Below are 51,251 nucleotides of genomic sequence, written 5' to 3'. Positions count from 1 at the left end.
CTCAGCAGGCCGCTCGATCGGCAGCATGTGGCCCGCGCCCTCGTACTCAAGGAAGCGCGCCGCCGAGATACGCTCGGCCATGAGCCGTGCGAAGCGGGGAGGGGTTAGCGTGTCCTCGGATCCGGCGAGCACCTGAGTGCGACAGCGGATCTCCCACAGCCGGTCGAGGACGTCGAACCGATCGCACGCGGTGAGGTCCGCGAGCAACGTTTCTCCGCCGACGGCTTCGTAGGTCGCGCGACGCTCTTCGATCCACTCCTTGGGCACGCCCGGCGGAAAATTCGACGCGGCCACGAGCTCCACGATCGGCGCGAGGCCATCCGGCAGCGCCTCGAGCATCTGCGGGGCGACGCGCATGCGTGCGCCCGCGTTGATCACCCCCAGCCCGGCAACCCGAGCGGGGTGGTGGATCGCCAGCCACAGCGCGACCGCGCCTCCGAGCGAATGCCCGCCGATCGCGGCGCGCTCGACGCCGGCGCCGTCCATAGCACGCAGTACCGCCGCGGCGTGCGAGGCGATCTGGTCGGACGGAGGCCCGGCGTCCTCGCGTCCCGGCATCGCCGGAACCAGCAGCGGGACGCCGACCAGGTGGGCACGCACCCGATCCCAGATGGCCGGCGTCGCGCCGGCCGAGTGCAAGAGGATCAGTGTCAAGTGCCGCCCTCGAGGCGGGCTCGGGCGATGGGGATGACCACCTCGACCTGCGTGCCGCCCGTGCCGCCGGTCACCCCGATCGTTCCCAAGAGCTCGCTCTCGACGAGCGTGCGAACGATCTGCAGCCCCAAGTTGGAATCGCGCTCCAGCACGAACCCTGGAGGGAGCCCGACGCCGTCGTCCGACACACGGAGACGAAGCTCCTCCGGACGTCTCGCCATCTCCACCGTCACCGAGACCATCCGAGACTCCGTCCCGAACGCATGCTCGAAGGCGTTCTGGATCAGTTCGGCGATTATCAACGCCAACGGCGTGGCGACTTCGCTGGGAAGATCGCCTGAACGGCCGTCGATCCGGAACCTGATCGGGCGCTCCGGCACTGCGAATCCCTCTTGGATCATCTCGACGACCCGATTCGCGACGTGATCGAAGTCGACGCGTTCGTGCGAGTCCTGCGACAGCGTCTCGTGAACCAGAGCGATGGAAGAGATCCGTCGCACGCTCTCCTCCAACGCAGCCTTCGCCTCGACCGAGCTTAGCCGGCGGCCCTGGAGGCGCAGCAGCGACGCGACGGTCTGGAGATTGTTCTTCACGCGATGGTGGATCTCGCGGATCGTTGCGTCCTTGAGGAGGAGCATCCGGTCGCGGTGCCGTAGCTCGGTGATGTCGCGCAGGATCCCGATGGCGCCCGTCACCTCGCCGGCGTGGATGATCGGGATGAACCGCCGGTAGACCCAGGCGCCGGAGGCGTCGATCTCGTCCTCGACGGGACGTCCACGCTTGAGCGACTCGAGTGTCGCGACCTCGTCGAAGTCGAGCTTGGCGATGTGTTCGCCGACGAGGTTCGCGGTGACGCCGAGGCGCCGGTACGCGGAAACGGCGTTCGGGCTCGCGTAGGCGATGACGCCGCCGGAGTCGAGCCGCATAAATCCGTCGCCGACGCGGGGCGAGATCTCGCGCTCGTCCGACGACGGGAAGGGGAAGACGCCTTCGGCCGTCATCTGCTCGAGGTCGCCGGCCGCCTGGAGGTAGGAGAGCTCGAGCTGCGAGGGCGTGCGCGCCGTCGCGAGGTTCTGCTCGGCGCTTATCACTGCTATGACCGCCCCGTCCAGCGAGACGGGGATCGCCTCCTCGCGGATCGGGATCCCTTCGCGCCATTCCGGGTCGCCCTCGCGGACGATTCGACCTTCGTCGAAAGCGGCACGGACCCGCTCGCGGTCGCGGGCCTCGAAGATCGTGCCGACCATGTCCTCCTGGTACAGCGTCTGCGCCGGGTAGGGACGCACCTGCGCGAGCACGACGTACGCCTCGCGGTCGCGTAACGCTCCGAACAGGAGCAGGTCGGCGAAGTTCAGGTCCGCGAGGAGCTGCCAGTCCGCGACAAGATGATGGAGGTGCTCGATCTCACGGCCCGACAGCGCCGTGTGACGGCGGGCGAGGCTCGAAAGGACGGACATCGTTCACTCGCCTTTGAACTCGGGGGGCCGCCGCTCGCTCAGCGCGCGGAGCCCTTCGGCGACGTCGGCCGAGGTCAGGGCCCGGAGAGCGTTCTCGTCATGGTGCCCGAACTCCGCCCCGTGGGCCGCGCGATCGAGCGAGCCGTGGCGAAGGACGGTGCGGATCGCCGCCTTGCTTCCCTGCACGGACAGCGGCGCGTTCTCGGCGACCTGCTCGGCGAGCAGGCGCGCGACCTGATCGACGTCTCGCGCCTTCACGACCTTCGTGACCAGACCCCACGCGGCCGCCTCACGACCGTCGAGCTCGCGACCGGTCAGGAGCAGCTCGCGGGTGTGCGCCGGCCCGATGATCTGGACCATGCGCTGGACCTTCTCGAGGTCGAGCAGGATCCCGAGCCGCGCCGACGGGATACCGATGCGCGCGTCGTCGGCCGCGACGGCGAGGTCGGCGGCCGCGAGCAGCTGGCAGCCGGCCCCGAGCGCCGCCCCCTGCACGGCCGCGACGACCGGGAGCGGGTGCTCCTCGATGGCGCGGAGCATCTGCTCGAAGCCGGCGCCGTAGCGCGCGCCGCTTGCCGCGCCCTCGGCGACGTCGGAGAAGTCGGCGCCGGCGCAGAAGTGCTTCCCTTCGCCGCGGAGCAGCAGGCAACGGGCTTGGGCGTCCGTCGCGAGCGACGCGAGCGCGTCGAAGATCGACTGGAGCATCTCGCCGCTGAGCGCGTTGCGCCGTTCGGGCCGGTTCAGGGTGAGGACTGCGACTGGGCCGCGCTCGACGACGACGAGATCGGACACCTATTCGACGACCGCGATGATGTCGCCCTCCTGGACGACACCGCCCTCGACCACCTTGACCGCCGTCACTTTTCCGCCTTGGGGGGAGACGACGGGGATCTCCATCTTCATCGACTCGAGTATCACGAGCGTGTCGCCCTCGGCGACCTCAGAGCCCGGGGCCACGAGGACCTTCCAGACGTTCGCAACCATCTCTGCTTCGACGTCGGCCATGGCCGCGCAGCCTAGCCCATCAACGTGTGGACCAGGAAGTCCTCGAGGTAGCCGAGGTAGCGGAACACCTCGTGCGCGGCCGCGTCCGGATCGGCCGGATCGAGATCCCGCTCATAGGAGTCTTCGGTGACGGCCAGCCGGGTTCCGAGCGCAAGGCGGGCATCGTTCAGGACCGCGAGCCAGTCCTGCGCCTCGTCGGCGGTCAACGTCACGCGCCATGCGTCTCGCTTCGGCTTCCCGCGCTCGAGCGTCGTCTGAACCGAGGCGATCGCCCGGCGCTTCCCGTCCTTAAGATCCTCCGTCATCAGCCGGGCGTACTCGGCCTGCGCTTCGGGATCGTCCTTGTACGCGGGCGGGAAGAGGCGAGCCGGGGGGTCGTCGAGCACCTGCGTCATCTGCTCGACGACCGAACGGAAGAGGTCGGCCTCGACCGGCGTCAACGTGACGTCGAGTTGCCCGTCACGGCGAAGCGCGAACGGCCCGCGCACGGTCAGTCCTCCTTGAAGAGCGTCGCCCAGAGGCCGTGCGCGTGGAGTCGGGCCACGTCGGCCTCGCATCGTTCCCGCGGTCCGCTGGCCACGATCGCACGCCCCTCGTTGTGGACCTGAAGCATCAGCCGGTGCGCCTTTTCACGGGGGAATCCGAACAGCTTCTGGAAGACGTACGTCACGTAGCTCATGAGGTTGATCGGGTCGTTCCACACGATCACGATCCACGGCTTGTCCTGCCGGACGACCTCATCGACCTCCGGCCGCTCGATCGTCGAGGGTCTCGTGCTCACGCCACGAGTTTAGCCGCCACGAGCTGCCCGCTTTCCGTGAGCCAGCGTCCTCCCCCGACAGACTTCTCGGCCAGCCCGTTGAGCTCGAGTCGGACGAACAAGCGGGCGAACTCGAGGGCCCCGCTGCCCCAATCATCGGGGTCGTAGGGCTCGGGAGCGCACCGCGCCATCTCGAGCAACAATCGGCGGCTCCCCTCATCGAGCTCGGGCATCTCGAACGGCTCTTCCTCCCGCTCCTCGATCGATACCTTGCGCGGCGCGCGATGCCCCTTCGGCTCGAGCGGCACGAGTAGGGCCGCCGGCTGCCCGTGTCTCAGAACGACGAGCCCGTGCCCATCGTTTTCGATCTCGTTCAAAAGCTGCGCGATCCGCCTGGAAAGATCACGAGCGGTGACGTTACGCGTCTCCCATGCCTTGATCGTTACTTCCAAGGCTTCCTCCTATGGTCTCTTCACGAAGCGACAGACATGACAGACATGTCTGTCGCTCCCGGGAGAGCATAGGGAAGGGGTGCGACAGCGCGTTAGATGGGGAGGACGCCGTGTTTGCGCCAGGGCCGTTCGATCCGCTTGTTCTCCGCGTGCTCGAGCCCCTTCGTGATCACCGTGCGGGTGTCCGCAGGGTCGATGAGGTCGTCGATGAAGGACCAGCCGGCGGCGATGTAAGGCCCGATCTGCGCGCGCACCGCCTCGATCATCTCGTTCCGCTTCGCATCGCGCTCCTCCTCGGGGATCTTCTCGAGGATCGAGCGGCCGATGATATTCACCGCCCCTTCCGGTCCCATCACGCTGATCTCCGCCGTCGGCCATCCGACGATGAGGTCGGGCTCGTACGCGCGACCGTTCATCACGTAGTAGCCGGCGCCGTATCCCTTGCGAAGCACGACGGTGATCTTGGGGACCGTCGCCTCGGACACGGCGAAGAGCATCTTCGAACCGTGCCGGATGATGCCGGCCTTCTCCACGGCGCTACCAACCAGGAAGCCGGGGCAGTCCATCAAGAACACGAGCGGGATGTGGAACGCGTCGCACAACCAGACGAATCGCGCGGCTTTGTCGGCAGCGTTCACGTCGATCGCTCCGCCGAGGAAGATCGGCTGGTTCGCTACGATCCCGACCGGCCGCCCGCCGAACCGCGCGAACCCAGTCACCAAAGACCGCGCCCAGTCCGGCTTCATCGGGAAGAACTCGCCGTCGTCGACCAAGGACTTGATCACCCGGCGCACGTCGTACGCCTGACGTGGATTCGCCGGGACGATGTCGTAGAGATCTTCGCACCGGCGCTCGATCGGATCGGAGACCGCCAGGATCGGCGGCCTTTCGAGGTTCGATGACGGGAAGAACGACAGGTACGTGCGGATGGCCGTGATGCACTCGCGGTCGTCGGCGACCTCGAGGTCGGCGACGCCCGAGATCTTGTTGTGGATGTGCGAGCCGCCCATGTCCTGCTCGGTAACGTCCTCGCCGACGGCGGCTTTGACGAGATGTGGGCCGCCGAGCGCCATCGACGAGACACCCTTGACCATCGGGACGAAATCGGAAAGCCCTGGGATGTATGCGGTGCCGGCCGCGCCCGGGCCGACCATAGCGGCGACCTGAGGCACGACGCCCGACATGATGACCTGCTCCTTGAAGAGCTCACCGGTCCGGGCGAACATCGAGCCGGCCGCTTCCTGGATCCGCGCCCCAGCCGAGTCGATCAGCCAAACGATGGGGATCCGCTCGCGCAGCGCCAGCTCACGTATCCTTCCGGCCTTGAGCTCGCCGACCATGCCCATCGAGCCGGCCATGACCGTGAAGTCGTACGCGATCACGCACGTCTTGCGGCCTTCGATCTCGCCGATGCCCGTCACGACGCCATCGGCCGGCGTGAACTTCCCTTGCATCTGGGGCGAGTTCGACATGTGCGTGCCGAGCAATCCCGTCTCGAGGAACGAACCGGGGTCGAACAGCAGCTCGATCCGCTCGCGGACGGTCAGCTTCCCGAGCGATCTCTGGCGCGCGACCTTGTCGGCACCGCCCATCGCGCGATGCCTGTCCTTGCGTTCGGTCAGCTCGCCGACGAGTCCGCGCATGTCGGGACCCTCGTAGCTCAGCGTGGGCAGCTCGCGCGCGGGCGCGGGGGTGGGGACGGCCGTGTCCTCGGCCATTGGTGGTCTCCCTTCCGGGGGCTCGTCGCCGGGGTCCACATGTCCCCGAAGTCTTCCGGAGCCCGCCTGGGTCTAGCGGGGCAGTCTAACGGCCCTTCCAGTTCGGCTCGCGTTTCTGCAAGAAGGCCGTCACGCCCTCGATGGTGTCTTCGGTCTCGAGGCAGAGGCCCAGCTGGCCGTGCAGATAGTCCAGCGACTCGCGGAAGCCCATGTCTTGCGCGGCGTAGAAGGAGTCCTTGCCGAGCCGCATGATCGCCGGCGACTTCGACGCGAGCGTCGCGCACAGATCGTCGACCGCCTTGTCGAGATCCGAGGCCGGCACGACTCGGTTAACAACCCCCCAGCCCTCTGCTTCCGCGGCGGAGATCCGCTCGCCCGTCATCATCAGCTCGAGCGCTTTCGCGCGCGGGAGCCGACGGGAGACCGTCGCGGTGATGATGAACGGCCATAGGCCCATGTTGATCTCGGGCGTGCCGAACTCGGCCGTGTCAGCTGCAACGACCAGATCGCATCCACACATCAGACCGAACCCGCCGGCGAGCGCGTGGCCGTTGACGCGCGCGACGATCGGCTTACCGAGCCGCACCATGTCTTCGAACAGGTCGGCCAATGTGGCCCTCAACCGGTGCTGCTCGACCTTCGACTGCTCGGCGGTGAAGCCGCCGAGATCTCCGCCGGCGGAGAACGCTTTATCGCCGGCGCCGGTGAGAACCACGACGCGAACCTCAACGTCCTCGCGAGCTAGGGCCATCGCCTCGCGCAGCTCGGCCATCACCGTGACGTTGAGGGCGTTCCGCTTGTCCGGGCGGTTGATCGTCACCCGGGCCACGTGGCCCGCGGTCTCGTAGAGAACCGTCTCGAACTGCTTCACGGGCTCAGATTATCGCCTCCGCCGAGCCAGACCGAACACGTGCGATGATTCCCGCCGTGATCGGGCTCTTACTTGCGGTCGCCGTGGGCATCTGCGTGGGGCTCGTCCGACGCGGGTCGTTCGCCAACCTGGCGCGCACCGACCTGCACGGCGTCCCGCTGGTCTTCATCGGCGTGCTGCTGCAGGTGGGCTCGACGATCGCAGAGCGCGCGGATCAGTCTTGGCTCCCGCTCGCGCTCGTCCTCGGCTCGTTCGCTTTGACGTTCGGGTTCGCTGCGCTCAACCGAAGGCTGCCCGGGATGACGCTGATCGCGCTCGGCGCCCTGATGAACTTCCTGGTGATCGCGGCCAACGGCGGGATGCCGGTCTCCCTCGACGCGCTCGAGCGCGCGGGTCTCGGGAACCCTTTCGAGAGCGGCGCCGTCACCAAGGGCGCGCACCACGCGCTCGACGACGACGACCGCCTGACCGTCCTGGCCGACGTTATCCCCATCCGCGTGACGGCCAACGTCGTGAGCGCGGGAGATATCGTGATCTGGGCCGGGCTGCTGCTGCTCATCCAGCAGCTGATGGTGGGACGGCCGGGGAAACGCCGCCGAGGAGCCGGAGAGCGGGACCGCGAACTGACGCCCGGCTGACCGGCGCTAACGCCGGTCGATCACGCGGTTGAGCGCGTCGAGCGTCGCGCGGGCAACGGCGTCGTTCGCGTCTTTGCGCACCACGGCCGAACCCGTCAGGGTCTGCTCGCCCCGCGAGGTAGCCAGCCGAACCACGACGACCGCCACCTGCACGGCTCCGATCGCGAGGAGCTCCGCCGACGTGACTTCGACGGCCGACGCGCGAAGCATCTCGGCTACCGCATCAACCGCCGCACCCGCGACGAGCCGCAGTCCGGAGGTTGAAGGCCCGCGGGCCGAGCCGGAACGCTCGTGTCCGTTGACGGCGACCGCGATCCGGACCTCTGTCGTGAACGACGCCGTCTCGGAGACGAGCCGTACGATCGCGGCCCGAGGGACGCCGGCCGACTCCGACAAGGTCGCGTGCTCTTCGGGCGCGGGGACGGTACCCCGCTCCGGAGCGGTCGAAGGCCCGGGCTCGTCGAGCTGAACGACGGACACCGTGCGGTAGTCGATGTCGATCCCGAAGTTGGTGAGGATCACCGACTGCACGTCGCGAACGAGCTGCTTCGCGCCGCGCTCACGGCCAGCGAGCACGTGAACCTCCGCGACCCGGCCTCCGGGTCCGGTCACGACGCGCGCGGCCTGGATGCCCGATATCCGGCGGATCGCTTCTTCAAGCGGACCGGCTTCAGACATCCCGGCGCCCTCGGGCAGCCGTCCCCCGTTGCCCTCGCGCAGTGTTCCCTCCGTCGGTGCTACCGGCCTCGCCGTGCGTAGTCGGGCCAACGATACATCAGCGCTCGAAATGAGTCGCCTAGCCCTTTCTGACTAGTTCATCCGGGCTATCCCAAAACCACCCAGGGGGACGATGTCCGGCGAGCGCCGCGGCGTCGATAATCGACTCAGAACCGATAAGCCGGTCCCAAGGCGAGAACCGGCAACAGCCGAAGGGTGGCGATTGGCGATGGAGCATCCGAGCGAGAAATTCCTGAGAACGTCCGACGTCGCACGGATGCTTCACGTCTCGCCGAAGACCGTCTCGCGCTGGGCCAAGGAAGGGCGGATCCCCCACCTCTCGACCTTGGGTGGGCACCGACGCTTCCCAGCAAGCGAGATCGAGCGTCTCATGAACGAACTGTCCGGAACGCGTACTGGGAGAACCTCCCAGGCCGGATAGATCAGGTTAGTCGTTTAGAGACGTTAGGTACGCAAAGATATTTCTGTTCACAGATGTATTGACCGGCTCACTCTGCCGATGGTAGGAAAGGGCCGGTAAGCGTCAGACCGAGAAGCTCCCCCTAGCGAGCGTCCGGACGTAGGTCCGGGCATTTGCGGGGGGTTTCGTTTCGGACTGGCTGCCTGGGTGGGCGTTGAGCAGGCCAAGCTGCCTCTCGACCCCGACGGAATCAGGGGGCGTCGCGCACCGGCGCTTTGAAAACCGCATAGGAGTGGGGCCGGCAGGGTCCCGTCACGCGTCGCTTCCAACCAAGCGGAGCGGAGATCACTCTCGCATCTAGCGGAGCGAGAGAATCTTCCGTGAAAGGGGTTGGGCGACCAATCATGAAGCGCATCATTGCGTTCCTGTCCGGGCTTGCAGCAGCAGTGCTGTCGGCCGGGGCACAAGCAAGGTGGTAAGTGCCACACCCGCACACGCCGACGACTCGTGCGGGCCCTGCCGGCTCCATAACCTGATGCGGACCTGATGTCGGGCTAGAGGAGCGGACGCAGTGAAGAGCCTGCCGATCCGGGCGCGTGTCTTCATCTCCATGGTGGCCGTCGCGGCAGCGACGCTCCTCACCCTTGTTGCGATCTCTCAGGCGGGCGATCCGCGTTTCGGGGGGATCGACGTCCGCCTGGCACTCATCTTCGGGCTGTTCGTCTTCATTGTCGATCAGTTCCCGGTCACGCTGGCTCTCGGCGAAGGCGTCTATTCCGTGAGCTTCGTGATCGTCATCGCGGCGATCATCCTTGGTGGCCCGGTCGAGGGCGGGATCGCGGCTGCATCGGGATTCATGACGGCGCGCGAGGCGCGGCGCGTACATCCCATCCGGCATCTGTTCAACATGAGCGAGCTCGCGTTGACGGGCACGTTCGCGGCGCTTGCGTACTGGGCTCTGATCGGTGATCGCGTGACCAGGCAAGACATGTTCCCAAGGGTTTTCGTGCCGGTCCTCGCTGCGACCGCCGTCCACTTCATCGTGAATACCACGCTCGTGGCGACCGTCTTCGCTCTCGTTCGGGGTGAGCGTTTCCGCGACATGTGGCGGACCCAGTTCGGCAAGCTCGCGGGCGGATACGTGGCGTTCGCCTTGCTCGGGATCGTGCTGGCTGCGCTGTACATCTCCGGTCTGGGCGCGGCGTCGGTGATCTTCCTCTTCGTTCCATTGCTCGTTGCGCGTGGAGCTTTCCAGTCGGCGATCGAGATGGAAACGGCCTACGAAGCGACGGTGGGGAGTCTGATCAAGGCCATCGAGGCAAAGGATCCCTACACCCGCGGCCACGCGATGAGAGTGGCGCGGCTGTCCGAGATGACCGCGCGGGCCTACGGTCTCGCGCCCCAACAGTGCCGCGTGATCCGGTACATCGCTCTGATGCACGACGTCGGGAAACTCGGCGTGTCGACCAAGATCCTCGCCAAACCGGGGAAACTCACCGACGAGGAGTACGAGCACATGAAGGCCCATCCCGTTCGCGGATACGAGATCGTCAGCGAGATCGACTTCCTCCACCAGGCGGCGGAAACCGCGGTTCGACACCACCACGAGCGCATGGACGGTCGCGGATATCCCGATGGATTGAAAGGAGACGAGATCCCCGTGTTCGCGCGGATCGTGATGGTGTGCGACGCCTTCGACTCGATGACGTCGACCCGCGTCTACCGAAAAGCCAAGGGGATCGAAGACGCCGTCGCCGAGCTCCGTCGCTGCGCGGGAACGCAGTTCGACCCGGTGTCGCTCGCCGCCCTCGAGAAGGCGATCAGCCGCGAAGGCTGGGAAGCAGAACCGGAACAGGATGAAGAGGTGACGGGTGCGACGGCCGCGGCTCTCTGACGACCATTCCAGGCTTCTGCTCGCGGTTGGGGCGGCGGCGGCGGCGGGCGCTGTGGCGACCGTCCTGGCGTGGGGACTACGGACCGACTGGGAGATCGCCTTGAGCGGCACCGCCGTAGCCTTCGCAGCGTTCGTGGCATTGGGCGATCTTCTCGAGATCCCGCTCGACCGCCATTCGGTGTTCTCGCTCGGCCTTGCCCCCAGTCTCGCGTTCGGGCTGCACCGGTATTGCACCGAAGCCGCTGCCGGCAACAAGTGCCTCGCCTGGGATTTCCCCACGCTCGGCGAGGTCGTGACGGTTTTCGTCCTCGGAAGCGCCCTCGCGGCGGTCTGGCGGCTCGTTCGCCGCCGGCCGATCCGCCTTCCGGTGGTCGCGGTGAGGCTCCTCGTCGTACTTGCATCGGCCGCCGCGTACCGGGCCGTCGTGTGGTCGGCCGGTGAAGTAACGTCCTTCGGTCCGCATCACATGTCCATGCTCGGGCTCATGGCAGTGCTGGTCGTCGCGGTGACGTCCGACGTCGTGCTTCAATCGCTGCTCGTTCTCGCCGACGAGCAGCTCCCCGTCCGACAGGTAGCGCGTGACGAGTTGCGTGCGACGACACCGCTTCTAGTCTCGACGGTGTCGGTCTCCGCCCTCCTGGCCCTCGCGTATCCGGAGCTGCGTGTGTGGACCCTCCCGCTCTTTTTGGCGCCGCTTGCGGCGACGCAATACTCGTTCAAGCAAGTCGATTCGATCCGTAAGAACTACTTGCAAACCGTGCGTGCCCTCGCGAAGGTCCCCGAGATGGCGGGATACACGCAGCGCGATCACTCGGCTCGCGTAGCGACGCTGGCCGTGGCGATCGCCCGCGAGCTCGGAGTCGCGGCGCAGGAGGTGCGAGAGATCGAGTACGCCGCACTTCTGCACGACATCGGACGCATCAGTCTCCCCGATCCCGAAGATGCCGCGAAGAGCGCTTCCAACCTGCAACTCGCGCTGGTCGGCGGTGAGATCATCGAGGAGACCGGCCATTTCCCGGCGGTCGCCCGGATGGTTCGCGATCAGCACGAGCCGTACCGGCGTCGGGGAGAGGACGTGAACAGGAACATCCCCACCGGAGCGAAGATCATCAAGGTGGCAAGCGCCTACGACGATCTAACGGAGCCGGCCGGTCCCGGCCGAACGCCCTGGGATGCGCTTGAGAAGCTCCACACCGGGATGGCATACGACTACGACCCGGCGGCGATCCAGGCAATGACCAAGGTTCTCGAAAAGTCGGGGATGATCTAGACACGCCAAAGGAGAAAGGCGGGCCTCACGGCTCCGCCCTTCCCTCCCTAGCGAGGTTCTGTTACCACCGAGCTCCTGCGCCGGCGGCGAGGAACACCGCAACGAGCGTCGACAGCATCGCGAAGATACGCTTCATCCCCATCACACCCCCTTTGAGGGTCACGCCCGCCCCCCGGCGGGAAATAGCTCGCACCTGCAATCTGGTGTTCCGGAGCCCCACGGGTCCGGGGCCCAGACCGGTCCTGCCAGCCTGGCGTCCTGAGGCCCAAGGGAAGTGGTCAGGGGGTGTCGCGAGGACCGGGTTGCCTCGCCTTTGCTGCTAAGCCTTGCCTCCATGACCTGGCTCCCTCTCCGTTGCCCACCGTCATCAGCGGACAACCGTGAGATTAGGTCTTGGGACAGGCGGGATAAATCGTGGGAACCGCGGACTTAATTCGCGTCCATGTCCGAATCACCCGATTCTGGACACGGAGCGTGAACATCGGGCACGGAATGTGTCCTAGGAGCTATTCGCCGAGGGCGGATCGGATGTTCGCGCGGAGGCGGTCCGCCAGGTCGCCCGGCATCGAGCCTTCGCGGCACTTGCGGTGGACGAGCTCCTTGAAGTCGCGCTCGAAGTCGTAGCGGTGCAGACAACCGTTGCAGTCCTCCAGATGGATCTGGATGACGGTTACCTCCTCGGCGGCGATCTCGCCGTCGAGGTAGAGGTACAGGCTTTCTAGGACCGCCCGGCAGTCCGTCTCGGAGTGGCCCACGGTTTGTCCTCTTCTACGAGCCCGCGCTCGCGGGCATAAGACCACAACGCCTTCTGCAACGCTTTCCTGCCTCGATGCAGCCGCGACATCACCGTTCCGATCGAGGTGTCGGTGATGTCGGCGATCTCCTTGTACGAGAAACCCTCGACATCGGCGAGCAGCACGGCCATACGGAACTGCTCGGGCAGGTCCTCGAGCGCGGCCTTCACCTCTTCGTCGGGGATCCGCTCCAGGACCTCGGTTTCCGGGGTCTTCCCGCCGTCCTCGGCGATGGACCGGACGTACGAGAAGGGCTCTATGTCGTCGGTCGGGACGGTCTGCGGGGAGCGCTTCGCCTTCCGGTACGAGGAGATGTAGGTGTTCATCATGATCCGGTACAGCCAGGCTTTGAGGTTCGTTCCGGGCTGGAAGGAATCGTACGCGGCGAAGGCCCGCGTGAAGGTCTCTTGGAGGAGATCCTCGGCGTCGGCCGGGTTCCGTGTCAGCCGCAGCGCCGCGCCGTACATGCCGTCGAGCAACGGCAGCGCCTCGGCCTCGAAGCGCTCCTGACGTTCCTCGAGCGTCTCTTTCGCCACCCGGGCGTCCTCCGCCGGCCCCAAGCCGGGCTCGGCTTCAGAGCCTATGCGAACCAGGCAGGCAACGCTCATGAGGCCTCGAAGACTCCGGTGGCCGGGGCGAAAGCCGCCCAGGCGAACCAGAACGCGTCCACGTGTTCGACGGGGACGAGCCGCTTCCCGGCCATCGGCCCTCCGGTCGCGACCCCCAGCACCGTCCACGTGCTCCCGGTCTGTCGGTCGCGGAAGCCGCCGGGATCCGGGGCAAGATCCAGCCGTTTCCCATCCACGACGGGGACGAAGACGCCGGCCGCGCCGACGGCGGCGCCGTCGGCGATCAGCGGCGTGTCGAGCGCCGACCGGGTGCCCTCCCGCCAGAGAACGACGACTTCTTCCTCGCCCATCCGGTCGTAGACGACGCCGGCCGATCGCAACGTGGCGTACCGATACGCGTAGGAGCCGGCTCCGCTCGAGACACCGACGACCCGTTCCATGGCTCCGAGCCGCCGGTCCGGCGCCAGAGCGAAGAACGATTCGGACGGAGTCCGGCGGGAGTCGTAGCCCGCGTAGGGAGTGGTGCCGTACACGCGCGCGGCGCCGGTCGCAGCCGTCAGAACCCTTCCGTCCGGATAGGAGTCTCGGAAGTCTCCGAACGAGCTGATCTGGATCGGCGCGCGCTCCAGCGACGCCCCGCGGAGCGGGCCCAGAACCGCTTCCCCCCGGAGCTGCGGCCAGAGCGACCGGGTGGCCCGGTCGTACATGACGAGGTTGGAGCGGTAGAGCTTCCCCGAGGCTCCGAAGCTCAGAACCCGGCCGGCCACGGTGCGCCGGAACGCCTGAACGCCGCCGGAGAGAGGCGCGTAGGTGACGGCGACCGGCTCGCCGCCGACCGAGTCGTTCACGATCTCGTGCCAGACGAGGATCGCGAGTGGGTAGGCGCGCACGTCGCCCGCGACCTCGAGCACCGCGACCGGCACCTCCGGCTCCAAGTGGGTGGCCGCCTCGTCGGGCGCCTCGAAGGCCGGGCGATCGATCGCCGGGACGGTGTCGGGCGCGAGCACGTCGACGAGCTCCGCCGCGTCGAAGACGGTAGGCGCGGGCCCCGGGCGGGCGCGCAACGTTTCGCGAACGCCCGAGCAGCCGGTGAACCCCACCGCGAGAGCCGACACGACCGCCACCAACCGTCCCTTCACGTCTCGTTCCAACGGCGAAGGGCCGTTCAGAGATTCCTCGGACCGGCTCCTCCATGACCTGACGCGCGCGTCAGGTGACTCGTCCGTCGGGTTTGACTCCCCCGGGCTCGGCTGGCAGCCTTAGCGACCGTTAGCCCATCCCCCCGGCCGGGTCGGGGGCCGACCGAAGGCTCGTCTGGTCGGCGCCCGTGGGGGGGCGAATCGTCTGGGTCGTCCGCACCGGGAAGGTGGGCAACTGAAAAGGCTGAGGCTCGGTTTGATCTCGGCCGTCGCGATGGCGGCGGTCTTGCTGGGTGACCCCACGGTCGCCGGGGCTGCACAGACCTCCCCGGCGCAGGTCTCCGCCCGGATCGAGGCCGTTCGAAAGTCCCTCGACAAACTCGGGGCCCAGCTCAAGACCTCCGAGCGCGAGACGCATGCCGCCACCGCCGCGGCCGATCGTCACCGCAAAGCGCTCGCCACCGCCGAGGCTCGCCAGCAGTTCCTCCGTCAGTCGTTCGCCGGCCGGGCCGCGTCGATGTACACCCTCGGCAACGGATCCATGATCGAGACGATGCTGGGCGCGGAGGACATCGACGAGTTCGTGGAGCGCGCCTCCTACCTCGAGCAGATCCGCTTCCGCGAGGCCGGGATGCTCGAGGAGCTGACGGCGCTGCGGCGCCGGGCCAAGACCGAGTCGGCCGAACTCGCTGCGGCCGTGAAGGTCGCGACGACGGCGCAGAAGGCGCTCTTGGCGCGCCGCAACGACCTCCTCGCGAACCTCCGCGAGCTTCAGAGTCTGCAGAACCTTCTGGTCTCGCTCGGCGGCGGGTCCCGCCTGTCGCGCGCGCCCAACGGGTTCCGCTGCCCGGTCGCCGGCCCGCGGTACGTGTTGGACAACTTCGGCGACCCGCGGCCGGGAGGTCCGCACACGGGCGACGACATCCAGGCGGATTACGGCCAGGGCACCGTGGCGGTACTGCCGTCCAAGGTCGTGGCGACCCCGTACGGATCGTGGATCGGCGTCGGCATCGTCCTCCGCGACGCGATCGGCAACGAGTGGTGGTACGCCCACCTCGGAGCCGAGTACGTCTCGGTCGGCCAGCGTGTCTCGGCGGGTCAGCTCATCGGAAAGGTGGGTTGTACGGGCCGCTGCTACGGACCGCACCTGCACTTCGAGTACCACCCGCGCGGCGGCAATCCGGCGGACCCATACCGGATCCTGTCCGCCGCCTGCTAGCCCCCATCGAGCGTTTGCCGGGCGCCTTTCCGCGGAAAGGTTCCTGCCGTGGCCGTCCGCATCTGGGAGATCCGCTCCCCCGACGGAGGCTCGACGGGCCTCGAGTTCGCTCGCGCCCGCATGGGGGTTTCCGACCGCGTCCTGGTTCACTCCGCTCCGTCCCGGCTCGACGTCGAGGTCTACAGCGAGTCCGGTGAGTTCATCGCGCGCGGCTCGGGTTTGGAAGGCTCCGAGCCGACGCCGATGGCGCGGCTGACGATCGACCCGTCGGGCGTTTCGCGCGAACAGATCTGGCCGGGCACCGCGGACCTGGGACTCCCTGTGATCCTTCCGGGCGGCGAGGTCGGGGTCCTCACCGCCTGGTGGAACGCCGACGATCACAGCGCCTGGCGCTGGTCGATCGAGCTCTCGAACCACCGCTGAGCAGGCCGAAGCGGCTCAAGAAAATGGGGCACCGGGTCGATATCTCCCAACACATCCACTTCCGTGGGTATGCTTCATGCCCGAGTCGTTCGAAACTGCTTCTCGTCGCGCTCCTCATCGGTTCCGGGGCTGCTTTGCCGGCTGATACGCCTACCTCGCCTACGCGAACATTTCGGTGAGCGTCTGAAGGCAAGTCAAGGTCGTGGTCCGGCGAACCCGCTTCCTCTCACTCCGTGCGAAGCACCACCGCCACCTCAGTCTTGGCGGCAGCGCGCGCGGGGAACGCGCCGATCATGTTCGCGAGCAGGACTGTTGCTGGGACGGTTAGGAGCACGACCACCACCGGGATAACAGCGACTGTCGGGGCACCCAGCGATGTCGCGAAGATGGACCAGACGGTTCGGCCTGCGATCACGCCGAGGGGCACGCCCAGCGCGAGCGCGGTGATCGCCAGCGCCGAAGCCTGCCACGCGACGGTGGCACCGATCTGACGACGGACGAACCCGATCGTCTTCAACACCGCGAGGTCGCGTGAGCGCATCCGGACCGAGGTCATCAGCGCGTGCGCCAGCGTCACCGCGGCGAACAGCGCCAGCAGGCCGGCCATGATGATCGGAGTAGAGCGAACCTGGCTGAGCACGCCCAGCTCGATCGGGCGTTGTGCGAAGGTCACGTTACAGTCCATCGTTTCCAGGCATTCGGCTGCGGTGAACCGGTCGCGCAGCCGCTTCTCGACTGCGGCAGCGTCCGCCCCCTGCCGGTACTTGATGAGCAAGAAGTTGTAGGGCTCCGCCCCGGGGTCCGGGTTGAGCGAGCGTTCGTACTCCTCGAAGTTGCTCGCGAGGATCGCCGCGCCGTCCCCGAGCGAGGTCGGAGCGAACGAGCCGCGGCCCATGGTCGGAAAGACCGCGCGGCCGACGACGCGCATCGGGCGCGGCGCGGTGGCTCCGGCGATCGTGACCGAGACGCTTCGGCCGACCCCCGTGCCGAGCGTGCGCATCGCGCTGGTGCCCAGCACGATCTCGTCGGGTTTCGTCGCAGGTTCGCCTTCGAGGATCACCGGGTAAACCGCGCCTTCGATGGCTTCGAGCCCGATGGCCGGGATGTCGCGGTCGCCGATGGCCACCGAGCCGTAGTTGCCTGCTGTCACGCCGGCGATGTCCGGGTCGTCGCTCAGTTCGTGGATCTTCGCCTCCGGTGGGAAGAACCCGAACGCCGAGTCGGCGACGACGTCCCAGCGCTGGCCGTAGGCTTCGGGGACGTCGACCAACCGGCTCAGGCTGCTTCCGAACATCAGCGCCGCGAGCAACGCCGCCATTCCGACCACGGTGCCCGCGAGCGCGCTTCGCAGCGGGAGCGACCGCGAACCGTGTCGTTGCTCGAACGCCATCCGGATCCCGGTGGCGGCCGAAGGCGCGAGGCCGGCGCGCGCGGCCGCGTCGGCAACAAAGGACCGCGTCCCTCTCTGGTCGCGATTTCCCGCGGTCGCTGCGAGGAATGCCGGCAGCGTTGCGCGCGCGAGGATCAGTATCACGATCGCGGCGGCACCGAGCCCGGTCACCGCGACGTTCACGTCGAAGCCGAGATTCAGCTCGGCGCGACGTGCCGGGCCGATCGGCATGAACGGCGAGACGGCGAGCGACAGCGTCACCGCGATCAGCGCGCCGGCGACCGCGACCACGGCGACACGAAGCAGGCTCGCGGCGACGAGCTGAAAGCGGCTGAAGCCGAGCGCGCGCAAGGTCTCGTGATCGTCGGCCTCCACGAGTTGCTGTCGCGCGATCGCTTGGCCGAGAACGAATAGGATCGCGGCGCCAACCAGACCCGAGAACAGGTACAGCGCGACCGCGAGCGGACCGATGGCCCGCTGGGTCCGCTCCCCGGCTTGTGCCTGGTTCTGGATGAACGGCGCGCCGAACGTGTCCGGGAAGCCTGCCGCGAGCCCGTTGAGCTTGCGCTCGAACGCCGGGATGTTGGTCCCGGGCCGAAGCCGGACCAGCGCGCCGTCGTAATTGAGGCTGTCCCGCGAGGCGAGCGATGGCTGCGATCGAAAGAATGCCGGCGTAAAGAACATCGTCGGCTCTCGGTCGAGCGGCGTTGTGGGGACGACTTGCTCCGCGCCGATACCGATACCGACGACGCGGACCGTGACGGGTACGACGTCGGGGGGGATAGTTGGCGGCCCGTCCTCCTGGAAACTGAAGACAACGACCGGGAGCCGGCTCCCGACCGCGAGCTTTAGCAGCCGGGCGGCATTGGGATCGACGAAGACCTCGTCGGAGGCCGACGGGTCGTACATGCGGCCCTCGATGACGTTGGGACGCGCGATCCTTCTGAGCGCATGGTCGTCGACCCCCGCGATGACGACGACCAGATCCTCGATGGAGCCGGCGTCGATAGGTCCGACCGGGATCCCGGCGATGATGCCGATGTCTTGCACCTCCGGCTCGCGTCCAATCGCTTGGTAGAAGCCAGCGAGACCGCTGCCGCCGACCGACACGAGAAGGTCGCTCGCGTTCGTTGCCGCGCGCATGCGCGGGTAAGCCGTCTGCGTTCGCCGAGCGCCGGCTGCGGCGCCGAGCGCGGCGGCTCCCGCAACACCGAGGACCAGCGACAGCAGCACCGTCGCCCGCCAGCGACGTCGCAGAACGGCTCGGACCCAAACGGCGACCCCGGCCATGGTCGTATCCAAGCGCCTCCGCTTGGTGGAAACCAGGGCGTTTCCACTCCGCTCGGGGTAGTGTCAGCGCGAGTCCGGCGGAGTCTTGATCACCGCCGGCGTAACGGTTCGCCTGGGTCTGGGATAGCGGCGCGCACGGGATTCCGAAAGGTCGACCAAATCCGAGGGCATTTCGGGCCACAGACCCACATGAGAGCGAGCATCGGCACGCGGACTCCACGCGGTTGCTGCCGCCCACTCCTTGGAAAGCCCAGGCTTCTGACCTGGGCTTTTGTAGTAGCGGGGGCAGGATTTGAACCTGCGACCTCTGGGTTATGAGCCCAGCGAGCTACCGGACTGCTCCACCCCGCGTCGCGGCGCACATGCTAGCACGCGAGGCGAGGCCCCTCGCGCGGGCTCAGTCGCTCGCCCCGGACTGGCCCGCCCGTTCGAGCGCGGCTCTCGCGGCTTCGATCTCGAGCTCGTAGGTTGCGAGGTCGCCGGCCTGGAGCGCTTGCTCGGCCGCCTCGAAGTGCTGCAGCGCTTCTGCGATCAACGCTGCGAGATTCCCGCTCGGCGCACCGTCTGGGCCCGGCGTAACCCCCCCGCCCTCGATGGGAGCCGGCGGCGCTTCGCCGAACACGGCCTTGATCGCTTGGTCGAGCGTCGCTCCCATCCGCACGACTTGGCCCGCCACCACGACGACCCGCCTCAGCTCCGGCAGCGCGCCGCTCGACGCCTCGAGGTACAGCGGGTGCACGTAGAGCAGCGAGTCCTCGATCGGGATCACGAGCATGTTGCCGGGGATCACGTTCGACCCGGCGCGGTCCCACAAGGTGATCTGCTGCGACACGAGCGGGTCCTGCTGGATCCGGGCGAACACCTGCTCCGGCCCGAAGACCAGCTTCTGCCGAGGCATCTCGAACGCGATCAGCTCACCGTACCCCTGCGGGTCGGAGCGTGCCGCGAGCCAGGCCGTCATGTTCTGCCGCGGCCGTTGCGGATCGGAGGAGAACGGCGCGAACGGCTGCATGATGATGAACTGCGGATCGCGTTCCCCGGGAAGACGCATCATCACGTAATAGGGCGGCAACATGTCGGCCTCCGGCGTGGTCGGGTCGCCGGGGATGCGCCAGGCGTCCTCCTTCGAGTAGAAGCCGGCCGGGTCCTGGATGTGATAGGTCGTGTATTGGTTGGCCTGCACGGTGAACAGGTCCTCGGGATAGCGGAAATGCGCCCGCAAAGCGGGCGACACGGCCGACGCTGGCCGGAAGATGTCGGGGAAGATGCGTCGCCAGGCGCGGATCACCGGGTCCGACTCGTCGACGATGTAGAGCGTGATCGTGCCGTCCATCGAATCGACCGTCGCCTTGACCGAGTTGCGGATGTAGTTCACCCGGCCGGTGATGTGAACCCCCCCGCCGGTGACGTCTCCCAGGTCGACGCGCTCGGAATACGGATACATGTCCGTGGTCGTGTACCCGTCCTGGATCCACACGAGCCTTCCGTCCACGATCGCGATGTACGGGTCGCCATCGAGCTTCAGGAACGGCGCGACCTGGCGGAGGCGCTCTCCGACGGTCCGGCGGAAGATGATCCGGGAGTCGCCCTTGATGGCTCCCGAGATGAGCAGGTTGAAGTCGCGGAACCGCCACGCGAGAGCCGCACGCCGGAAGAGCCCCTTCATCTCAACGCCGCCCTTGCCCGTGTAGCTCGTCGTTTGGATGGTGTCGCCCTGCGGGTAGTCGAGCTCCTGCTGCTCGCTGCGAACGACCACGAACTTCGTGTCTTCGCTCTCGCCGAAGTAGATCCGCGGCTCGCTGATCTCCGGCAGCCCGGCAACCGGCGTGCCGGGGATGTCCTTGATGATGAAGTCGGGCTGGCCTTCGCCGGTCACCTTGTCGACGCGGCTGGCCACCACCCCGTACCCGTGTGTGTACACCAGGTGCGAGTTGAGCCACGTGCGCGCCTCGGGACGCAGGCCGCTCTGGGCGATCTCGCGTCCCGACAGCATGACCTGCCGCGTCTGGCCGTCGAACCCGTAGCGGTCGACGTCGACGTCGACGAACTGGTAGTAGGAACGTATCCGCTGGAGCTGTGTATACGAACGCTCGAGCACCCTTGGGTCCCACAGCCGGATGTTCTCGACCGTCGGGGCGTTTCGCTGGATCGCCGCCGAGTCGAGCGCCGCCTCGGCGGGGAACTCCCGGACGGACACGTTGTCGTCGCCGATGCCGAACGCTTGCTTGGTGTTCTGGATGTTGTAGCCGATGTACTTCGATTCACGGACGAGCTCGTTGGGCGTGACCCGGAACCGCTGCACGAACGCGGGATACAGCCCGCCCACCAGGATCGAGGTCAGCCCCAGGATCCCCACGGCGGCGGCGGGCAGTAGCCACCCGCGCAACCGGATGTTGACCAAGAAAAGGATGCCGGCGACGATCGCGATGATCACGAGCAGTTTCAGTGCCGGCAGCTGCGCGTTGACGTCGGTGTACGACGCGCCGGTCACCTGTCCGCGGGCCGAGTACACCAGCTCGAGCTGATCCAGCCGGTACCCCCACGCCTTGAGGAGCACGAGCAACCCCAGCAGCACCGACATGTGCGCCTTGACCTGGGGCGTGACCCGCTCCCCCGCCGGCGCGCTCCGGATCCCACCCATGAAGTAGTGCGCCACCCCGACGACGAGCGTGATCATCACCAGCGACGAAAAGCCCCAGGTGAACAGGAAACGCAGGAACGGCAGCCGGAACACGAAGAAGCCGAGGTCCTTCGCGAACAGCGGATCGTTGATCCCGAACGGCTCCGAGTTCGAGAACAGCAGCCACTTCCGCCATTGAGAGGTCGCGCCGCTCCCGGCGAACAGGCCGAACAGCAATGAGAGGCCGATCACGCCCCACTTGAAATAGGGGCGCAGCGTCGCGCGGTAGCGCTCGAGAACCTGGTCCTGCATCGTGAACAGCCGGTACGGGCTGGTCACCTTCTGCACGACCCACAGATTAACCAGCATGAAGGCGGCGAAGATCGACCCGAACGCCAGCCCGAGATAGGTCTTGGTCAAGATCTGCTTGGTGAAGACGCTCTGAAAGCCGGTCTCCCGGAACCACAGGAGATCGGTGTAGAAGGTGGCGGCGCCGCCGAGGAGGATCAGCAGGCCCACGATCACCGAGCCGGCGATGATCAGCGAGCGCCGGCCGATGCGTGGACGCGGAACGTTCGCTGGGACCTTCACGTCCGGGGCAGGTTATCAGTCCGGGCGCGGCCGGGCCCGGGTGGGGGCGGCGTCAGCAATTCGGGTCGAGCAGCACGGCCACGACCGAGCACTCCTCAACAGAGGACGCCCCCGGGTCGTTGCTCGCGCCTTGCTCGCAGGTCCCGAGCAGCACCTCGAGGAGGCTGCACTCTTCCGGGGGCGGCGGTTCCTCGGGAGGCGGCTCCGTCGGCGATGCAGTTGGGGTCGGCGACGGCTCCGGTCCCGGCGTGGAGCCTCCCCCGCCGCCACCGCCGCTTCCACCACCGCCGCTTCCACTACCGCCCGATCCGGGCGGCGGCGTGGGAGCGGTACCTTGACGTATGGCGTCGACGACTCCTTGCAGGGCAAGGCGAAGATCGAGGCCCTTCTCCTTCGCGATGAGCCCCCAGCTCGCGCCCTGGTCGCGTAGCCCGAGCAACTCCTCGAAGAAGCCGGGAAGGGTCGACGGTCCGCCCGCTCGGGTCGAGAGCTGCTGAGCGAACACGACCCCGACGAGCACTTCCGCCGGTTCGGTGGTCGGGAGCTCGGGACGAAGGAAGCTCAGGCTCGGCAACTCGACGAAGGCCGTGAAGAAGCGCGGGGCCAGTGGCCTGGCGCCGAACTCCGAATTGAATCCCGCGCCGAACTGCGTCAGCTCCCGATCGAAGTCGAGGACGTCGCCGAGCAGCATCCGGTCCCAGCGATCCTGCGCGGAGAGCGTCAAGGGCCGCGGAGCCCGCTCGAGCGGAACGCCGCCGGCGATCACGATCTCCCTGAGCCCCGGCACGTCGACGCCGCGGCCGAGAAGCTCGACCCGCGCGGAGCCACGATACACCCCGACGCGCAACGCTCCGAGGAGCCGCTCGACCCGCGTCGCCGCATCGGGAGCGATGCGGACGACGGTGCCACGGGATTCGATCGTGAAAGCCTGCTTCTCGCCGGCGCGACCCAGCGCGCGTCCGAACTCGAGCGTCGCACGTCGCGCCTCCATGAGGGTCGCCTGCGTGTCGTTCTGAAGCTCGACGAGCTGGCCCTCGGCGCCCTCGAGCTTGACGAATCCGTCGGGCCCGGTTTCCAGAACGGTGCCCGCCGGAACGTCGTCGCCTTTGCGAAGCGCGCGGTCCTCGCCGCTCGGGAACCTGGCCAAGATCGAGCCGGACAGCTCGGCCGCGAGGAAGCCGCCGTCCGCCGCGCCGCCGCCTCGCCCGAGGCATCCCGTCGCCGCGACGACGAGAACGACGGCGATCGCGAACGCGTGCGCGGTTCGCCGGACGCTCATCGGGGTCGCTTTCGCCGAGGGGGGATCTTCGCGGCCGCAACCTTCTTGCGGATGACCGTCGACTTCGGTTTCGGTGCGGCCTTCCGCGTGCGACCTTTCGGCTCGATACGGCGCGCCGGCTTCTTCTTCCTCGCTGCCGGCAGGCGCGTCTCGGCGGGCCTGGGCAACGATCGCCCCAGAGCCGGCGCCCTCGGCAAGGTGATCGCGAAGACGCTGCCCCGGCCGGGCTCGCTGGTCGCGGAGATCTCGCCGCGATGCGCCAGAGCGATGCGGCGCGCGTACGAAAGGCCCAGCCCAAGACCACCGAACGCCCGGGTCTCCGAGCCGTCCCCTTGGCGGAAGTCCTGGAACAGCGATCCCATCTTCGAAGCCTCGATACCGATCCCTCGATCGCGGATGAGGATCCGAACTCCTGCGGGGCGTCGCTTGCCGGCGACGGTCGCGGGCACGGCTTCGATCTCGATGTCGCCTCCGTCGGGCGAGAACTTCACCGCGTTGTCGAGGAGCTCGTCGAGACATTTCCGGAGCAGCCGTTCGTCACCCAACACCGGTGGGATATCGCCGGGAACCTTCCGGAGGAAACGGCGCGACGGAGCACGGGCCTTCCATGTATCGACCACCGTTCCCAGGAACGGCTTGAGATCGATGGGCTCAAGGTGCGGCTTCAGCCTTCCCGCTTCCATCGCCGCGAAGTCCACGAGGATCTCAACGATCCGCTCGAGGCGCTTGGTCGATTCCATGATCCCGTCGAGGAACGTCTCCGCCTTCTTCCGTGGGAACTGCTTCCGCCGCAGGATCTCCGTGTACCCCTTGATCGGCGTCAACGGCGTGCGCAACTCGTGCGAAACGTTGGCGAGGAACTCGCTCTTCATGCGCTCGGCTTCGTGCTCCCGGGAGGTATCGCGAAGCACGACGACGCGGCCGACCGTCTCGCCCGACGCGTCGAGCAGCGGGGCCCCGGTGACCGCGACGGGGACGCGACGCCCGTCTCCCGATTCGACCATCGCTGTTATCCCGATGCCGTTGCCCCCGAGCGCCGCCTCGGCGAGCGGACCGCCGTGCGCGTCGACTCCCCTGAGGACGTCGCCGAACTTCCGGCCGACCACGTCTTCCGCCGTTCGCGCGAGCATCGCCTCGGCCGCGCGATTGAACGCGACGACGGTCCCGCCCGTGTCGGTGGCAACGAGTGCATCACCCATGCTCTGCATGATCGCCTCCATGCGGGCGCGCAAGTTCGCTTCTTCGTCGGCAGCGCCGCGGAGGTCGTCGGTCATGGTCTTGAGCGACTGCGCCATCTCGTTGAACGCGGCGCCGAGCGTCCCGACCTCGTCGGCCACGTCGACGGTCGCACGCACATCGAGATCGCCGCCGCGTACCTGCCGGGCGGCGCGCGTCAGCGCTCTGATCGGCCGTGTCACACGTCCGGAGAGCACCCACGCGAGCACCGCGGCGATCGCCGACGCCGCCAGCGTGATGAGGAAGAGCGTTCTGTTGATCGCGCGCTGCGCAGCGGCGAGCACGACGGCGGGCCGCGAAGCCGCGAGCACGCCCACCACTTGGGCGCCATCCTCCGAGAGGATCGGCACATAGACCATGAACGATCGCTCGCCTCCCGGCGATGCGGTGGTTCTCAGCGTGCCCCCTTCTTCTTCAACGACGCGCCGCACCTTCTCGCGCAGGGCGCCGCGGGTCAGGGCTGCGGCGATGTCCCGATCCTCGCGCTGAGTCCGAGGATCAGCGTAGGTCGTGGAAACGACCTCGCCGCCCTTCAGAACGGTGATGTCGGCTTCAGACCCGCTGAGGCTCAAGAGGAGCTCTCGGTCGAGATCGAATCCCAGCGCGACGACGCCCACCGTTTTGCCGCGCTGACGAACGGCAGCGGCTCCGACGACCGCGATCTTGCGGAGCTCGATCGACATGATGTCACCGGCTTCGACCGGGGAAGGCGCGAGGGCTTGACGGATGACCAAGCTGCCTCGCAGGGCGATCAGCTCGACGGGGGTCAGCGGTGGGAATGTGGGCTCGGGAGCTTGCGAGGATCCCAGAGTCTCGCGAGCCGATGCCGTTACTTTCCCTTTGTCGTCGAGGAATACGAGGAAGTCGGCGTCTGGGGGCAGCAAGAGTGCGCTGCCCGGCCCGGTGAAGAAGGCCCTGGCGGCCTCCGGTGACTTGAGGAAGCTCGCGAAGTTGACGCCCTCGCTACTGAGCAGATCGGCCAAGGTGTTCGTCTGCTGGATCGCGAACTGAACCCGCTGCTGGAGGGCTCGCTTCTGACTTCCGGAGATCACTTGCAGACGCTGCAATTCCTCGTGCTCGAGGTTGTTGCCGATGACCTGTGTGAGCGCGCCGGCCACAACGGTTGCGAGGAGCACGAGCGCAGCGACGAACACCGCGACGAACCGGAGCCGCACCGAGCGCGCGAACGACGTCCACAGCCAGCGCGCGAGCAGCACCGCACCGGCCGCGCGAGCCGCATGGGAGATGACGAATGCGGCTCCCCCGCCCGCAGGATCGGCCGCGACCAGCGCGGCCTCTCCCGCGGCAAAAAGGGCGAACGCGCCGGCGAGCGAGAGCGAGGCGGTATCGCGCGCCTTGCGCCCATCGACGAGCAGACGAGCCGAAGCGACGATCGCGAAGAACGCCGGAAGTGCGGCCCAGCGCGCGTCGTCGCCGGCGAAGAAGATGGCCGGCAAGCCGCCGGCGGGAACGGGCTTCAGCGAGAGCGCCAGCAAACCGAATCCGACGGCGCGGAGGACGACGATCGAGATATCTCCGTCACCCTCCACGACCAGCGCGCCGTGCGCGATCTGCGCGGCAACGAGCGCGGCGAACCCGGCTGCGCGGACCCACGCCACGAAGCCGGCGCCGTTCCGGATGCCGCGCAGCGCGTCGGCGGCCGCGCCGGCGCACACCGCAAGGATCAGGAACTCGGCGGCGAAATGGAAGGGTGCAGCGAGCTGGCCATCCATATGACCAGGATTATCCTAAGTTCGGCGACATCAACCCATGACCTCGGGGTGCCATTTCCCTAGTCACTTTGGGCTATGACTTTCGTCCGAGTGCGTCCGAACTGCCGGTTTTCTGCGTGCCCCACGTGGTCCAGGTAAACCCTAGCAGCCGCTCGGACGCTCTTAGAGACGTGCTTGATGCGAGTAGTGGCTGCTGCTCGCTTCGCTGAACCGAGGAGGGATAAGACGTGCGACCTTTCCGTGTTTCGGTCCTCTGCCTGGCCACGATCTTCGTCGTTTCCGGCGCTGCGCTGAGCTTCGCCCAAGTGGGAGAGAACCACGGCGCGGACGTTTCGGCGGTGGCCAAGCCGACCTCCACCCCCCCGGGATCCGATCACGGCAGAGATGTGAGCGAAGCGGCCAAGCAGAAGGATCAAGGAGACCAAGCCGACGACGGGTCGGGCGAGCGGAAGCAGAATCACGGCTTCTTCGTCTCTCAGGCTGCCCACTGCGAAGACGTCGACGACCCGAACACGTCTGAGAGCCCGGACTTCACCGCGCCGGACGACTGCACGGGATCGGCGCACGGGAAGTACGTGTCCTCGGTAGCGAAGTCGTCGGCGGGAAAGAAGTCGAAGGATCCCGGCGGGGAGGGCTCTTAGCCCTCAGGCCGCTTTCGGAGCGACGCGACCGAGGGCGCGTAAAGCGGCGATAGCTTCCTCGATCGTCTCCACACCGATCACCTTAACGTTGGTGGAGACCCCGCTCGCGAGCGCGACCTCTTCCTTCGGAACCAGGAAGATGTCGGCGCCCTCACGTTCGGCCGCTCGGACCTTGAACTCGACCCCGCCGACGAGCCCGACCGCGCCAGAGATGTCGATCGTCCCGGTCACGGCGATCAGGTGCCCGCGCGTAAGGTCCTCCTGCGTGAGTGCGTCGGCTATCGTCAGCGCGAACGCCAGCCCGGCAGACGGGCCGCCGATGTTCTGCGAGTCGAGGTTCACGTTGAGCGGGAGGCGGAATGCCGCGCCGAGCGCGGCGCCGATGACCGGCCGATCCTTCTCGCCTTGGATGGGCGACGCGATCGTTCGAAGCTCGACCATGACCTCTTCGTTCCCCCGAAGCACCTTCAGTGTGTGCATGGCGCCGACGGGCTTCGAGATGATCTGTTCGACGAATGCGTTGGGGTCGCGGACGGCGATCCCGTTCGCGGCGACCACGACGTCGCCCGGCCGGAGCTTTCCGGCTGCGGGGAACCCCTGCGCGACCGCGATCACCTGCGCGCCGCGCACCGGCGGCGTCTTGATACCGACGGCGCGCAACGCCGCGATGACGGCCGCGTACTTGCTCTCCTCCATGTCGAGCACGTTGAACTGGTCCTGCTGCTCGTCGCTGAGCCCCGGCCGGATGATCACGTCGCGGTGCACGACCGACACCGCGGGATCGAGCCAGCCGACCAGGGCCTCGAAGATCGTGACCGGCCTCGAAGAGACCGACACCGTGGTGAGGAAGAAGGCGCCGGCCGACGGGTAGGTGCGCTCGCCGTCCACGCTCACGAGCTGCGAGACGTCCTTGGCCGGGCCAGGGCCGAGGCTGTAGTACGGCACCTGGACGTAGGCGCCCACCAGCCCGATGCCGACCCCGAGGGCGAGGATGACCACGGCGAGACGCCACCAGCGTTTCGATCCAACGGGCGGCTCTTCGGGGAGGGGCGGCGGATGATCCATGAGGGGTAACGGGGCGGAATCCTACCCGAGCACCCTGAGACCAGCCTGAACCCGTTTCCGCTCCCCGGAACCCCCGTCGGATTAATATCGACCCGAGCGCCCGTCTCACCAGTAGGGAACGTCTTGGACAATCAACAGTTCTGGAATGAGCGCTACGTCACCCTTCCCGAACTGGGAAGCGGCCCCGGCTCGCGCGGTTACGCCGCCTGGTTCAAGCAGAGATTGATCGAGGACGCTCTCGCCAGCAAGCGGTTCCGCTCACTTCTGGACATCGGCTGCGGTGATCTCTGCTGGCTGCGGAAGGGCGCGCTCGGCGACGTGGCGTACACAGGGTTGGACATCTCCGACGTCGTCGTGAAGAAGAACAAGGAGCAGTTTCCCGAGTACCAGTTCCTGGTTCACGACATCGCCGACTCCCCTCCGAACCAGCCGGCGGACCTCGTCGTTTGCTTCGATGTGCTGCTCCATCAGATAGAGCCGGCGGACTTCACTGCGGCCCTGAAGAACACCCTCGCTGCGATCGGCAAGGTTGGGATGATCAGTTACATCACGCCCGATCGGTCGTACGCACCGCTGCTCGATGACGTCCCGGAAGACGCGCTCCGCGACGAAGAGGAGTTCCAGCGTTTCACCCGGAGCGCGAAGAAGAAGTTCCCGACGGCCGAGACGGCGTTCCACGGAGAGCTGCCCGAGCGGATCAAAGAGGCTCTCCCGAACGCTCAGGTTCGCACGTTCGGTGCCTATCGCTTCCAGACGGTGTACGAGGTCATCCCGTCCTCGTGACGTCGACACCCCCGAGCGCAGGCAACTTGGTTCCGACCGCCTAGGTACGGTGCGATGATCGAGTCCGACGCCATAAAGCTCGCGATCAGTGGCGGCGTCATGATCCTCACCGCGATCTTCGTGCTGAGGTCCGGACGCACTCACCCCACCGCCAAACCTTCACCAGCGGAGCATCTCCCGCAGCGGTCCGACCCCCCCAAGGGTTCGACAGAACCGGTGGTCGTGCCGAGCGGCCGCCCGCGCATCCTCACCGGCGAGCCCGCCGCTCCCGAGCAACGGAAGCCTGTTCCGCGCCGCGCGCTTCGACTGATCGCCGGTATCACGACCCTCGCAATCGTCGGCGCCGTCGGTTTGATCGTGGTTGTACGGGCCCTGATCGAGATGTTCCAGCAGATCGGCGGCTGAGCCGCGCGGCGTTACAAGCGGCGAAGCGAGACGCGAACCAGCGGGTGGGAGACCCCGACCAGGAACGCGAGGGCCGTTGCGATCAAAACCAGCGTTCGCCGCGGCGCAAGGGGCATCTCGGGCGCGTCGATCGCAGCGAGCAAGAGGCCCGTCGGTGACGACGACGGTGCAGGCGGTGCGATCTTGGTGTCCTTCACGGACGGCACCGAGGTCGGGGAGGCCGCGGCCGTCACCTTCTTCTTCGGGGGGCTCTTCTTCGCCGGCGGCTTGGGCGCGGGCGCCGGAGCCGGGCCGGACGACATTCCAACGGCGGAGTACGCGTCCACGCGACCGTAGCCGGTCTGCGAGTCCCACCCGTTGGACCCGAGATCCTTCGCCGTCGCGATGATCCGCTGCGCTGCCCCGGCGGCCGTATAGCCGCGTGCCTTCAGTAACGCCGCGATACCGGCAACGTGCGCGACCGCCATGGACGTGCCACACCCGGCGCCGTATTGCGAGCCGCTATTCCACCAGGTACTGACGACCGGATCGTTCGGCTGACAAGCGGCCGGCGCGGCATCGGTCGAGCTTCCTCCGCCGGGCGCGAGAACGTCGAGCCCTTGACCGTAGTTCGAGTACGCCGCCCGCTTGTCCCCCGAGGTGCTCGCACCGACCACGAGGACACCGGAGACCTGGGCGTCATACGAGGTCTGACCTTTCCCGCCTGTCGATGAGAACTCGTTGCCGGCCGCGATGGCTACGAATCGTCCCGCGCCGGCGGCATCGCGGATCGCGTCGTCCAGCTCGGAGTTGGAGAAGAAGTTGAGCGGCAGTTTGACGCCGCCCGAGGAAGTCTCGGCGAGGGAAAGGTTGATGACGTCCGCGCCGTGGCTAACGGCCCAACGGATACCGTCGGCGACGACCTCTGGATCTCCCACCCCGTCCGACTTCAGGACCTTGACGGGCATGATCTTCGCCGACGGGGCGACGGACGCGACCCCTTCGCCGTTGCCGGTCCTTGCCGCGACGATCCCGGCCATGAACGTCCCATGACCGTTGTCGTCCTGCGGAGAGCCGCCGTTGACGAGATCCACGCCGCCGACGAGCCGTCCCTGAAGGTCGGGGTGCGCCAGGTCGACGCCGGTGTCCACGACGGCCACGATCACGCCGGAGCCTTTGGACGTCGCCCAGGCCTTATCGGCCCGGATCTTGGCGAGGTTCCACTGCTGACCCGAAAGCCACCCTGGGTCATTCGGAGCGGCCCACGCGGAAGGGGCGGTCCCCGCGAGCAGGACGAGGCCGCCCAGCATGAAAGCGATCAACCGCCGCATCTTCACCAGACTAACGAGCCCGGGGACAAGACGGTACCGGTCTTTCCCCTAGGGTCCGTCTCTACCGGAACGCCCCTTCTGGCTCCTGAACCAGACCACGGCCGCGCATCCGCTCGATCTCCTCGAGCGCCTGCGCAGCGCCCAGGCACACCGTGTCGAGCGGAGCCGGAGCCAGGTGGACGGGGATGCCGGTTTCGGCCGAGAGCCGGCGGTCGAGCCCGCGCAGGAGCGCTCCCCCGCCGGTCAAGTAGATCCCCTGATCGAGCACGTCGTGAGCAAGCTCCGGCGGAGTCTCGGCGAGCGTCGTCCGAACCGCCTCGACGATGACCCGAGTGGGGTTGCCCAGCGCCCGGCGGATCTCCTCGCTGGAAACGATCACCGTCTTCGGCGCGCCGGAATCGATCTCGCGCCCGCGGACCTCGGCCTTTCCTTCCTCGTCCAAGGGCGATGCCGATCCGATGGCCATCTTGAGGTGCTCGGCGGTTCGCTCGCCCACGGCCATGCCGTACTCGGTCCGCATGAAGCGAGTGATCTCGTCGTCCAGGTCGAAGCCGCCGACCTTGCAGGTCACCCGGGACACCAGGCCGCCCATCGAGATGACGGCGACCTCGGTCGTGCCGCCCCCGACGTCGACGATGAACGTCCCCGTAGGCTCGTCGATCGGCAGACCAGCCCCGATCGCGGCGGCGATCGGCTCCTCGATCAGCCAGACCTGCCGGGCGCCGGCCTGAAGCGTCGCCTCTTCCAAAGCGCGCCGCTCCACCATCGTCACGTTCGAGGGGACGCAGACGAGCACACGCGGCTTGATCAAGCGGCTCGCGCCGACCTTGCGGAGCACGAGATGCAGCAGTCGCTCCGTCAATGCGAAGTCGCTGACCGCACCGCGCTGAAGGGGCTGGAACGTGACAACGGGGTCCGAACCCTTCCCGGCTGCATGCCAGGCCTCCTCTCCCATCGCGAGCACTTCACCCGTGCGCTCGTTGAGCGCGATCAGGGTCGGTTCACGCAGCACGATCCCGCGCCCGCGGATGAACACGAGCGTATTGGCGGAGCCGAGATCGATGGCCAGGTCGCGCGACAATGGGGAACCTTCGTGCGTTCGTGCGGACGCGGCAGTATAGGCGTGTAGCGGGCTCTGCTACGATTCGTCGGCGATGCCAGGTGTCCGTACGTACCCACTAGACGACACCGACCAGGAGCTCCTCAACCTCATCCAGGTGGACTTCCCGGTCGAGTCGCGACCGTTTCGCGCGCTCGCCGACAAGCTCGGCATCGAAGAGTCCGCAGTGATCGAGCGCCTCGTTGCGCTGAAGAGCGCGCGGATCATCCGGCAGATCTCGGCGATCTTCGACACGAGGGCGCTCGGATACAAGTCCTCGCTCGTCGCGACACGAGCCCCCGACGACAAGGTCGACGAGGTCGCGCACGTGATCAACGACCACCCCGGCGTCTCCCACAACTACCGCCGCGACCACGAGTTCAACATCTGGTGGACGATCGCCGTCCCGCCGACGTCCTCGCTCGAGGATCACGTCCAGGCGGTACACGAGATCTCCGGCGGCGAGGCGACCCGTCTGATGCATACGATCCGGATGTTCAAGATCGGCGTCGATCTGGACATGACGGGGAAGCGCGCCGCCGACGCTCGCACGACGATCCCGGCCTATCGTCACTCGCCGAAGGCGGGCGAGCCGCTGGACGACGGTGAGATCGCTCTACTGCGCGAGTTGCAGGAGGACATCGCGCTCGAGCCCGAGCCGTTCGCCGGCATGGCGTCCCGGATCGGCATCACGGAGCAGGACGTGCTCGATTCCGCCCACCGGTTCGTTGTCGAGGGCCGGATGCGTCGTTTCGCCGCGGTCCTCCATCACCGGCAGGCCGGCTTCGTCGCCAACGCGATGAGCGTCTGGAAGGTTCCCGAGGAGCGGATCGAGGAAGTCGGCACCGCGATGGCCGGGTTCGCGGCCGTCTCGCACTGCTACCAGCGCCCCACCTACGCCGACTGGCCGTACAACGTCTTCGGGATGCTTCACGGCCGGACCAAGGAGGATTGCGAGGAGTCCGCCGACGCGATCGCGCGCGACACCGGCGTCGCGGAGCACGCGATGCTTTACTCGACCAAGGAGTACAAGAAGGTGCGCGTGCGCTACTACGAGCCGGCGTTCTTCGAGTGGGAACGGAAGCACCTCGCCGGCGGGTCCAGCGGGAACGGCTCTCCGAGCTAGCCGGATCCCCTCTTTCGAGCCTTTCGCACCAAAGCCATCGCTCCCACCACGCCCAGTGTCGCCGCCGCGCCCTTCGCCAGGTCGTCCTTTCGCATCCTCGCCCGCCCGACGGCGATCCACGGCCGATGGGACTCAATCGCTTCGAGCAGCGCATCGCGATTCGTGTGGCGCGGGCTCCACCCGGCACGCTTCAGCTTCGCGTTATCGACGACCCAGGGATGCATGACGAAATGGAGCTCGCCGGGCGGCGCCTGGCTGATCCCGAGCTTCCAGAGACGCTCGGCGAGAGAGAACGCGACCGCTTCGGGCAGCTCGACGCGCTTCTTCCCGGTTATGTCGAGCAGTTCGTCGCCGGTCAGCCATCCGTCGGCCGAGACGTTGTAGGCGCCGGGCAGGTCCACCTGCACGGCATGCGCGATGGCGGTTGCCACGTCCTCCTCGTGAACGAGCTGCAGCGGCGGCTCGTACCCTTTGACCGTCGTGACGCGCGGTGCCTCGAGCATGCGTGAGATGAAGTTCTTCACGTTCGGCCCGAAGACGATCGCCGGCCGGAGTACGGTGACCACGACCTCGGGAGCGTCCTCCCGGAACGCTTCGATCATCCGTTCGGCCTCGAGCTTGTGCCACGCGAAGAAGAATTCGGGGTTGGCGCGAAGCGGCGACGACTCGGTCAGCGGGAAGTCGTTGTCGGGGTGCGCACCGTACACGGTGGCACTCGACACGTGGACGATCTTTCGGATCGCCGTGGCCCCCGCAGCCTCCAGCACGTTGCGGGTGCCGTCGACGTTCACCTCCCGCGTGCGCTCCTCGTCCCGGATCGGGTCTGCCTGGAACGCAAGATGAACCAGAGCATCAACACCGGGAAGGACCTTCACGAGCCGCGCGTCGCGTACGTCGACCTGGTGGAAATCGAGCTTCGGCGATCCTGCGTGCGGCTCGGCGATGTCGATGCCGACGACGCGCTCGATCTCGGGATCTGCGTCGAGAAGGGCGAGCAAACGGCGGCCGAGGTAACCCGCCACCCCAGTAACGGCGACGACATGCGCGTTTCCTGATCCCCCCGCCATCGTGGGCAATAGTAGCGCGGTGCGGAAGCCGCACCGGCGCTACGATGCACACTCATGCCGGAAGAACCGTTCGAGCTCCCCCCAGACCTGCTGGGCCGCATCCCGCTGTTCGCCGAGCTCGCCAAGGTACTTTCGTGGAGCGGCGGGCCCGTCAACTGGGATCTCGCACGGCAGATCGCGGTCGCCCTCGCGGCCGGAGAGGAAACCGTGCACGAGGTTCCGAAGGCGGACTCCGAGGAGATAACCGAAGCGTTCCGGCTCGCCGAGCTGTGGCTCGCCGAAGGGCCCGGCCTCGCGACTCCCGCCAAAGTTGCCGTCGTCCGCGCGACGACTCCGGCGCGCTGGGCCGAGCGCGCGACCGCCTTGAGCGAGATCGTCGACCCGCTTGCCGCAAAGGTCGTCGCGTCGGTTCGCGACCAATCCGGCGGCAGCGACGCCGGAGGCGAGGCCGCGATGCTCGGACCCGTCATGGCGCAGATGGCGCCGGTGTTCATGGGGATCCAGGCCGGGGTCGTGCTCGGAACGCTGGCGGGAAGCGTGCTGGGCACATACGACGTGCCGATGCCTGTGGCCGAGGAGGGCGCCGTCGACATCGTCGTCCCTACGATCGATGCCTTCGCCGGTTCCTACGGGCTCGACCGGCGCGAAACCCGCTTGTGGGGTGCACTGCACCAGGCGGCGCATCGCAGCCTTTTCGAGGCAACCCCGGACGTCTCCACGCACTTCTTCGCTTTGTTCCACAACTACGTCGCCGCCCTGCAGGTGGACCTGACGGGCGCGCTGGACCGATTGCAGTCGCTCGATCTTCAAAGCCCCGAGCATCTCCGCGCGGCGATGGAACAAGAAGGATTCTTCGGCCTGATCGACACCCCGGCCGCGGCCGAGGCCCTCGCCCGGCTTCAGCGCTTCCTCGCGGTCCTCGAGGCGTACGCGGATCGCGCCGTCGATACGGCCGCATCGCGTCTCGCATCCGGATCGAAGATCTCGGAGGCGATGGCGCGCCGGCGTGCGGACTCCGGGCCGGGCGATCGCATGTTCCAACGGTTCATCGGCGTCGATCTTCCGGCAGCGACCCTGCGGGCGGCCGACGCGTTCTGCCGCGCGGTGCTGGAAGCAGAAGGCTGGCCCGCGCTCTCGCGCGTCTGGGAAGACTCGCAGGCCATTCCCAGCGTAGAGGAGCTCTCCGACCCGACCGTCTGGCTCGCGCGGGTGGCTAGGTAACGTTCAGGCCGAACCTCCAGCGCGCCTCGGACGCCTTCCATCGGACGTAGAGGTCGACCAGATACTTCCCTTCGCCCAAGCCGTAGTCGAACACCATGGTCGTGCTCGGGTTGAGCGTCACCGTTCCCGGTTTCTCGTTCGACCGCACCCGGACCTCGGCCACCGCCGCCTGAGGGATCTCACCGAGCGTGAAGAGAACGAAGGCACCGGACGGCACTTTGAGGTAGGTCGGTGTCGCCGGATCGGACACGATGCACGTCGACTTGCAGTAGCGGGTCAGCTGGCCGACGACCGAGCTTGCGCCGGCGAACATGCGCGCCGGCGCCGGTGGCTTGAGCTTGCCGGCCCCAACGGTCGCTCCCGGCGACGAAGCGGCCGCGCCCTTGGGCGAGCCGACGTCGAAGGTCCCGGCGGCGCTTTTCTCCCCGCCGCCGTCGCACGCCGCGAGGCAAAGGAGAAGCACGACGACCGGCGCGATACGCTGCGCGATCCTCACCCGAGCACGATAACGCGTACACTCGGCGCCGTGTCGGAACGGTTCGTGCCGCTGACCAGCGATCAACGAGCAGACCTGCTCGGCCTGTTGTCGAGCCTTCCGGCCGAGGATTGGACGCGTCCCACCGGCTGCCGCGGCTGGCCGGTGCACGACGTCGTCGCGCATCTGGTCGAAGGAGAGTTGCTCTTCGGGCGCCTCTACCGCGGCGAGCTCGAGTCGCTTACGCGCGAGGATGCCGACCCCCAAGCAGGCGTTTTGCGCTGGGCGCGGGCCGACGGCGAGACCCTGAGGTTCTCCCTATGGCATCACGGTTCCGCAACACAGCGGGTGATCGATTCACGTTCCGAGGACTCGTGGGGGCGCGACGTCAGCGTGTTCGACCGGCCGCGGCTGTTGCGGCACGTTCTGCAGCTGCACTTCTTCGACCTGGCGATTCACTCCTACGATGTGAGCGCCGCACTCGGTGCGCCGTCACTATGGGGCGATCGCGCTCCGGTCATCGTCGAGTACTGCGTTCGGAGAGCCCCGGACGTACTAACGTCGGCCGAGCTCAAGGCCGACGCCGTGATCCGGGTCGAGGCTGGCGGGGCCGGGTCCTGGCTACTCGAGCATCGCGACGGCGCATGGGCCGTCGCAGAGCCGGACGGGCCGGCCGCCGCGACTTGGGAGACGGACCCCGAGACGCTCGTGCTAGCGACCACGGGACGCTTGCCGGCCGCCGAGGCACTCGACCGCTCGACCGTTGGAGGCGACGCGGCTCTGCTCGGCGACGTCGTCGCCGCCTGGCAGGTCAAGTCCGCCTAGTCGCCTTCGATGCCGCGCGCGATCAGGTAGCCGCGCGCCCGCTCGGAAAGCGGATACCGCTTCACGAGCTTCCAGAACCAGGGTGAATGGTCGGGCACCCGGAGGTGCGCCAGCTCGTGGACGATCACGTAGTCCCGGACCCAGTCGGGGAACTCCGCGAGCCTGTGGGACAGGCGGATCGTGCCGTCGGCCGGTGTACAAGACCCGTACCGGTCGTGTTGGTTGGCGACGTACCGGATGCTGCGGAGCTTCGGCCGGCCGCCGAAGTAACGGTCGTGCAGCTCCTCGGCCCGGCGGTGAAGATCGCGCTTCTCGTTGAGCCGCCGGACCTGCTCGGATTCCTCGATCCGCTCGACCATCTCGCGGACCCAGCGCCGCGCCTCCGACCTGGTGAGGGTCGCCGGGAGGCGCACGACGACCTTGTTCCCGTCCTTGACGGCCTCGACGGTCTTACGACGACGTGGACTACGGACGACCTGAACCTTGACCCTCAAGGGGATGCACCTCGCCACTGCCTATGGGGTGAAGACGCCCCTGCCGGACACCTTCTTGCCCTATGATAACTCGCCGCGCAACCCCCCCTTCTCGGAGTTAACGGACTCGTAACCCCTGGGAGGAACTTCTCGCCTGAATGATTCGAAAAGAGTGGCCGGAAGGCCTAGGGAATGCTCTGGGGTGGGGACCCAGTGGGGCGCCGGGTCTAGCCCAGGAGGTCGGCCAGGCCCAGGTGCCGGTGGTCGGAATCCCCGTGATCGGTGAGGTGGTGTTCCGCCGTGTCCTCGTCCGAGAAGGCGGTCTGCGCCAGCTGGACCAAGACCCCGTGCGCGTCGCGCGGGTGGATGAAGGCTTCCTTCCAGTTGTGATGCTCGGTGGAAACGTTGAAAAGCTCAACGCCCCTTGAACGCAGATGCTCTATGGCGCCGAGGATGTCCGGCACCTTGAGCGTGAGGTGATGAACGCCCTCGCCGCGCTTGTCGAGGAAGCGTTGTACGAAACCATCCGAGCCGATCGGCGTCACCAGCTCGATCTTCCCGCCGTGCGGCAAGCGGAACTGCGCCCACGTGAAGCCTTGGCGCTTGTTCTCTCCGGCGAACAGGAACGACGCGCCGAGCGCGTCGACGAAGAACGGTTTCGCCGACGCGATGCTACGGACCGCGACCGCGACGTGATCGACCTGTGCGTCGAGCATGGCGGCGCAGCGTGTCACACGGCCAGCACGTCACGCAAACATGTTATCGCGCGGAAGTATCACGACTCGTTCTACGGACCATCGTCACGATGTTGCGCGCGCGTAGAAAAAACTTTGAGCGATGTTCGTTGCACGTTCACGCGTGCCACCTGCGCTTCGACTTAGCGACCTGGCTTTTTGCCGATGTTGACGCTGCCCATCGCCACGGATAACTTGCGCGCTGCGGAAGGCTCCGATCGGCTGAGTAGAGAACGCCGGTGAAAGGGGAAGGCACCGGCGGCCCCAAAGGTCGATCGGAGCTTCCGTTTTTCTCGCGCTCGTCATCGATGAGCGTTTCGCTTGCTTTCAGCGAACGTTCGCTTGCTGGTGTGATGCTCCGCTACCATCGCGCCTATGCTTGATCCGGCCCTCGAGCCCGCTGTGCGCAAGCGTTTCGGCTCGAGCAAGTTCGCACAGTGGATGGGCCTCACACTCGTTACGCTCGGCGAAGGTACGAGCGAGGTTCGCCTCGACCTCGAGCCGCATCACTTCAATCCGGGTGGCATCGTGCACGGCGGCGTGATCGCGACCCTGCTCGATGGGTGCATCGGATTGGCGCTGCGAACAGAGCTCGGCATGGACAAGGACCACGTGACGACGAACCTCAGCGTGCAGTACATCTCGGCCATGCGGGCGGGAGTGTTGACCGGCCGGGGCCGCGCCGTTCGTGTCGGGGACCGCGTCTCCCACGGCGAGGCGGAGCTGACGAGCGACCAAGGACGACTGATCGCCAAGGGCTCTGCCACGTTCCTGGTCATCCCCGCCCGCCGTCGCAACGAGCAACCCCTCGGCGGGGACGGCTAACGGCCCTCGAAGCGAGGCGGGCGCTTCCCCCTCACGGCATCCAGACCCTCGAGCAGGTCGGCTGTCCCCATCGTGATCGGCTGAGCCAGGCCCTCGTACTCCAGCATCGTCTCGAGGTCGGCTCGCTCGGCGAGGTAGATCGCGCGCTTGACCATCCCCATCGGGATCGGAGCGTTGTTCGCGATCTCACGTGCCATGCTCCGGGCCTCGTCGAGCAGCGCCCCGCCCGCCACCGCGCGGTTGACCAGGCCGAGCCGCTCCGCCTCGCGGCCGTCCACGGTCCGCGCCGTGAAGAACAGCTCTGCGGCGCGCGCCGTGCCGACCAGACGGGTCAAGAGATAGGTAGCCGCCATGCCCGGATGCATCCCGAGGCGTAGGAAAGCGGTCGACAGCTTGGCGTCCTCGGCGGCGAGGCGGATGTCGCAAGCCATCGCGACGCACAATCCCGCTCCCACGGCCGCTCCGTTCACCGCGGCGATCGTCGGCACGTCGAGCGTCCGCACGACGAGGAACTTCGGATAGAAGGCGCGCATCTTCGCGCGGATCGCTGGGATGTCTGCGCCGGGTCCTGGGCTGATCCACGAAAGATCGCCGCCGGCACAGAAGGCCTTCCCTCCGCCGGTGATGATCACGGCTCGCACCGCCGGGTCGCCCCGCAGGGACCCGATCGTCGCGCTGAACGCCTCCGACAGCTCCGGCGTCATCGCGTTCCGTATGTCCGGCCGGTTCAGGGTGATCGTGACGACGCCAGTGTCGTCGCGCTCGACGAGTACCGGATCCTCGCTCATGTCCGACCTCCGCACCGTTGTTCCCAGTCGGTAACTTACAGGCCTGTAACCCCCGGGACACGCTTGCGGTCTAACGCGGCGAGAAAGGGGGTGACACCCTAGATGTATCACTTCGCAATCGTTGCGCTCCTCGGTCTCGCCGTTTACAAGACGGTCGAGTTCGTGCTCGGGATCCTTGGAATCGAGCTCCGCGGAGCCATCAAGACCTTCGTAACGCTCGGCCTCGGCGTCGTCGCGACGTCGTTGCTGGACTACTCGGTCTTCGCCGGCTGGAACATCTCGATCCGTGAGGCCTGGATGGGCCCGTTCTTCACCGGTCTGATGGTCGGCGCCATGACCTACGTCTGGCACGAGGCGCTCGGCTACATCGGCTCGAGCCGCCGCTCCAGCGACAGCGCGTCGGACCAGCGCACGCCCCGGGCTGCCTAACAAGCTCGACTGAAGTTCGCGAGAGGGATGGGTCTTCCCCCCGTCCCTCTCGTCTTTTGTCCGCCTACTCAGGGCATGAGATAGATGAAGCCGTACCCCTCGTCGCGGAACGGGATCCCGGCCCGGGTGAGCGCTTCGTCGAAGTCGCCCTTGCAGTCGGGGTCGCTCTCTTCCATGCCGTGGTCGGCGAGAAGCGCGAACGCGGTGGTTCCGGCCCCCCAGTCGATCGCGTCGAGGATCTCACCCATCCGACGGTCGGTATCGCGGAGCGCGGCGTGGCCGATGTCCGAGTACGGCCCCCCCGCGTGGTTGCCGGCGTCGGGGAGGATCAGGTTGACCCACATTAATCGGGGACGAGGGTTCCCGTTCACGCTTGCCCAGAGCTGTTGCGCCTGAAGGACGGCCAGTGCATCGGCGGACGAGGCCCATCCATACTCCCGCTTGAGATTGACGAACTCTTGCGTCGCACCCGGCAAGTTCGTCGGGTCCGGGAGCGCCCCCTCGACCGCAGGCACCTCACCGCGCCGGAGAAGGTCGAAGGTGGAGTAGCCGGCGCCTCGGTCGGTCGGCTCGTCGACGGCGGCCGTGAAGCCCCGCCCGGACCGCGCAACTGCCTCGAAGATCGTCTCGGCGTCCGCGCGGAGCTCGTTGCTCGCCAGGTGCCACGTCTGGGGGGCGTTGGTGATGATCTGGCGCCCAGTCGAACGGTCGAAGTAGGCGTTATGCAGGATCCCGTGGTGACCGGGATGCAAGCCCGTGATCGCCGACGTGTGGTTGGCCAGCGTGACGCTCGGGAACGACGCGATCAGCCCGTGACCGAACGTCGTCCCCTCCGCTATGAGTCTCGCGACGTTCGGTAGCTCGCCGGCGTCGGCCATCGCGTACATGACGTTCGGGTTCGTGCCGTCCCAGAGGAAGGCCACCACCTGTCGGGGCAGCTCGCGCTTGTCCACGACCTGTTTGAGGACCGCTCCGTCCTGACGCGCAAGGATCGACCCATCGCCTCGCGCCGGCACACCGGCGAGCGTCGCGAGCGTCGGCGCGACGTCCACCATCCGTGCGTGCGTAGCGATCCGGCCCCGGGCATGCACGCCGGCGCCGGCGAAGATCAGCGGCGCGCGCGACTGGACGAGGTCGAGCGAGCCGTGCTCGCCACGATGGCCGCCGCGCTCCTCCCAGTTGTGCGCCGGCGTGTGCAGGACGGCGAGGTCCGGAGCGCGCGGATCGTCGAACAGCTGCGCCACGGACGAGTACGCGTACGGATACTGGTTGTCCTCGCTAACCGGACGCACGCCGGCCAGCTCGGCGTCGAGCGGAGAGAACGCGGCAGGATCCTGGCGCGCCAGCGGATCCCGGCCGCGCACCCACCGAGGACCCTCCGCGGTGAACCCGACCGCTCCGCCGCGCGCATGCGCCTCGAGCTCACCCTCGCGCGAGAGCAAGACCATGTCCACGACGTCCTTCAGCTCGTCGCCGAGCAAGACATCGAGAGCGCGATCCTTGAGCATCTCATCCGCCATCGCGCGGACATTATGGACGAGGGGTTTGGAGCTCGCGCGTTCGCCGAGCCTCGCTCCTCCCGCCGATATACTCGCCGCGATGCCCCGCACCGTCCTGCACGTCGTTCCCCACACCCACTGGGATCGCGAGTGGTACGAACCGCTCGAGGTCTACCGGTTCCAGCTCGTGAAGGTCGTCGACCGCCTCCTCGAGGTGCTCGACACCGACCCCGACTTCCACCACTTCAACTTCGACGGCCAAACCGCCGCGATCGAGGACTACCTCGAGGTGCGCGCCGCGGTGGAGCCGGAGGTGAAGCGTTTCGTCGAGGCCGGGCGGCTCGCCGTCGGGCCGTGGCGGATCCTGATGGACGAGTTCCTCTGCTCTCCCGAGACGATCATCCGGAACCTCCGGCAGGGCGTGGCGATGGCCGAGCGGCTCGGCGGCTCCATGCGCATCGGTTACATCCCCGACTCGTTCGGCCACATCTCGCAGATGCCGCAGATCTTGCGTCTCGCGGGCTTCACCGACGCTTGCGTGTGGCGAGGCGTTCCCGAAGCCGTCGATCGCGCGGCGTTCCGCTGGGAGGCGCCGGACGGCTCGGCAGTGCGCGCGATCTACCTCGCTCGCTCCTATTCGAACGGCGCCAGTCTTCCGGAAACTTTCGAAGAGCTCATGGTCCGCGGAAAGCGGATCGTCGAAGACATGTTTCCATTCCATCCGGGAGGCATCGTTCTCGCGATGAACGGTACGGATCACCGCGGTCCGGAAGCGCATCTGCCGGCGCTGTTCGCCGAAGCCAACGCCCGGCAGGACGAGCTCGGCTTCCGCATCGGCTCGATCACCGAGTACGTTCGCGAGGTGCCAAGCGAGGACCTTCCGGTCTGGCGCGGCGAGATGCGGTCGGGAGCCCGGGCGAACCTGCTCATGGGCGTCGTCAGCGCGCGCATGCCGCTCAAGCAGCTCGAGTTCGCGGCCTCGACGATGCTCGAACGCTTCGCCGAACCGCTGGCCGCGATCGCCGGAACCGATGCCGAGCGGATCCTGGCGAAACCGTGGCGGGGGATCGTCGAGAACTCAGCGCACGACTCGATCTGCGGCTGCGGCATCGACGCCGTCGCAGATGCGGTTGCCGCTCGCTACCGCGAAGCGCACCGGGTCGGGGACCTCGTCGCGCGCGACGGGCTAGAGACGCTCGCCGCCGGAATCGACGCTTCGGCGCTGGCCGAGACGGACGAGGGAGCACTGGTGTTCAACCCCTCCCCCTTCGAGCGGTCGGGCGTCGCCGAGGTGTCACTCACGCTTCCCGGTATTCCTGAGGAGTGCGCTCTGGCGACACCCGACGGCGTGACGCATGCCGTGCAGCCGCTCGAAGTAACCGACCAGATCATCGTCGACATGAAGCTTCGTGGGAGCGAGCTCGCACGATTGGTTCCATCGCTTCACTCCCGCCTGCTCGGGCCCATGTACGTGAACGGGCTCGACATCGAACAGAACCCCGCGACGATCCGCTTGCGGATGGGTCCGGTTCCGATCGGCGAGTTCGACGTCGAAACGGCGAAGCGGCGCGTGGAAGAGATCGCGGCGTCACGCCCCAACGGACGCTTCCACGTGATCGGCATGGGCCCGCCCCTCTTCCGACTGCTGGTCCACCCGGGAACGGTCGGGGGGCTCGGCTGGACGCTGCTCGAGCCGAAGGCCGCTCGCGTGACCGTGGAGCGGCCCGCGACCGCCCACAACCGCGTGCTTTCGAACGAGCACCTCCGAGCCGAAGTACGCGACGACGGCACCATCGATCTGCATCACATCGCGTCAGGAGAGACGTTCGTCGGCTTGCTTGCGCTTCGAGACGGCGGCGACGCCGGCGACGAATACAACTACTCGCCGCCGGAGCGTGACGTGATCGTCGGCGGAGCGAGGTCGGTCGAAACCGAAGTCGTCCGCGCCGGCCCCATAGAAGCTCGCATCCGCGTCGCGTTGCGACTCAAGGTTCCGGCAGCGCTCACCACCAACCGTCGCGGTCGCTCGCGGCGAACCGTTGCGATGCCGGTCTCGATCGATCTGGCGCTCCGCACCGGCGAACCGTTCCTGCGCGCCACGATCCGGCTCACGAACCAAGCGCGCGACCACCGTTTGCGTGCGCACTTCCCGCTGCCCTTCGCGACGTCACGCTCGCACGCCGACGGCGCGTTCGACGTCGTCGAGCGCGGCCTCGCGGCCGAGGGCGGCTTCGAGTTGGGCCTCCCGACCTTTCCCTGCCGCCGTTGGGTCGACGCATCCGACGACGAACACGGCCTGGCCGTGTTGCACCAGGGAACACCCGAGTACGAGCTCGTCGAAGGGACCGATCTGGCCGTCACACTCCTTCGATCCGTCGGATGGCTCTCACGTCAGGACCTTCGCACGCGATCGGGCCCGGCCGGTCCTACCCTCGAGACCCCGGGAGCACAGCTTCCCGGCGAGCATGTGATCCGGCTGGCGCTCTTCCCACACGCGGGCGACTGGCGCGACGGCGATGTGCTCGACGCTGCCGAGCTCTTCTCGCTCCCGCTCCGGTCCATCGGGGTACGCGGCCATGGAGGCGCTCTGCCGGCTTTCGGCAGCGCATTGAGCATCGAGCCGGTCGGCGTGCGGCTTACCTCCCTCGCGACGCTGGAGGGCCGGACCGAATGCCGGGTCTTCAACGCTGCCGGCCGACCCGTCACGGCACGGCTGCGCGTCGGACGGCCGCTGCACGTATCTGCCCCGGCAACCCTGGACCTGTTCGGAAAGGAGCTCGCTTCGCTCGACGTGGAGGAGGGCGCGATCGTGGTGCCGATGCGCCCCTGGGAGATGGCAACGATCGGCATCTGCTGAGCCAGCCAGGTCGTTCAACGCTCCTCAGGTTTCATTCACCGCCGGCTGGCACAATGAGGCCTCATGCGGAAGCCGCTCCTTACGATCCTGTGCGTCGCCGCCCTGGGCTTGGGCGCCTGCTCCCCTACCGTGAAACGCGCACCGGTCGCGGCGCCTCTCGCGCCGGCCGCCCCGGTCCCGATCGTCATCTGGTCTTCCCGCGACCTTCCGAAGGATCTCCACCACAAGGTCGCCGCGATCGAAGGCGTCCGTTGGGTGGCGCGGATCTCCAACGGCATGGTCGACCTCGTTTCGGTCAGCGGAGCAAAGCACCCGCTGCCGCGACGCGCCAAAGGGGCCGTCTTCCCCATCTCGATCGCCGCCATGGACCCCAACCCCGACAAGGGCGATGTCGTGTCCGCCGCGCTCCTCGCCGGCGAAGCGGTTCTCAGCGAGACCGCCGCGGAGATGCGGGGTATGGATCCCGGCGCGACTCTCACGATCGCCGCAGACGGGGTCCGACGCACGTTCCGTGTCGGAGCCGTGGTATCGGACGATGACGCTCGAAACCGTGAGGTCCTGATCCCCTTCGCGCGGTCCTCCGGCCTCGGCCTCACCGCGCCTCGTGCGGTCGTGACCTCGGTGGTCGCCGAACACGCAGGCGGCGCCGTTCAGGCGATGCACGCGCTGACCAAGAAGGTTCGGGCTCGGATACAAGCGGCCGACGCCATCGAAGGCGACGTCTCCCAAGGCCAGATCCTCTCGTTCGCGGAGGTGAAGAAGATCTTCGGGGAGTGGACGTATCGTCCGACAACCAGCCGTTTCGTCATCCCCGACAAGGCATGGGAGAACGCGAACATCGTTGAGGAGCGCGTGCCCCTGCTGGGCCTCATCGCGTGCAACAAGAAGCTCATTCCGCAGCTGACCGGCGCCATGCGGGAACTGATAGCGCGCGGGCTCGGAGGGCTGATCCGCACTTCCAACGGCTGCTATTCACCGCGCATGCAGGTCGGCAACACCTACGCGCTTTCGCGTCATGCGTATGGGATAGCGGTCGACGTAAACGCGACGCGGAACCCTTACGGCGAGACGCCGCTACAGGATCCACGCCTGGTTGAAGTTATGGAGCGGTGGGGCTTCACCTGGGGCGGACGCTGGCTCGTTCCCGACGGCATGCATTTCGAGTTCGTGCGTTTCGTCGACCCCGCTTCTCCCCCACCGATCCCGTCGATCTCGTCCGGTTCCTAGAGACCCTCAGTCTTTCCGCCGGGCATCGAGGTATTCAATCAAGCGCTGCCCGTCCTCAGACGCGGCAAGCGTCTCGATCGCGTCCCGGATGCGCTGGGTAACGTCGCGAACTTCTGTCTGGTCGCCGGCCAACCGGATGAGTACACGGTCCTCGAGTGGATAGGACCCGATCTGCACACCGGGAAAGTCGTGCTCGAGCTCGGTGAGCACCCCGGCGAGAGCCGACTCCGGGAAATGATGCTCCACCTCTTCGCGCCAGAGCACCGAGCCGGAGCCTTCCAGGAATCGCGGCTCGACCGCGTCCCGGAAGACGAGCTCCAGCTCGCGGGGTGGTCCCGGTAGCACCACGATCACCGCATTCGCTTCCTGCATCCAAACGGCGGGGATGAACCACGCAGAGGAAGTCAGCGCCTCCGCGCCCTCGGGAGCGAGTGCCATCTTCTGCAGCATGGCGACGCCGAGGGGGTCGCCCGAGAAGTTCTGCCGTTTCACATGATCGGCGATCGTCTCGATACGCTCGGCGAGGCTGCTGTTCGAAGCAAGCCCGCGACCCAGCCCTTTCGCAACGCCTTCCATCGTGCGGTCGTCGTGCGTCGGCCCAAGCCCTCCGCAGACGAACACGATGCCGCGGCCGGCGTCGAGCTCGCGTCGAAGCGCGTTCGCGATCTCTTCGGGGTCGTCGGCGACCACGCAGCCCCGCCGGAGCCGGTGGCCGAGCGCGGCGAGCCGGCTCGCGACGAAGTACGTGTTTGCATCCCGAACGTGCCCTGCGAGGATCTCGTCCCCGACCACGACGATCGCGGCGTCCATCGAAGCCACGATACCCCAGCGGCACGACGGCCCGGGTTGGGGGTGCAGGTTAGGGCATCAGGCCGAGATCCCGCATCGCTGTGCCCGTAAGTCGCGTGCCGGAACGCTCGAACCAGAAATCACCACAGTCGTCGCAAGCGATGAAGTCGATCATCTCCCGCCGGCTCGCGGAGAGCCGGCCCCGGGTCAGGGACGTGGAGGAACACACCGGACAGACTTGATCGTCCGCGGGCTGAGGGATGGGGTTGGGGATCGCACTCACGTACCGAAGGTGTCGGGTCAAGACCATGAACGCTTGAGGGTCGCGACGGGCGCTGCGTACGCGTTCGCCCACTTTCGCGACGAAGGCCGCTGCCGGGAAAAGGGGGTTCGCGCATCCGATAGCATTGGCGGCCGTGATCGTTCGATGCGGTCGATGTCGCGCCGAGCTCGAGGTCTCTGGGCCGGGCGAATTCATCTGTCCGACATGTGGAACCCGCAACGTCGTCCGGGGAGCTGCGGGAGCCGCTCCCTTCGGGATGGCGCCGGGAGATTCCGGGTTGACGCTGCCGGGCGGGGCACCGGCCCCGGCATCCAAGCCGCCCACCCAGCAAACCGGGGTGAACTGGGTCGTCTGCGAGGCCTGTAGCTACCGATTCGCCATCGGCACAGTCGAGAAGGTCACCTGCCCGAACTGCCGGGCCGACGTGGAGCCCCCAGCGGACGCGCAGCTTCCTTCCTCGTGATCGACGGGCCCTGGATCCCGAGCTCGCGGTAGAGCGCTCCCGAGTCGGGCTCAGCCGAGGCGTCCGCGTAGCCCTGCATGTAGGCCAATCGGAGCAAGCCCGCCAAGACCTCCTCCGAGACCTCATCTCGGTTCTCATCTCCGGCCCAGATGAGCTGCCAGACCTCCGCGAGACGTGGGTCCAGGACCATCTCGGCCTTCGAGGCGAGCCCCATCGCGGTCATCGATCGTTCTCCCAGGTCAGAGCCGTCATCTCCATAGAACGTGAGATTAGTGCCCAGGTGTGACAGAAACCGAGCGGTCTACGGCATCTGTAGGAGGAGACGGGGCCGGAACGTCGAACTCGATGGCTAGACAGGACTCGCTCAAAGTCGTAGTTTCGGAGGCATATGGGACGCCTGCTTCGTCTCCGTAGGGGACGCTCACCGTTGCACGCCGTGGAAGAGACCATCGCGGCGCTGTACGAGGAGCTCGAGTTCACCACGAACTTCGCGCATGCCATGGTGCGCGAAGAGAACTATCGCGCCGCCGCGCAGGTGATCGACGAGCAGCGGTTGTCGCTGGTCCGCGCCTCCGATCGGATCGAGCGCGTCCTCCGCGCCCCGGAGATCGCGCGCACCAGGTTGCGCACCCGCGCAGCCCTCGCCGGCCTCGCCGCCGTCCTCGCGCTCGGCTCGGGTGCCTTCGCCGCCTTCGGTCCGGACTCGATACCACCCACCCAGGCAAAGATCGACGCCATCCACGACTTCAGCGAGGCGCTCGAGGCAGCCGTTGCGGTCTCCGACACGATCGCGCTGAGCGCCATCGTCGCCCCGGAACAAGAGCGGATCCTGGCTGCAGCTCAGAGCGCTGCAAGCGACCCCGAGGTCAAGGCGGCCCTGATGGACTCCGTGAAGAGGCTGCAGCAGGTGATCGGCAACGAAGAGCTGCCGGCGCCGTTGCGTGAGCGGGCCAAGCAGGTTGCGGAGACCGTGCAGCAGATCGTTGCCCCCGCGGTCCCGGCTCCCATCGAGCCCGAGACCGACGCCGAGGAAGACACGCCCAGCACGGCGCCCGAAGCGCCGCCCTCCCCCTAGAACCCTCAGGTTCAGGCCTGAATCGGTCGAAACTAACATCGACGGCTCGCGCCCGCGTTTGGACGCCATCCCGATGGGGCACTACTGAGCCGAGGTGAATCTGATGTTCTTGATCGCGATGGCAGCACTTATGGGCGTCGTCGGGTTGCTGCTCTGGTACACGCATTGGGCAGAGGCTCGGATCCTCGACGCTGAGCCGAAAGTGCGAACCGCCGACTCTCGGTGAGTCGGCTACGCTGAGGGCTGATGCCTCGCGTCGCCTCTCGGGGACTCCTCGTTCTTCTCGCGATCGCTCTCCTGCCGGCGATCTTCTCGCGACCCGGAACGGCACGCGCACAAAGCGCGACCTCAGAGCGTTTGATCCTGACCCCTTCTGAGAACACCACCTTCCGTGTGCAGGCCGTCTACAACAACGCCGGCGTGACGTGCGAGACCAAGAAGCGCCGGGATCTGAACGCTCGATACCGGGGGAAGCTTGAGATAATCCGTCAGAGCGACGGCCGGCTCGCGGTCATCGACCACCTGACGTTCGACGAGTACCTGCGCGGCCTGGCAGAGGTGCCGCGCTCGTGGCCGTTCGAGACGCTCAAGGCACAAGTCGTCGCAGCGCGCAGTTACGGCCTTTACCACCTGCAGCATCGGAGCCCCGCCGCGGAAAGGCTCGGCTACGACATCTGCTCGACCGACCAATGCCAGGTGTATCGAGGGGTTCAAGTCGAGCAGGGAGCCTTCGGCGACGCCTGGATCCGCGCGGTCACCGAGACGCGCGGACGCGCGCTTCTTTACAACGGCGAGCCGATCCAGGCCTTCTACCATTCCACCTCGCCGGGCACGACGAAGCGAAGCTTCCCCGGGGGAACGCCGCTCCCCTACCTCGCCAGCGTGGACGGCGAGGATGATGATTCGCCGCTCGCGCGCTGGACCGTGCGCGTTCCTCTGTCGCACCTCGGGCCGATCCTGGCTGAGGACGGCGCGTGGTCTGGGGGACGCCTTTCGACCGTAGGGCTCGACGGATCGACCGTCCGGCTCTCCGGGTCCGGAGGCAGCGACTCGGTGGGCAAGAGCGACTTCCGCAACGCGCTCAATCGGGAAGCATCGTGCGTATACCCCAAGGTCTATCCGACGTCGGGCTCGACCGGCGCGAAGTTGCCTCAGACGGTCCCATCTATCGACTTCACGTTGAAACAGGACGGCGACGAAGCGGTCCTCACCGGACGCGGATGGGGGCACGGGGTCGGCATGTCACAGTACGGCGCGCGATCGCTTGGGGATCGCGGCCGAAGCTACGCGGACATCCTCGCGCACTTCTACGCTGGACTACGGCCGAAGCAGGTCGATGAGCCGGGCCGGATCCGCGTTCTCGTCGTGGAGGACGCGTCCCGGGTGCGCGTTGCCATCGAAGGAAAGGCCGAGGTCGAAACGGCGACCGGAAGCGCGCTCGCGCCGGGCGATCGGTTCGAGGTTCGAGGCGGATCGACGCTGGATATCCGCCGGGGTGTCGGACCGACGCTCACGCCGGTCCTCACGGTCGACCTCGCGACCCCTCCGTTGAAGATCCCCCCGGACGGCACGATCGCGCTGTCCTACACCCTGTCGCGCTCGGCGAAGGTCGTCGTGATCGTCCGGCGCGAGGGATCGGAGGTCTTGCGCACCGTCGAGGTTTCGCAGATCTCGGGCCCGAACGTCTTCAGCGTGCCGCTCGGCGCCTCCACGCCCTCATTCTCACCGGGGGCGTCAACGACGCTCCCGGCTTCGGGCACCGGAACACCAGCTCCTGGCACGGCGGGCAGCGTCACTCCGACGACGACGACGACGGTGGCGGCCACGCCGACACCACCACTCACACCGGGTGCATATGAGGTTCTGCTCGAGGCGTACGACGGGCTTGATCGGGTCCGCACGACGCCCGTCGCATTGAACGTCGAAGCGCCCGCCCCGCCGCCGAGGCCGGCAACCGACCAGCAAGCCGGCGGCACGGGGATCGTCACGATCTTCGCCGTCATCGCGGTCTTGGTCGCCGGCGGTGGCATCTTCCTTGCTCGCCGGCGTCGCGCGGCATAACCGGCCGAAAACGCAGCGAACCGGCGCCGCCAGGGGGAGACGCCGGCTCGCAGACTTGGATGCGGCAGGACCGCCGCGGACGATCCTGCCGCGCTTTCCGCCGGCCCTTAGGCGACCTGCTCGCCCGCCGGGACCAGCTCCGACTTACGCGGCCGGCCGCGAGGCCGCTTGCGCTCGATCACCCGGCCGCGGTCGAAGAGCTCTCCGCCCCACACCCCCACGGGCTCACGGCGCCGCAGCGCCCCTGCGAGGCACTCTCCCCGGAGCGGGCAGGTACGGCAGAGCTGCTTCGCCTGGGCGACCTCGTGCTGCTCCTCGCTGAAGAACAGCGAGAGCATCGTCGCGTCGCCCGTTGCGCATCGGGCTTGCGACCACTGGATCGTCCTGAAGACATCCACCTTCCCCGTCCTCCTCCGGTCCTCGTGGACCGCTCGTGTTTCCCTAAACAGAAGGGCCGTCGGGTTTTAAGACGGCCCGGGGATCCTGGATTGAGAGGGTTTATCCTGTTGCTCCTCCCGACCGGGAAGCCCCGGAGCCACGCGTAGCCGAAACGCTCCACGGCATGCGGATACCCGCGTCACCATGGAGCATCTGCTTCTGCGCGTACGTGTGGAACATCAACGTCGCCTCCGGACGGGCGCCTGTGCCCGTTTCCGACATCAGTATCGCAAGCGGCACGAGCACCGTCAACGGAATTACGTCGCTCCTGGTCAGCGCCCATGCTCATGGGAACCTCTCCCGTCGAAGACCCGTCTAACGACCACTTGACCACCGATCCGAGATCCTTCGAGAAGGGGCCCGCCGTGCGCAGATCGCTGATCGCTTCCATCGCAGCACTCGCCTTCGTCGTCTCCGCTGCGCCCGCGCTGGCACAGACTCAGGACAAGCCCACCGAGCCGGCGCCGCCGGTTACCGACATCGGCCCGGGCGCGATCGAGATCACGAAGACCGGCCTGACCGTCGACGGGAAGTCGGTCGAGGCGGCAACCCCGGATAAGGAGGTTACGCTCACGCTGACCTTCCGCAACGCGGGCCCGGACGCCCTCAAGGAAGTGAAGGTGACGCTCGCTCAACAGCCTGAGGGCGTGAAGCTGACGGACGCGGAAGCGTCCATTGGGGACCTCGCTCCGGGCGAGTCGGCCGACGGCGAATTCGCCTTCGTGTTGCAGGGCGAATGCTTCGAGTTCGTCGGGATCGGCGGCGAAGCCGTCTTCGAAGGCGGAGCCGTTCCGCTGAAGGTTGCGCTTCCGGCGTCGTGTCCTGGTCCGCGGCTCGCACTGACGGGCGTCACATTCGAGGGCGGTGACGGAGACGACGTCGCGGAGCCCGGCGAGACCCTTCGCGTGACCTTCGAGCTCGTCAACCATGGGAAGGACGCCGCGAACAACGTGCGAGCATCGATCAAGATCTCCGGAGACGGACTGAGCGCGACCGAGACGGACCTGGAGTGGCCCGACATCGAGCCGGACGGCTCGGCACGGAACATGACCCCGCTCATCCTCTCGATCTCGTCGGATGCGAAACGGCAGGAGTCGTGCGCGTCACAGCCGCAGCCGCGTCCCATCCTGGAAGACCCCGGCGTGGCCGGGGC

The 51,251-nt window shown here is 67.3% G+C and carries 49 protein-coding genes and 1 tRNA gene; 20 read left to right on the top strand and 30 right to left on the bottom strand.

Features of this window, described 5'->3' with window-relative positions; translation table 11 throughout:
• From WEB06_02870 to WEB06_02830, 9 genes are all read right to left on the bottom strand, one after another.
• Window positions 1–654 (bottom strand): alpha/beta fold hydrolase (locus tag WEB06_02870; GenBank protein ID MEX2554556.1); only part of this gene is annotated, 654 nt, incomplete at its 3' end.
• A complete protein-coding gene (locus WEB06_02865; GenBank protein MEX2554555.1) occupies window positions 651–2,111 on the bottom strand; it encodes a PAS domain-containing sensor histidine kinase in 1,461 nt (486 codons plus the stop codon). The genes WEB06_02870 and WEB06_02865, both read right to left, overlap by 4 nt.
• Before the next feature lie 3 nt (window positions 2,112–2,114).
• Window positions 2,115–2,903, bottom strand: a complete 789-nt coding sequence (locus WEB06_02860; GenBank protein MEX2554554.1) for an enoyl-CoA hydratase/isomerase family protein — start codon at window positions 2,901–2,903, stop codon at window positions 2,115–2,117.
• Window positions 2,904–3,116: a biotin/lipoyl-binding carrier protein gene (locus WEB06_02855; GenBank protein MEX2554553.1), complete on the bottom strand. Its 213-nt coding sequence runs from the start codon at window positions 3,114–3,116 to the stop codon at window positions 2,904–2,906.
• Window positions 3,117–3,127: 11 nt separating this feature from the next.
• A complete protein-coding gene (locus tag WEB06_02850; GenBank protein MEX2554552.1) occupies window positions 3,128–3,604 on the bottom strand; it encodes a DUF2017 family protein in 477 nt (158 codons plus the stop codon).
• Between the two features lie 2 nt (window positions 3,605–3,606).
• Window positions 3,607–3,897, bottom strand: coding sequence for an ATP-dependent Clp protease adapter ClpS (clpS, locus tag WEB06_02845; protein ID MEX2554551.1), 291 nt, complete (start codon window positions 3,895–3,897; stop codon window positions 3,607–3,609).
• Window positions 3,894–4,328 carry a type II toxin-antitoxin system Phd/YefM family antitoxin gene (locus tag WEB06_02840; GenBank protein ID MEX2554550.1) on the bottom strand — a complete coding sequence of 145 codons (435 nt, stop codon included), beginning with the start codon at window positions 4,326–4,328 and terminating at the stop codon, window positions 3,894–3,896. The genes clpS and WEB06_02840 overlap by 4 nt, the downstream gene beginning before the upstream one ends.
• A 92-nt stretch (window positions 4,329–4,420) precedes the next feature.
• Complete coding sequence (locus WEB06_02835) at window positions 4,421–6,046, bottom strand: acyl-CoA carboxylase subunit beta (GenBank protein MEX2554549.1); 1,626 nt, start codon at window positions 6,044–6,046, stop codon at window positions 4,421–4,423.
• Between the two features lie 85 nt (window positions 6,047–6,131).
• Window positions 6,132–6,917, bottom strand: coding sequence for an enoyl-CoA hydratase-related protein (locus WEB06_02830; protein MEX2554548.1), 786 nt, complete (start codon window positions 6,915–6,917; stop codon window positions 6,132–6,134).
• 56 nt (window positions 6,918–6,973) lie between these two features.
• Here WEB06_02830 and WEB06_02825 point away from each other — a divergent pair, with 56 nt between their 5' ends.
• Window positions 6,974–7,555, top strand: coding sequence for a DUF5317 domain-containing protein (locus WEB06_02825; GenBank protein MEX2554547.1), 582 nt, complete (start codon window positions 6,974–6,976; stop codon window positions 7,553–7,555).
• Between the two features lie 6 nt (window positions 7,556–7,561).
• On the opposite strand, the gene WEB06_02820 is transcribed toward WEB06_02825, so the two are convergent.
• The gene (locus WEB06_02820; protein ID MEX2554546.1) at window positions 7,562–8,233 is read right to left on the bottom strand and encodes a hypothetical protein; all 672 of its coding nucleotides are present in this window, start codon (window positions 8,231–8,233) and stop codon (window positions 7,562–7,564) included.
• A 172-nt stretch (window positions 8,234–8,405) separates the two neighbouring features.
• On the opposite strand from WEB06_02820, the gene WEB06_02815 reads away from it, so the two are divergent.
• The 3 genes from WEB06_02815 to WEB06_02805 all read left to right on the top strand — a co-directional run bounded on the left by WEB06_02815 (window position 8,406) and on the right by WEB06_02805 (window position 11,857).
• A complete protein-coding gene (locus tag WEB06_02815; protein ID MEX2554545.1) occupies window positions 8,406–8,714 on the top strand; it encodes a helix-turn-helix domain-containing protein in 309 nt (102 codons plus the stop codon).
• A 550-nt stretch (window positions 8,715–9,264) separates the two neighbouring features.
• Window positions 9,265–10,587 (top strand): HD domain-containing phosphohydrolase, encoded by a 1,323-nt coding sequence (locus WEB06_02810; GenBank protein ID MEX2554544.1) that lies wholly within the window; start codon window positions 9,265–9,267, stop codon window positions 10,585–10,587.
• On the top strand, window positions 10,565–11,857 hold the full coding sequence (locus tag WEB06_02805) for an HD domain-containing phosphohydrolase (protein ID MEX2554543.1): 1,293 nt from the start codon (window positions 10,565–10,567) through the stop codon (window positions 11,855–11,857). Before WEB06_02810 ends, WEB06_02805 begins: the two co-directional genes overlap by 23 nt.
• Before the next feature lie 506 nt (window positions 11,858–12,363).
• Here WEB06_02805 and rsrA read toward each other — a convergent pair.
• The 3 genes from rsrA to WEB06_02790 all read right to left on the bottom strand — a co-directional run bounded on the left by rsrA (window position 12,364) and on the right by WEB06_02790 (window position 14,359).
• Window positions 12,364–12,612, bottom strand: a complete 249-nt coding sequence (gene rsrA, locus WEB06_02800) for a mycothiol system anti-sigma-R factor (protein MEX2554542.1) — start codon at window positions 12,610–12,612, stop codon at window positions 12,364–12,366.
• Complete coding sequence (locus WEB06_02795; GenBank protein MEX2554541.1) at window positions 12,576–13,187, bottom strand: sigma-70 family RNA polymerase sigma factor; 612 nt, start codon at window positions 13,185–13,187, stop codon at window positions 12,576–12,578. Before WEB06_02795 ends, rsrA begins: the two co-directional genes overlap by 37 nt.
• Before the next feature lie 68 nt (window positions 13,188–13,255).
• Entirely contained in the window at window positions 13,256–14,359 is a 1,104-nt protein-coding gene (locus WEB06_02790) for a DUF3179 domain-containing protein (protein ID MEX2554540.1), read from the bottom strand.
• Between the two features lie 256 nt (window positions 14,360–14,615).
• On the opposite strand from WEB06_02790, the gene WEB06_02785 reads away from it, so the two are divergent.
• On the top strand, window positions 14,616–15,578 hold the full coding sequence (locus WEB06_02785) for a peptidoglycan DD-metalloendopeptidase family protein (GenBank protein MEX2554539.1): 963 nt from the start codon (window positions 14,616–14,618) through the stop codon (window positions 15,576–15,578).
• Between the two features lie 48 nt (window positions 15,579–15,626).
• Window positions 15,627–16,001 (top strand): hypothetical protein, encoded by a 375-nt coding sequence (locus WEB06_02780; protein ID MEX2554538.1) that lies wholly within the window; start codon window positions 15,627–15,629, stop codon window positions 15,999–16,001.
• A 226-nt stretch (window positions 16,002–16,227) separates the two neighbouring features.
• Here WEB06_02780 and WEB06_02775 read toward each other — a convergent pair whose 3' ends face one another.
• From WEB06_02775 to WEB06_02755, 5 genes are all read right to left on the bottom strand, one after another.
• Entirely contained in the window at window positions 16,228–18,681 is a 2,454-nt protein-coding gene (locus tag WEB06_02775) for an ABC transporter permease (protein ID MEX2554537.1), read from the bottom strand.
• Window positions 18,682–18,958: 277 nt separating this feature from the next.
• Window positions 18,959–19,032 (bottom strand) — tRNA-Met (locus WEB06_02770).
• A gap of 46 nt (window positions 19,033–19,078) precedes the next feature.
• Window positions 19,079–21,892, bottom strand: coding sequence for a UPF0182 family protein (locus WEB06_02765; GenBank protein MEX2554536.1), 2,814 nt, complete (start codon window positions 21,890–21,892; stop codon window positions 19,079–19,081).
• Window positions 21,893–21,944: 52 nt separating this feature from the next.
• Window positions 21,945–23,171: a hypothetical protein gene (locus tag WEB06_02760; protein MEX2554535.1), complete on the bottom strand. Its 1,227-nt coding sequence runs from the start codon at window positions 23,169–23,171 to the stop codon at window positions 21,945–21,947.
• Window positions 23,168–26,140: an ATP-binding protein gene (locus WEB06_02755; GenBank protein ID MEX2554534.1), complete on the bottom strand. Its 2,973-nt coding sequence runs from the start codon at window positions 26,138–26,140 to the stop codon at window positions 23,168–23,170. The genes WEB06_02760 and WEB06_02755 overlap by 4 nt, the downstream gene beginning before the upstream one ends.
• Before the next feature lie 227 nt (window positions 26,141–26,367).
• Between WEB06_02755 and WEB06_02750 the strand changes: the two genes are divergently transcribed.
• Window positions 26,368–26,781: a hypothetical protein gene (locus tag WEB06_02750; protein ID MEX2554533.1), complete on the top strand. Its 414-nt coding sequence runs from the start codon at window positions 26,368–26,370 to the stop codon at window positions 26,779–26,781.
• A 3-nt stretch (window positions 26,782–26,784) separates the two neighbouring features.
• Here WEB06_02750 and WEB06_02745 read toward each other — a convergent pair whose 3' ends face one another.
• Entirely contained in the window at window positions 26,785–27,846 is a 1,062-nt protein-coding gene (locus WEB06_02745; GenBank protein ID MEX2554532.1) for a PDZ domain-containing protein, read from the bottom strand.
• Window positions 27,847–27,969: 123 nt separating this feature from the next.
• On the opposite strand from WEB06_02745, the gene WEB06_02740 reads away from it, so the two are divergent.
• On the top strand, window positions 27,970–28,629 hold the full coding sequence (locus WEB06_02740; GenBank protein MEX2554531.1) for a class I SAM-dependent methyltransferase: 660 nt from the start codon (window positions 27,970–27,972) through the stop codon (window positions 28,627–28,629).
• 54 nt (window positions 28,630–28,683) lie between these two features.
• Entirely contained in the window at window positions 28,684–29,034 is a 351-nt protein-coding gene (locus tag WEB06_02735) for a hypothetical protein (GenBank protein ID MEX2554530.1), read from the top strand.
• A gap of 11 nt (window positions 29,035–29,045) precedes the next feature.
• Here WEB06_02735 and WEB06_02730 read toward each other — a convergent pair whose 3' ends face one another.
• Complete coding sequence (locus tag WEB06_02730; GenBank protein MEX2554529.1) at window positions 29,046–30,344, bottom strand: S8 family serine peptidase; 1,299 nt, start codon at window positions 30,342–30,344, stop codon at window positions 29,046–29,048.
• Between the two features lie 61 nt (window positions 30,345–30,405).
• Entirely contained in the window at window positions 30,406–31,425 is a 1,020-nt protein-coding gene (locus tag WEB06_02725) for a rod shape-determining protein (GenBank protein MEX2554528.1), read from the bottom strand.
• A gap of 73 nt (window positions 31,426–31,498) precedes the next feature.
• Between WEB06_02725 and WEB06_02720 the strand changes: the two genes are divergently transcribed.
• Entirely contained in the window at window positions 31,499–32,569 is a 1,071-nt protein-coding gene (locus tag WEB06_02720; GenBank protein ID MEX2554527.1) for an AsnC family transcriptional regulator, read from the top strand.
• Here WEB06_02720 and WEB06_02715 read toward each other — a convergent pair.
• Window positions 32,566–33,636 (bottom strand): SDR family oxidoreductase, encoded by a 1,071-nt coding sequence (locus tag WEB06_02715; GenBank protein ID MEX2554526.1) that lies wholly within the window; start codon window positions 33,634–33,636, stop codon window positions 32,566–32,568. The two genes, WEB06_02720 and WEB06_02715, sit on opposite strands and share 4 nt — an antisense overlap.
• Before the next feature lie 54 nt (window positions 33,637–33,690).
• On the opposite strand from WEB06_02715, the gene WEB06_02710 reads away from it, so the two are divergent.
• The gene (locus tag WEB06_02710) at window positions 33,691–34,857 is read left to right on the top strand and encodes a zinc-dependent metalloprotease (GenBank protein ID MEX2554525.1); all 1,167 of its coding nucleotides are present in this window, start codon (window positions 33,691–33,693) and stop codon (window positions 34,855–34,857) included.
• On the opposite strand, the gene WEB06_02705 is transcribed toward WEB06_02710, so the two are convergent.
• The gene (locus tag WEB06_02705) at window positions 34,850–35,353 is read right to left on the bottom strand and encodes a hypothetical protein (protein MEX2554524.1); all 504 of its coding nucleotides are present in this window, start codon (window positions 35,351–35,353) and stop codon (window positions 34,850–34,852) included. The two genes, WEB06_02710 and WEB06_02705, sit on opposite strands and share 8 nt — an antisense overlap.
• 30 nt (window positions 35,354–35,383) lie before the next feature.
• Between WEB06_02705 and WEB06_02700 the strand changes: the two genes are divergently transcribed.
• On the top strand, window positions 35,384–36,157 hold the full coding sequence (locus WEB06_02700) for a maleylpyruvate isomerase family mycothiol-dependent enzyme (GenBank protein MEX2554523.1): 774 nt from the start codon (window positions 35,384–35,386) through the stop codon (window positions 36,155–36,157).
• On the opposite strand, the gene WEB06_02695 is transcribed toward WEB06_02700, so the two are convergent.
• Together WEB06_02695 and WEB06_02690 are read right to left on the bottom strand one after the other, a co-directional pair.
• Entirely contained in the window at window positions 36,154–36,651 is a 498-nt protein-coding gene (locus WEB06_02695; GenBank protein MEX2554522.1) for a M48 family metallopeptidase, read from the bottom strand. The two genes, WEB06_02700 and WEB06_02695, sit on opposite strands and share 4 nt — an antisense overlap.
• A gap of 206 nt (window positions 36,652–36,857) precedes the next feature.
• Window positions 36,858–37,364: a VOC family protein gene (locus WEB06_02690; GenBank protein MEX2554521.1), complete on the bottom strand. Its 507-nt coding sequence runs from the start codon at window positions 37,362–37,364 to the stop codon at window positions 36,858–36,860.
• Between the two features lie 375 nt (window positions 37,365–37,739).
• Here WEB06_02690 and WEB06_02685 point away from each other — a divergent pair, with 375 nt between their 5' ends.
• Window positions 37,740–38,189 (top strand): PaaI family thioesterase, encoded by a 450-nt coding sequence (locus tag WEB06_02685; protein MEX2554520.1) that lies wholly within the window; start codon window positions 37,740–37,742, stop codon window positions 38,187–38,189.
• On the opposite strand, the gene WEB06_02680 is transcribed toward WEB06_02685, so the two are convergent.
• Entirely contained in the window at window positions 38,186–38,977 is a 792-nt protein-coding gene (locus tag WEB06_02680; GenBank protein ID MEX2554519.1) for an enoyl-CoA hydratase/isomerase family protein, read from the bottom strand. The two genes, WEB06_02685 and WEB06_02680, sit on opposite strands and share 4 nt — an antisense overlap.
• A 102-nt stretch (window positions 38,978–39,079) precedes the next feature.
• On the opposite strand from WEB06_02680, the gene WEB06_02675 reads away from it, so the two are divergent.
• A complete protein-coding gene (locus tag WEB06_02675) occupies window positions 39,080–39,406 on the top strand; it encodes a hypothetical protein (GenBank protein ID MEX2554518.1) in 327 nt (108 codons plus the stop codon).
• A 68-nt stretch (window positions 39,407–39,474) separates the two neighbouring features.
• On the opposite strand, the gene WEB06_02670 is transcribed toward WEB06_02675, so the two are convergent.
• Window positions 39,475–40,926, bottom strand: a complete 1,452-nt coding sequence (locus WEB06_02670) for an alkaline phosphatase family protein (GenBank protein ID MEX2554517.1) — start codon at window positions 40,924–40,926, stop codon at window positions 39,475–39,477.
• 79 nt (window positions 40,927–41,005) lie between these two features.
• Here WEB06_02670 and WEB06_02665 point away from each other — a divergent pair, with 79 nt between their 5' ends.
• On the top strand, window positions 41,006–43,762 hold the full coding sequence (locus tag WEB06_02665) for a glycoside hydrolase family 38 C-terminal domain-containing protein (protein ID MEX2554516.1): 2,757 nt from the start codon (window positions 41,006–41,008) through the stop codon (window positions 43,760–43,762).
• A 63-nt stretch (window positions 43,763–43,825) separates the two neighbouring features.
• Window positions 43,826–44,989 carry a M15 family metallopeptidase gene (locus tag WEB06_02660; GenBank protein ID MEX2554515.1) on the top strand — a complete coding sequence of 388 codons (1,164 nt, stop codon included), beginning with the start codon at window positions 43,826–43,828 and terminating at the stop codon, window positions 44,987–44,989.
• Window positions 44,990–44,995: 6 nt separating this feature from the next.
• Here WEB06_02660 and WEB06_02655 read toward each other — a convergent pair whose 3' ends face one another.
• The gene (locus WEB06_02655; GenBank protein MEX2554514.1) at window positions 44,996–45,799 is read right to left on the bottom strand and encodes a competence/damage-inducible protein A; all 804 of its coding nucleotides are present in this window, start codon (window positions 45,797–45,799) and stop codon (window positions 44,996–44,998) included.
• Between the two features lie 660 nt (window positions 45,800–46,459).
• Entirely contained in the window at window positions 46,460–46,747 is a 288-nt protein-coding gene (locus tag WEB06_02650) for a hypothetical protein (GenBank protein MEX2554513.1), read from the bottom strand.
• A gap of 213 nt (window positions 46,748–46,960) precedes the next feature.
• Between WEB06_02650 and WEB06_02645 the strand changes: the two genes are divergently transcribed.
• From WEB06_02645 to WEB06_02635, 3 genes are all read left to right on the top strand, one after another.
• The gene (locus WEB06_02645; GenBank protein MEX2554512.1) at window positions 46,961–47,599 is read left to right on the top strand and encodes a hypothetical protein; all 639 of its coding nucleotides are present in this window, start codon (window positions 46,961–46,963) and stop codon (window positions 47,597–47,599) included.
• A 94-nt stretch (window positions 47,600–47,693) separates the two neighbouring features.
• Window positions 47,694–47,825, top strand: a complete 132-nt coding sequence (locus WEB06_02640; GenBank protein ID MEX2554511.1) for a hypothetical protein — start codon at window positions 47,694–47,696, stop codon at window positions 47,823–47,825.
• A 20-nt stretch (window positions 47,826–47,845) separates the two neighbouring features.
• Window positions 47,846–49,660: a SpoIID/LytB domain-containing protein gene (locus WEB06_02635; protein MEX2554510.1), complete on the top strand. Its 1,815-nt coding sequence runs from the start codon at window positions 47,846–47,848 to the stop codon at window positions 49,658–49,660.
• Between the two features lie 107 nt (window positions 49,661–49,767).
• On the opposite strand, the gene WEB06_02630 is transcribed toward WEB06_02635, so the two are convergent.
• Complete coding sequence (locus WEB06_02630; protein MEX2554509.1) at window positions 49,768–50,058, bottom strand: WhiB family transcriptional regulator; 291 nt, start codon at window positions 50,056–50,058, stop codon at window positions 49,768–49,770.
• 405 nt (window positions 50,059–50,463) lie between these two features.
• Here WEB06_02630 and WEB06_02625 point away from each other — a divergent pair.
• Window positions 50,464–51,251: hypothetical protein (locus WEB06_02625; GenBank protein MEX2554508.1), on the top strand; the 788-nt coding region annotated here is incomplete at its 3' end.

Source organism: Actinomycetota bacterium (assembly GCA_040905475.1).
Lineage (GTDB): Bacteria > Actinomycetota > AC-67 > AC-67 > AC-67 > DATFGK01.
The sequence above is the reverse complement of the archived record's forward strand: the minus strand, read 5'-3'. Positions and strand labels throughout refer to the sequence as shown.

Bases quoted from the DNA above. Each gene is read 5' to 3' on its own strand.
- WEB06_02865 (MEX2554555.1), bottom strand. From the start codon at position 2,111: ATGTCCGTCCTTTCGAGCCTCGCCCGCCGTCACACGGCGCTGTCGGGC.
- WEB06_02855 (MEX2554553.1), bottom strand. From the start codon at position 3,116: ATGGCCGACGTCGAAGCAGAGATGGTTGCGAACGTCTGGAAGGTCCTC.
- WEB06_02835 (MEX2554549.1), bottom strand. From the start codon at position 6,046: ATGGCCGAGGACACGGCCGTCCCCACCCCCGCGCCCGCGCGCGAGCTG.
- WEB06_02820 (MEX2554546.1), bottom strand. From the start codon at position 8,233: ATGTCTGAAGCCGGTCCGCTTGAAGAAGCGATCCGCCGGATATCGGGC.
- WEB06_02815 (MEX2554545.1), top strand. From the start codon at position 8,406: ATGTCCGGCGAGCGCCGCGGCGTCGATAATCGACTCAGAACCGATAAG.
- WEB06_02775 (MEX2554537.1), bottom strand. From the start codon at position 18,681: ATGGCCGGGGTCGCCGTTTGGGTCCGAGCCGTTCTGCGACGTCGCTGG.
- WEB06_02760 (MEX2554535.1), bottom strand. From the start codon at position 23,171: ATGAGCGTCCGGCGAACCGCGCACGCGTTCGCGATCGCCGTCGTTCTC.
- WEB06_02755 (MEX2554534.1), bottom strand. From the start codon at position 26,140: ATGGATGGCCAGCTCGCTGCACCCTTCCATTTCGCCGCCGAGTTCCTG.
- WEB06_02745 (MEX2554532.1), bottom strand. From the start codon at position 27,846: ATGGATCATCCGCCGCCCCTCCCCGAAGAGCCGCCCGTTGGATCGAAA.
- WEB06_02735 (MEX2554530.1), top strand. From the start codon at position 28,684: ATGATCGAGTCCGACGCCATAAAGCTCGCGATCAGTGGCGGCGTCATG.
- WEB06_02730 (MEX2554529.1), bottom strand. From the start codon at position 30,344: ATGCGGCGGTTGATCGCTTTCATGCTGGGCGGCCTCGTCCTGCTCGCG.
- WEB06_02720 (MEX2554527.1), top strand. From the start codon at position 31,499: ATGCCAGGTGTCCGTACGTACCCACTAGACGACACCGACCAGGAGCTC.
- WEB06_02715 (MEX2554526.1), bottom strand. From the start codon at position 33,636: ATGGCGGGGGGATCAGGAAACGCGCATGTCGTCGCCGTTACTGGGGTG.
- WEB06_02710 (MEX2554525.1), top strand. From the start codon at position 33,691: ATGCCGGAAGAACCGTTCGAGCTCCCCCCAGACCTGCTGGGCCGCATC.
- WEB06_02685 (MEX2554520.1), top strand. From the start codon at position 37,740: ATGCTTGATCCGGCCCTCGAGCCCGCTGTGCGCAAGCGTTTCGGCTCG.
- WEB06_02680 (MEX2554519.1), bottom strand. From the start codon at position 38,977: ATGAGCGAGGATCCGGTACTCGTCGAGCGCGACGACACTGGCGTCGTC.
- WEB06_02675 (MEX2554518.1), top strand. From the start codon at position 39,080: ATGTATCACTTCGCAATCGTTGCGCTCCTCGGTCTCGCCGTTTACAAG.
- WEB06_02670 (MEX2554517.1), bottom strand. From the start codon at position 40,926: ATGGCGGATGAGATGCTCAAGGATCGCGCTCTCGATGTCTTGCTCGGC.
- WEB06_02665 (MEX2554516.1), top strand. From the start codon at position 41,006: ATGCCCCGCACCGTCCTGCACGTCGTTCCCCACACCCACTGGGATCGC.
- WEB06_02660 (MEX2554515.1), top strand. From the start codon at position 43,826: ATGCGGAAGCCGCTCCTTACGATCCTGTGCGTCGCCGCCCTGGGCTTG.
- WEB06_02655 (MEX2554514.1), bottom strand. From the start codon at position 45,799: ATGGACGCCGCGATCGTCGTGGTCGGGGACGAGATCCTCGCAGGGCAC.
- WEB06_02650 (MEX2554513.1), bottom strand. From the start codon at position 46,747: ATGACCGCGATGGGGCTCGCCTCGAAGGCCGAGATGGTCCTGGACCCA.
- WEB06_02635 (MEX2554510.1), top strand. From the start codon at position 47,846: ATGCCTCGCGTCGCCTCTCGGGGACTCCTCGTTCTTCTCGCGATCGCT.